Genomic DNA, 54,294 nt, shown 5'->3' with positions numbered 1-54,294 from the left:
CCGCTGACCATGCCGACCCGCTCGCGCATGCCGATCAGGCCGTGGCCGAGGCCGTCCACACCGCCGGTGGCCAGCTGCTCGTCGGTGCTGCCGCGGCCGTCGTCCTCGACCAGGACGGCCAGCTCGCGCTCGCCGAAGTCGACCGCGACCCGGGCGTGCACGTCGGGGCCGCCGTGCTTGCGGACGTTGGTCAGCGCCTCCTGGACGATCCGGTAGACCGTCAGCTCGACGCCGCGCGGCAGCTCGCGCGGATGCCCGGAGGTCGCGTAGTCCACCTGCAGCCCGGCCGTGCGGACCTGCTCCAGCAGCTCGGGCAGCTCCTCGACGCCCGGCTGCGGCACGTACTCCTCGGTGGTGTCGGCGGTGCGCAGCACGCCCAGCAGACGGCGCATCTCGACCAGCGCCTGCCGGCCGGTGGACGCGATGGTGCCGAGCGCCTCCTTCGCCTGCTGCGGCGAGTTGTCCAGCACGTACGCGGCGCCGTCGGCCTGGACGATCATCACCGAGACGTTGTGCGCGACGACGTCGTGCAGCTCGCGGGCGATCCGGGCGCGCTCGGCGGCGACCGCCACCTTGGCCTGGGCGTCCCGCTCGCGCTCCAGCCGGGCGGCGCGGTCCTCCAGCTCGGTCAGGTAGGCGCGGCGCACCCTGGTCAGCCGGCCCCACGCCCAGCACAGGATGAACGGGGTGGTCATCAGCAGTGCGTAGACCGCCGCCTCGCTGAAGGTGTACGGGCGGGTGTGGAAGTCCCCGTTGCCGCTGGGGACGGTCTTCTCCGGGTGGATCCGCCAGAACGCCAGCGGCCCGGCGGCCAGCCCGGCGACCAGCGCCAGCCGGGACGTCCACTTCTGGCCGAAGGCGGCGCCGGTGTAGGCGAAGACCAGGTAGGCGAGGGAGGAGGCGGCCGGGTCGACGTCGGCGGCCACCTGGCCCAGTCCCACCCCGGTGGCGGCGGCCACGGTGACGTCGGGGAAGCGTCGGCGGACGACCATCAGGGCCGGCAGCAGCACCGCGATCAGGATCTGCGCGTCGAAGCGCCAGCCCTCGGGGAAGTTGTCGTTCGGCAGCAGGCCGAGGAACAGCACGATCGCCGCCCATGCGGCGTCGACCACCATGGGGTGACGGCGGAGCCAGGCGTTGAGTCGATGCACAACTCCAGCGTAGGCAGTCACGCGGTGTGCCCAGGTCCGCCGGTAGGGCGATCCGTCCTACTCCGTAGGTCGGAGACGCACCGTACCGGTGGGGAGGGCCCGCCCGGCTCCGGGTAGCGTCGCGCGCTATGACTTGGATGCGGTGGGCGCCCGCCATGGCACAGGCCCTGTACGAGCCGGACGGCGGCTTCTACCGCAGGCCGGAGGGTCCCGCCGGGCACTTCCGCACCTCGGTGCACGCCTCGCGACGGTTCGCCCGTGCGGTGGCCGGACTGCTGCTGGAGGTTGACGCGGCCCTCGGTCGTCCGGAGGAGCTGGCCTTCGTCGACGTCGGGGCCGGGCGCGGGGAGCTGCTCGCCGGGGTACTGGCCGAACTGCCCGCCGGGGTGCTGGCGCGGCTGCGCCCGTACGGCGTGGAGATCGCCGACCGCCCGGCGGGTCTGCCGTCCACAGCCCTGTGGACGGACGAGGTGCCGCGGGGCCTCACCGGGCTGCTGTTCGCCAACGAATGGCTGGACAACGTGCCGCTGGACGCGGGCGAGGTGGACGAGGAGGGGGTGCTGCGCTACCGGGAGGTGGACACCGCGACCGGCGAGGAGCGGCTCGGCGAGCCGGTCTCGGCGGCCGACGCGGCCTGGGCCGGGCGCTGGTGGCCGGCCCGCGAGCCCGGGGACCTGGTCGAGTTCGGCGCTCCCCGGGACGCCGCCTGGGCGCGGGCCGTCGCCGGGCTGGACCGCGGCCTGGCCGTCGCCGTCGACTACGGGCACACCGCCGACCGGCGCCCGCCGTTCGGCACCCTCGCCGGCTTCCGGGGCGGCCGGGAGGTGGCCCCGGTGCCGGACGGCTCCTGCGACGTCACCGCGCACGTCGCCCTCGACTCCGCCGCCGTGCCCGGCCTCCACAGCCTGTGGACAACCCAGCGGGACGCGCTGCGCGCTCTCGGCGTGAGCGGCGCCCGGCCGCCGCTCGCGCTCGCCTCCACCGACCCGGCCGGCTACCTGCGGGCGCTCGGCGGCGCCGGCGAAGGCGCCGAGCTGACCGACCCGGCCGGCCTCGGCGGCTTCGGCTGGCTCGTCCAGGCCGTCCGCACTCCGGTACCGGAAAGCTTGGAATCCATGCCGGGATGGCAGACTCTGACCCCATGAGGGAGACCACGGTCGGCATCGGGGCGGGAGCCGAGAACTTCACCGGCGAGGCGGGCACCACCGACATGGTGCTCAACATCGGCCCGCAGCACCCCGCCACGCACGGCGTGCTGCGGCTGCGGCTGGTGCTCGACGGCGAGCGGATCGTCACCGCCGAGCCGGTGATCGGCTACATGCACCGCGGCGCGGAGAAGCTGTTCGAGGCCCGCGACTACCGGCAGATCATCATGCTGGCCAACCGGCACGACTGGCTCTCCGCCTTCGGCAACGAGCTCGGCGTCGTGCTCGGCGTCGAGCGGATGCTCGGCATGGAGGTCCCCGAGCGGGCGGTGTGGATCCGCACCCTGCTCGCCGAACTCAACCGGGTGCTCAACCACCTGATGTTCCTCGGCTCCTACCCGCTGGAACTCGGCGGCATCACCCCGATCTTCCACGCCTTCACCGGCCGCGAGGACCTCCAGCACGTCCTGGAGGAGGCCTCCGGCGGTCGGATGCACTACATGTTCAACCGGGTCGGCGGCCTCAAGGAGGACCTCCCGGCCGGCTGGCGCGACCGGGTCCGCACCGCCGTCGCCACCGTCCGCTCCCAGCTGCCGGTCTTCGAGGACCTCGTCCTCGGCAACGAGATCTTCCGCGCCCGCACCGCCGGCGTCGGCGTCCTCACCCGGGCGCAGGCCGAGGCGTACGGCGTCAGCGGCCCGATCGCCCGCGCCAGCGGCCTCGACCTCGACCTGCGCCGCGACGAGCCCTACCTCGCGTACGGCTCCGACGAACTGCGGCAGGTGCTCACCGTGGTCACCCGCGAGGAGGGCGACTGCCTGGCCCGCTTCGAGTGCCTGCTGGAGCAGACGCTCAACTCGCTGGACCTCGCGGAGGCCTGCCTCGACAAGCTCGCCACCCTGCCGCCCGGCCCGGTGAACCAGCGGCTGCCCAAGGTGCTCAAGGCCCCCGAGGGCAGCACCTACTCCTGGACCGAGAACCCGCTCGGCATCAACGGCTACTACCTGGTCTCGCGCGGCGACAAGACGCCGTGGCGGCTCAAGCTGCGCTCGGCGTCCTTCAACAACGTCCAGGCGCTGACCGAACTGCTGCCCGGGACGCTGGTCGCGGACATGGTGGCGATCCTCGGGTCGATGTTCTTCGTGGTCGGGGACATCGACAAGTAGCCGACACGGAGCAGCCGGGCCCGGTTCGGGCCCGGCTGCTCCCGGGTCGTGCGTGGGCCGTTGCGGGCCGTTCGTGGGGTCAGGCCTTCTTGGGCCGCTTGACCGGGTCCGCCGGGTGCGGGGCCACCTTGCGGTCGCCCTTGGTGGCGATCCGCTCCGCGCACAGGCCGGCCAGCACGTCGTACGCGGCCTTGCCCATCAGCTCGGTCAGCTCGGGGCGGTAGCTGACGTACACCGGGTCCGGCCCCTGGTGCGCCGCCGGGCTGCCGGTGCACCACCAGTGCAGGTCGTGGCCGCCCGGGCCCCAGCCGCGGCGGTCGTACTCGCCGATCGAGACCTGCAGGTAGCGGGTGTCGTCAGGACGGTCGATCCAGTCGTAGGTGCGGCGGATCGGCAGCTGCCAGCAGACGTCCGGCTTCGTCTCCAGCGGCTCCCGGCCCTCCTTGAGCGCCAGCGCGTGCAGGGCGCAGCCGGCGCCGCCCGCGAAACCGGGGCTGTTCACGAAGATGCAGGCGCCGCCCACCCGGCGGGTCTGGCGGTCGCCGTCCTCGTCGAGCATGGTGACGCCGCCGTCGGAGGTGATCCGGCCCTTGGCGTCGGTGCCGTGCGCGAAGTTCTCCCACAGCTCGGGGGTCAGCCGCGCCGCGTGCCCGAGGACGCGCTTCTCGTCGTCCTCGTCCGAGTAGTGCGCGCCCAGCGTGCAGCAGCCGTCCGACTCGCCGCGGCCCTCGCGGATGCCGTGGCAGCCCTGGCCGAAGACGCACGACCAGCGGGAGGTCAGCCAGGTGAGGTCACAGCGGAACACCTGCTCCTCGTCGTCGGGGTCGGCGAACTCGACCCAGGCCCGCGGGAAGTCGAGCGGGACCTCGTCGCGCGGGATCCCGCCGAGCGGGGCCGCGCCGCGCAGGGTCGGCATCGCCAGGTCGACGGGGGCGGGGGAGGCCTTGGACTTCTTCTTGGACGTTTCTGCTGGTGCCACCCGGCAAGGGTAGAGCCTTCGGGGCGTTGCCGACCGCCCGCGGCCGGGGCGTTCACGGCGATTCGGCCGGGCCGGCCCCGGCGGAGGCGGGCCGGGCGGTCGACGCCTCGCAGCGGGCCCCGGCAGAGGTGGACGGGAGGCCTTCGACGACCCGGAGAGCCGGTGGGCCGTCATCGTCGAGCAGCCGTGGGACGGACCGCGATGAGCCGGGTGCCGCGACCCGTCCGGGTGATGTGGGGTGCGGCGCGGAGGCGGTGGCCGGCCGGGTCGGCGCAGGGTGAGGGGAACCGGGCGGCACTGCCGGGCTGTCAGATCGGTTTGATGACCCCGTACTGACTCGTATGTGATTCCTCCGACACCGGAGCAGGAACCGAAGCAGGAGCTGGAGCACCGAGCCGTGACCGCCTCGCCCCGCGCAGCCCAGACGGCCGTCCTCGCCGCCCTCGCGGTCCTGGCCGCCGGGTGCGCCTCCGCACCCGCGCTGCGGGCCCGGTCGACCGCCGCCCCGCCGCTGTGCGACACCCCGGTGGTGGTGGGCCACCGGGGTGCCCCGCGCAACGCCCCCGAGAACACCATGGCCTCCTTCGAGACCGCTCTCGACCAGGGCGCCGACTGGCTGGAGACCGACGTCCAGACCACCCGGGACGGCGTCCCGGTGCTGATGCACGACCCCACGGTGGACCGCACCACCAACGGCAAGGGCGCCATCGCCGACCTGACCGCCGCCCAGATCGCCGCCCTGCGGGTGACCGTCGGCCCCGGCCCCGCCGAGCCCGTCCCGACCCTGCGGGAACTGCTCGAGCGCCTCTCCGGCAGCAACGCCACCCTGCTGATGGAGATCAAGTGGCAGCGCGCCGAGGACGTCACCCGGATCGCCCGGATCGCCGCCGCCAGCAGCGCCCGGGTCGTCCTCTACTCGTTCTCGGCCGCGCACCTGCGCCAGGCCCACGCCGCCGCGCCCGCGCTGCCGGTCGTGCTGATCCAGGGCTCCGCGATCGCCGAGGACCCGGGCGACCTGCCGCTGCGCGGCATCGCCCTGGACGCGGCGCTGGCCAGCGCCTCCCGGATCGCCGCCGAGCGCCGGGCGGGCCGCGAGGTGTACGTCTGGACGCTCGACGACGAGGAGTCCTGGCAGTTGATGTCCGCCCGGGACGCCGACGGCCTGATCACCGACACCCCCGGCCCGGCCCGCCGCTGGGTGGACGCCAACTGCCGTACCGAGCGCCGGGCCGGTCCGCGCGGCCACTGAGACCGACCGGCACATGGTGGACGGCACGAGCGGCGAAGCGCACGGTACGGGCGGGACCAGCGTGAATACCATCGTGACCGGTCTCGCCCGGGGCCGGATCGCGTAGCGTGGAGAGTTATGCGACTCGGTGTACTCGACGTAGGTTCCAACACGGTCCACTTCCTCGTGGTGGACGCCCATCCGGGTGCCGCCCCGTTGCCCGCGTACTCGCACAAGGCCGAACTGCGCCTGGCCGAGCTGCTGGACGAAGACGGCGCGATAAGCGGGGCCGGCATCGAGCGGCTGGTCGGCCACGTCGCCTCGTCGCTGCGGGTCGCGGAGGACAAGGGCGTCGTCGACATCCTGCCGTTCGCCACCTCCGCCATCCGGGAGGCCGTCAACGGCGAGGAGGTGCTGCGCCGGGTCGCGGCGGAGACCGGGGTGGAACTGCGGGTGCTGTCCGGGCAGGACGAGGCCCGGCTCACCTTCCTGGCCGTCCGCCGCTGGTTCGGCTGGTCCTCCGGCCGACTGCTCAACCTGGACATCGGCGGCGGCTCGCTGGAGATCGCCTGCGGCCTGGACGAGCAGCCCGACGTCGCCTGCTCGCTGCCGCTGGGCGCCGGCCGGCTCACCGCGCGCTGGCTGCCCGGTGACGTCGCCGACCCGGACGAACTGCGCGAGCTGAGACGCCACATCCGCGCCGAGATCGCCACCGTCGTCGGCGAGGTCGCCCGGCTCGGCCCGCCGCAGCACGCGGTCGCCACCTCCAAGACCTTCAAGCAGCTGGCCCGGATGACCGGCGCCTCCCCCGCCGACGCCGGCCCGTACACCGACCGTCGGCTCACCCGCACCGGGCTGTCCGCCTGGCTGCCCCGGCTGTCCTCGATGACCGTCGACGAGCGGGCGCAGATCCCCGGCGTCTCCGAGGGCCGCGCCAAGCAGCTGCTGGCCGGGGCGCTGGTCGCGGACGCCGCGATGGACCTGTTCGGCCTCGACGAGCTGGACGTCTGCCCGTGGGCGCTGCGCGAGGGCATCATCCTGCGCCGCCTGGACGCCATGGACAGCCCCGCCGACCGCCTCCGCCCGGCGCTCACGCCGTAGGGCCGTGGGGTCCGTCCGGGGGCTCCGGCCGGGGTCGCCCGGGATCCGTCCCCGTTCGGGGCGCGGTCCGCTTACGCTGTCTCCCGTGGTGCAACCAGCGGGTGAGGACGGGACGCGGGAGGGCCGCGCTCCCGGGGACGGGCAGCCGCGGCCGGACAGCCCGCGCCGCAAGCTGGGCAAGGCGGTCAAGGGCGCCACCGGGGCGCAGGCCGCCAAGGTCGCCAAGGCGGCCCAGCGCACCGGGCGGAAGGCCACCGCACGGAAGGCCGCCGAGAAGCCGGCCGAACCCGCAGCGAAGCGGCCCGCGCCGACCGACCCCGGCGCCAAGAAGGCCGCGTCCGCCGAGCGCGCACCGGAGAAGCGCGCACCGGAGAAGCCCGCGCCTAAGAAGCCCGCGCCGAAGCCGAAGAGGCCCGGCGCGAAGCGGCCCGGAACACGGAAGGCCGCCGCGACCGCCGCCCCCCGGGAGACCCGGACGGCCCGGGCCGCCGGCGCCGCCAAGGCCGCCGTCCAGTCGGTGCGCTCGGTCAAGGCCGCCCGGCGCGACGCCGCCCGCCCGCCGCTGCTGCGCACCACCGACCGGCTGGTGCTGCCCTCCCACCCGGCCCTGCACATCCCCGACACCAAGGTGGTCCTCTCCACCGCCTCGGTGTACCCGGCGAGCACCGCCGTCGCCTTCGAGCTGGCCGCCAAGCTCGGCTACGACGGGGTCGAGGTGATGGTCTGGAACGACCCGGTCAGCCAGGACGTCGAGGCCCTGCGCCGGCTGTCCGACGCCCACCAGCTGCCGATCCTGGCCGTGCACGCGCCCTGCCTGCTGATCACCCAGCGGGTGTGGACCACCGACCCGTGGACCAAGCTGGTCCGGGCCCGGGCGGCGGCCGAGAAGCTCGGCGCGAGCGCCGTCGTCGTGCACCCGCCGTTCCGCTGGCAGCGCCAGTACGCCCGGGACTTCGTGACGGGCATCAACCGGATGGCGGGCGAGACCGACGTCCGGTTCGCGGTCGAGAACATGTACCCGTGGCGCTACCGCGACCGCGAGGTGCTGGCCTACGCGCCGGGCTGGGACGTCACCGAGGAGGAGTACCGGCACTTCACCATCGACCTCTCGCACGTCGCCACCTCCCGGATCGACGCGTTCGAGATGGTCGAGCGGATGGGTGACCGGCTCGCCCACATCCACCTCGCCGACGGCAGCGGCTCCGGCAAGGACGAGCACCTGATCCCGGGCCGCGGCAAGCAGCCCTGCGCCGAACTGCTGGAGCACCTGGCCCGGACCGGCTTCGACGGCCACGTGGTGCTGGAGGTCAACACCCGCCGCGCCGCGTCCCCCGCCGAACGCGAGGCCGATCTGGCCGAGGCACTGGCCTTCACCCGCTTGCACCTGGCCACCCCCTCGCGCGTACGCTGAGGAGCCGTGCCCGGCTGGGCGCGAACTTCCTTACGGAGGGGGATAGATGACGGACGAGCAGGACTTCCGGAAGATCGCCGAGAGCTTCGGCGGGGTCGCCCCCGAGTACGACCGGGGCCGCCCCGGCTACCCGGACGAGCTGTTCGACGCACTGGAGCGGCTGTCCGGTCGCGGCCTCAAGAACGCCCGGGTGCTGGACGTCGGCGCGGGCACCGGCATCGCCAGCCGGCTGCTGGCCGCGCGCGGCGCCGACGTCGTCGCGGTCGAGCCCAACGCGGGCATGGCCGCCCAGTTCCTGGCCTCCTCGCCGGGCCTGCCGCTGGTCCGGGCCGGCGGCGACGACCTGCCCTTCCACGACGACTCCGCCGACCTGGTCACCTACGCCCAGTCCTTCCACTGGACCCACCCCGAACGGGCCGTTCCCGAGGCGATCCGGGTGCTGCGGCCCGGCGGCGCCCTCGCCACCTGGTGGAACGTGCACGACGAGACCGTGCCCTGGCTCCGGGCCCGGGTCGAGCGGCTGAGCGCCGCGCTGCCCGGCTACCACGGCTACGGCCGGATCTCCGAGTTCATCGGCCACCTCGCCCCGGCCGGACTGACGGTCGAACGCGCGGTGCTGCGCTGGGAGCGGCGGATCACCGTCGAGCACGTGCTCACCGACCTCGTCTCCCGCTCGTTCATGGCCTCCCTCAGCCCCGTGGAGCGCGAGCCGGTGCTGGTCGCCGAGCGGGCGGCGATGACCGCCGAGTTCCCCGACGGCTGGGTGGTCGAGCCCTACATCCTGGAGCTGGCGGTGGGGATCACCCCGGCCTGACCCGATGGCACGGACGGCCCGCGCGCCCGGCCCGCGCCGGACGCGCACCCGCCCGTCCGGCCGGCACCGCCGACGGCCCGCCCGCCTGCCCGCATCGCGGACGGGCCGTCCGCCGCCTGGACGGCGGGCGTAGGCTCGGTAGCCACAGCGGCCCCCGCACCTCCTACCAGCGGGGCGCCGGCGAGAGCCCCGAAGGAGTGGAGCACAGTGCCCGAGCTGAGGTCCCGTACGGTCACCCACGGTCGCAACATGGCAGGCGCCCGGGCGCTTCTCCGGGCCGCCGGCGTAGCCCGCGAGGACTTCGGCAAGCCGATCATCGCGGTCGCCAACTCCTTCACCGAGTTCGTCCCCGGCCACACCCACCTGCAGCCGGTCGGCCGGATCGTCTCCGAGGCGATCAAGCAGGCGGGCGGCATCCCGCGCGAGTTCAACACCATCGCCGTCGACGACGGCATCGCGATGGGCCACGACGGCATGCTCTACTCGCTGCCCTCGCGCGACCTGATCGCCGACTCGGTCGAGTACATGGTCAACGCACACTGCGCCGACGCGCTGATCTGCATCTCCAACTGCGACAAGATCACCCCCGGCATGCTGATGGCCGCGCTGCGCCTGAACATCCCGACCGTCTTCGTCTCCGGCGGGCCGATGGAGGCCGGCAAGGCCACCCTGGTCGACGGCACCGTGCGCAAGCTCGACCTGATCGACGCGATCTCCCAGGCGGCCAACGAGAACGTCTCCGACGAGGACATCGCGATCATCGAGGAGAACGCCTGCCCCACCTGCGGCTCGTGCTCCGGCATGTTCACCGCCAACTCGATGAACTGCCTCACCGAGGCCATCGGCCTCTCGCTGCCCGGCAACGGCTCCGTCCTCGCCACCCACACCGCCCGCCGCGCCCTGTACGAGAGGGCCGGGCAGACCGTCGTGGAGATCGCCGACCGGTACTACGGCCAGGACGACGCCTCGATGCTGCCCCGCGCGATCGCCACCCGCGCGGCCTTCGAGAACGCCATGGCCCTGGACATCGCCATGGGCGGCTCGACCAACACCATCCTGCACCTGCTCGCCGCCGCCCAGGAGGCCGAGCTGGACTTCGACCTGCGGGCCATCGACGCCATCTCCCGCAAGGTGCCCTGCCTGTCCAAGGTCGCGCCCAACGGCTCGTACTACATGGAGGACGTGCACCGGGCCGGCGGCATCCCCGCCATCCTCGGCGAGCTGTACCGCGGCGGGCTGCTCAACGAGGACGTCCACACCGTCCACGCCGACTCGCTCGCCGAGTGGCTCAAGACCTGGGACGTGCGCGGCGGTTCGCCCTCCGCCGAGGCCGTCGAGCTGTGGCACGCCGCCCCCGGCTGCGTCCGCTCCGCCGAGGCCTTCTCCCAGTCCGAGCGCTGGGAGTCGCTGGACACCGACGCCGCCAAGGGCTGCATCCGCAGCGTCGAGCACGCCTACTCGGTCGAGGGCGGCCTCGCCGTCCTGCACGGCAACCTCGCCGAGGACGGCTGCATCGTGAAGACCGCCGGTGTCGACGAGTCGATCTGGACCTTCAGCGGCCCGGCGGTGGTCTGCGAGTCCCAGGAGGACGCCGTCGAGGCGATCCTGGCCAAGCGGATCAAGGAGGGCGACGTCGTCGTCATCCGCTACGAGGGCCCCAAGGGCGGCCCGGGCATGCAGGAGATGCTCTACCCGACCTCCTTCCTCAAGGGCCGCGGCCTCGGCAAGTCCTGCGCCCTGATCACCGACGGCCGCTTCTCCGGCGGCACCTCCGGCCTGTCCATCGGCCACGCCTCCCCGGAGGCCGCCTCCGGCGGCACCATCGCGCTGGTCGAGGACGGCGACACCATCGCCATCGACATCCCCGGCCGGACGATCTCCCTGGAGGTGCCCGCCGAGGTCCTGGCCGAGCGCCGCCGCGCCCTGGAGGCCGGGACCGGCTACCGCCCGAAGAACCGGGACCGCCAGGTCAGCCAGGCCCTGCGCGCCTACGCCGCGATGGCCACCTCCGCCGACAAGGGCGCCGTCCGCGACGTCACCAAGCTCGGCTGAGACCCACCGCGCAACCGCAGGACACCTGCGGCGCACCCGCACCACCGGAGGAGCCGTCCCGCAGGCCGGGACGGCTCCTCCGGCGTACGCGGACGGCTCCTCCGGCGGACCGCGGCCCCGGGTGATAATCGACCTCGTGAGCGAGCAGCCCCCCACCCCCGCAGCCAAGCCCGTCGGCGCCCCCGAGCCCGAGCCGATCCGCTGGTTCGGCACCAGCTGGGTGAACCGGGACAACGGCTACTGGCCGCGCCGCGTCGCCGTGTCGGCCGGCGCCCTGGTCACGGCCGCCGCCGCCGTGTTCGTGCTGCGCCTCGGCGTCGAGGGCGTCGCCCTCTCCGACAACGGCGGTTACCTCAACGCGCTGCTGACCGCCGCCGTCGCGGTCTGCTCGATGATGGCCGTGCGGCGCAGCTGGAAGGTGTTCACCGAGGGCAAGGACCAGCTGACCGGCTGGATGGCCGAGGACCGCTCGCTCGGTGCGGTCTGGATCATCGGCGGGGCCGGCGCCCTGCTCACCTACTTCGTCCGCAGCCTCGTGGAGGCCCCCGGCGAGGCGCTCAAGCGCGCCTCGTACGAGCGGGCCGTCGCCCAGTACGAGAAGCGCCAGGCGGGCCGCAGCGGCCGGCCCGACGCCAAGGCGCCGGGCCGGGGCAAGCGCAAGCACTGACCGGTCAGTAGCGGCTGACCGAGCCGCACTCCCCGCCGCCGGTCGACAGGTCCTTGCGGCGGTCGTACGGATCGGTCGCGGGGCCGGTCGGCCGGGCGCCCGGGGCTCCGGGCAGGTCCGTGGCGAACTGGTCGAACTGCGGGTGGTAGTAGCCGTCGTAGACGCCGCAGGCCGAGTTGGCGGAGTCCGATCCGCCGCCCTCGCCGAACACGAGCCTCTTCGGGTCCACCTGGTAGCGGGCCGGGTCGTAGAAGCGGAAGGTGTCGACCCGGCGCACGATCGTGCGCGTGGTCCAGGTGTCCCCGGCCACGTCGTCCGCCGGCACCAGCAGGCCCACCGGCTTGGCCGTGCCGTCCTGGGGCGCGGCCGGCCTCGTCGGCTGCGGCACGCCCGCCGGCGGGGGCGACGCGGCCCGCTTGGCGGCGTCCGGCCCGGGGCGCAGCGGGTACACGTAGCTGAAGTCGGTGTGCACCAGGACGCCCTTGTCCCCGTCGCCCTCGACGGTGATCCGGCCCTGCACCTTGACCACGTCGCCCACCAGGATCGCCTCGCGCTGGTCGAAGCGGCTGAACCAGCTGGTCGGGTCGTTGTCCTTGGACGGGTTCGTCAGCGCCTTGGTCGCACGGTCCCGCTCCTCCCGGTCCAGCAGCGCCAGGGCGGCGTCCGGCCGGCCGCCCGCCAGCACCTTCGGGTCCAGGTTGGCGGCGACCAGGTAGTTCTTGACCGACTGCAGTTGGGCGGCCACCTGGTCGGTGGAGAAGACGCCGATGGGCCGGGCGTCCGGGAGGATGAGGGCCTCGGTGCCGTTCGGCCAGCCCTCGGCGGGCGAACCGGCCCACGGGTGGTCCACGGTCGGCTGCTGGTCGTCGACCTTGGGCGGCGCGGTGGTCGGCTTGGCCGTCTCGGGCGCGACGGTGGGCACGGGGGTGTGGGCCGCGCTGCCACTGTCGCCGTGGCGGCCGGTGTACCAGCTGCGCAGCCCGTCGATGTTCAGCGCCGCGAGCAGCACCGCGATGCTCAGGGCGACGTACAGCGGCGCGCGCCACTCCGGCCGGCGGCGCGGGCGCGGGTTGCCCCAGGGGTCGACCGGCTGGGCCTTCGGCTTCCGGCCGAACCGGCGCCCGGCCTTCGCCGGGCCGTCGTTGACCGAGCGGCGGCCGCCCGGGTCGACCGGCGGGGTGTGCTTCCACCGGGCGGCCAGCATGCGGGTGCGCCCGGACTGTTCCCGGACGGTCGCGCCCCTGACGAAATCCTCGTCCAGGACGAGGTCGGCGAACGGGTCCTTCCCGCCCGCTTCGGACGGGTCGGACCCGCCCGGCTCACGGCCCTCTGCGGGGCGTGGTTCCGGATCTTCGGCTATCGGCATCGCGCCAGTATGCCGACGGGGTGTGACGATTCGTCGATCGGGGGCACACCTTGTGGTGAACCCGTGCGCAGGGCGCGGTGATCCGTCCTGATCCGTCCTGGTCCGGGCCGGTTCGCCGGGCTGCTCAGCCCTTGTCGCGGGCCTGCTTCACCGACCCCACGACCCCGGCGACGGCCAGCAGGATGCCGGCCGGCAGCAGCGCCAGGAAGAACGCGCCGAACAGGCCCGCGTCCCCGAGCAGCAGCTGCGCCAGCATGTCCAGCACCAGCAGCCCGCCGGCCGCCGGGAGGGCCGACCGCCACGGGTGCTCGTTCGCCCAGCGGCGCAGCCGCCGGTCGGAGGTGTCGCGGCGCAGCTGCCCGCCCACGGTGCCGACCAGGAAGAAGAAGAACAGGGCCCAGCCGGCCGGTCCGGCCAGCATGCTCAGCGACCAGCTCCCGGTGATCGCGTCGATCCCCAGGGCGGTCGCCCCCACCACCGCACCGACCCCCGCGGCCGTCCGCCACGGGCCCACCGTCGCCGAGGCGGCGGCGAGTTGCCGGTTCTCACGTCGGGACATTTCGTCGTGTGCCATGACTCCACGGTGCTCCCGCGCGGCGTCGGAGGCCATAGGGGAGAACCCCGAGATTCTCCCTAGGGACGAGACCGAACGGCCGGACGCGTGGAGGGGGCGCGTGGAGGGGGCGTGCCCGTCGCCCACGGGCTGGACGGTCCCGGCGGGTGCCCCCGCGCGGTGCGAGGATGGCCGCAGTACCGAGGTAAGGAGCGGCCATGGGCGCCAGCGCAGCACACGGACAGAAGATCGCCTTCCTGGGCACCGGCAAGATCGGCGAGGCCCTGCTCTCCGGCCTGCTGCGGGCCGGCAAGGACCCGGCGGACGTCCTGGTGACCGCCCGCCGCCCCGAGCGCGCCGCCGAACTCGCCGCCCGCTACGGCGTGGTGGCCGCCTCCAACGCCGAGGCCGCCAAGCTCGCCGACACCCTGATCCTCGCCGTCAAGCCGCAGGACATGGGCACCCTGCTGGAGGAGCTGGCCCCGCACGTCGGCGCGGACCGGCTGGTGATCTCGGCCGCGGCCGGCATCCCCACCGCCTGGTTCGAGGAGCGGCTGGCGGCCGGCACCCCGGTGGTCCGGGTGATGCCCAACACGCCCGTCCTGGTGGACGAGGGGATGAGCGTCATCTCCGGCGGCTCGCACGCCACCGAGGAGCACCTGGAACGCGCCGAGGAGATCTTCAGCTCGGTCGGCAAGGCGCTGCGGCTGCCCGAGGCCCAGCAGGACGCGGCCACCGCGCTCTCCGGCTCCGGCCCGGCCTACTTCTACTTCCTGGTCGAGGCGATGACCGACGCCGGCATCCTGCTCGGCCTCCCCCGGCAGGTGGCGCACGACCTGATCGTGCAGTCCGCGATCGGCGCCTCGGTGATGCTGCGCGACTCCGGCGAGCACCCGGTGAAGCTGCGCGAGGCCGTCACCTCGCCGGCCGGCACCACCATCGCGGCCATCCGCGAGCTGGAGAACCACGGGGTGCGGGCCGCGCTGCTGGGCGCCCTGGAGGCGGCCCGGGACCGCTCCAGGGAGCTGGCCTCCGGGGGCAGGTAGCCCCCTCGGTAGGCTCGGCGGCATGGCCTACGACCTGGTGATCTTCGACAACGACGGCGTCCTGGTGGACAGCGAGCCGCTCTCCAACCGGGTGCTGGCCGAGTACCTGACCGAACTCGGCTACCCGACCACGATCGAGGACTCCTACCGGGACTTCATGGGCTGCGCCGCCCACCGCATCCACGACGTGATCGCCGAGCGGTACGACGGCGCGACGCTGCCGGAGGGCTTCGACGAGCTGTTCCACGGCCGGGTCTTCGACGCGTTCGGCGCCGAGCTGACGGCTGTCCGGGGCGCGGAGCAGCTGCTGAAGGAACTGCGGCAGCGCTCCGTGCCCACCTGCCTGGCCTCCTCGGCGCACCACGTGTGGATCCGCACCGCGCTCGACGTCACCGGCCTGCGCGGGTACGTCGCCGAGGAGCGGATCTTCAGCGCCCAGGACGTCGGCGTGGGCAAGCCCGCGCCGGACCTCTTCCTGCACGCCGCCCGCACCCTCGGCGTCGACCCGGCCCGCTGCCTGGTCGTCGAGGACAGCCCCAACGGCGTGCTCGCCGCCCGGGCCGCGGGCATGGACGTGTACGGCTACACCGCGCTCACCGACCCGGCGAAGCTGACCGCCGCCGGGGCCACCGGGCTGATAGCCGACCTCGCCGAGGTCTCCGCCCTGCTCTGACCCCGCACCCCGGGGCCGCGGAAAACCCCTGCGCAACCCCTCCCGCAATCGCGGTGCACCGCCTACGCTCTCGCCAACATCGTCGTACCGGCCAGTAGCGAGGTCCGCCATGAGTGCCGCGTCACCCGCGATCCCCCCGCCCGGCCTGCGCGCCGGGCGGGCCGCGCTCGCCGTCAGCTTCCTGCTCCAGGGCACCACCTTCGCGCTGCTGGTCACCTGCATCCCGGAGATCCAGCACCGGTACGGGCTGAGTGACGCGCTGCTGCCGCTGTTCCTGGCCGCGGTGCCGATCCTCGCCGGGGTCGGCTCGATCACCTCCGAGCAACTGGTCAAGCGCACCGGTGCGCGGGCCGTGCTGCGGGTCGTCCAGCCGCTCGTCTGCCTCAGCCTCGCGGGCGTCGGGCTCGGCGACGCGCTCTGGCAACTGGCCCTCGCGCTCGGTGCGTTCGGGCTGCTGGTGGGTGCGTTGGACGCGAGTATGAACATGCTCGGGGTGGGCCTGCAGCACCGCTACGGCCGCTCGATCATGATCGGCTTCCACGCCGCGTTCAGCCTCGGCGGCATCCTCGGCGCGGCCCTCGCCGGCCTCGGCGCGCACTACGACCTCGGCCTGCCGGTGCTGTTCGGCACGGCCGCGGCGGTGATCGCCCCGCTGGCCCTGCTGACCGGGACCCGCTTCGCCGGCCCGGCCGAACTCGGGGACGCCGTCCGGGAGGCCGCCGAGGCCGCTGCCCGGTCCATCCCCTGGCGGCCGCTGCTGCCGCTCTGCCTGGCGATGGCCTTCGCCTACATCGCGGACTCCTCGGTCTCCAACTACAGCGTCAAGTACCTCACCGACGGCCTGGGCAGCCCCGAGGACCTCGCCAAGCTCTCCTACCTCGGCTACATGGTCGCGATGCTGCTCGGCCGCGCCCTGGGCGACCGCGCGGTGCAGCGCTTCGGCGCCGTCCCGGTGGTGCGGGCCGGCGCCGGGCTGGCCGCGCTCGGCTTCGCACTGGCCGCCGCCGCGCCCGCCGCCTGGGCGGGCATCGCCGGGTTCACCGTGCTCGGCTTCGGCATCTGTGCGATCATCCCGCAGGTGTTCGCGGCCGGGGGCCGGCTCTTCCCGGCCGACTCGGACGCCGCCGTGGCCCGGCTCAACCTCTTCAACTACGTGGGCTTCCTGATCGGTTCGCCGCTGGTCGGGGCGATCGCGGACGCGAGCTCCTACCGCTGGGCGCTGCTCGCCCCGATGCTGCTGGTGCTCGCCGTCCTGCCGCTGGCGGACCGCTTCGCCCCGGCGCCCGTGCTCGCGCCCGCCGCCGCGTGACGGTCGCGGGAGCGAGCACGGGACACCGCTCGAACGGGTTCGGAGGTCAGCCGATCACGGTGGCCAGCTCGGGCAGGCCGTTGGCCCACAGCTGGTCCTTGGCGCCGCTCGCCTGGTAGTACTCGTAGTAGACGTACGGCGCCCAGTTCAGGGTGTACGGCCCGGTCCAGGTCGGGGCCGAGGTGATCTGGACGGTGAGCGCGACGGTGCGGGTCTCGCCGGGGGCGATCGGCGCCCGGAAGTGGAAGTTCGCGTTGTTCCCATTGACGGCGCAGTCGGTGGAGTCGCCGGAGCACCCGGTGACCGTGAACGCGCCGGCCTCCTGGTTGGCGGGCCAGATCGGCTGGATGAACTCGTAGGCGAAGTAGATGTCGGTGCTCTCGGTGTTGGTGAGAGACAGCGTCAGGGTCAGCTGATCACCCGGCGCCGCCGTCTTCTTGTCGACGGCGAACGAGGATCCGCTGACCGCGGCGGAGGCCGGCTGGGCGGCAAAGAGCAGGCCAAGTCCCAGTAATGCAGCGAGAATTACACCAAGGCGTTGCACGCTGAATGGCTTCATGGCGGAGAGGATATGAAGGCGTGAAGGTTTTGTCTGTAGGGCCTTCATGGCCGCGGCCCGGCCCGCCCCCGGCGCGCCCTGGTGGAGGCCCGGCGGCCGCCACCCGCTACGGTGGAGGCCATGCCCGAAGCCGAGCGTGACACCCCCTGCGGCCTGCACCTCTTCTGGGACGAGGCCGTCACCGCCTACGACTTCGGCCCCGGCCACCCGATGGACCCGACCCGGCTGGCGCTCACCATGCGCCTGGTCGAGGCCCTCGGGCTGGACGCCGGGCCCGGGGTGACCGTCCGGGCCGCTCCGCCGGCCGGCGAGTCCACCCTGCGGCTGGTGCACACCCGGGAGTACGTCGAGGCGGTCAAGCACGCCGCGGCCCACCCCGACGAGTCGGACCCCCGGCACGGGCTCGGCACCGACGACAACTGGTCCTTCCCCGCCGTCCATTCGGCCTCCGCGCTGATCGCCGGCCAGTCCGTGGCCGCCGCCGAGGCGGTCTGGCGCGGCGAGACCCCGCACGCCGTGAACTTCGCCGGCGGACTGCACCACGCGATGCCCGACAAGGCCTCCGGCTTCTGCGTCTACAACGACCCCGCGCTGGCCGTCGCCCGGCTGCTCGAACTCGGCGCCGAGCGGGTCGCCTACGTCGACGTGGACGTCCACCACGGCGACGGCGTCCAGCAGGCGTTCTGGAACGACCCCCGGGTGCTCACGGTCTCGCTCCACGAGCACCCCGCCACGCTCTTCCCGCAGACCGGCTGGCCCACCGAGACCGGCGGCCCGGACGCCCCCGGCACCGCCGCCAACCTGCCGCTGCCGGCCGGCACCGGCGACGCCGGCTGGCTGCGCGCCTTCCACGCCGTGGTGCCCGAACTGCTCGCCGCCTTCCGCCCGCAGGTCCTGGTCACCCAGCACGGCGCCGACACCCACCTGGAGGACCCGCTCGCCCACCTCGCCGTCACCGTGGACGCCCAGCGGTTGATCGCCGAGGAGCTGCACGACCTCGCCCACCAGCTCACCGGTGGCCGCTGGATCGCCACCGGCGGGGGCGGCTACGCCATCGTGGACGTCGTCCCGCGGGCCTGGACCCACCTGGTCGCCACCGCCGCCGGACGGCCCGTCGACCCGGCCACCGAGACCCCCGAGCCCTGGCGCGCCGAGGTCTACCGCCGCACCCGCCAACCAGCCCCGCTGCGGATGACCGACGGCGCCCGGCCGGTCTGGCGCGACTTCGACGCGGGTTACGATCCGGCCGACCGGCTCGATCAGGCCATCCTCGCCACCCGCCGCGCGGTGTTCCCCCACCTCGGCCTCCTGGCCTGAAACCGGCCCCCCGGACCGGGCGCGGCGGGGCCGTGCGTACGCCGACTCCGGCGATCCGCCGAGTGACTACGTACTGCAACAGTCCTATCTCTCACCGTACGAGGACTGCACCTCCCCTCTTCCCACTGGTACCACCCATAACTACTCTGGGGATACACGTGTGCCGGTGGAGTCACCGGAGGGGAAGCCGGTGCCTTGCACACGGGTAAGGGTCGGGTGATGGTCATGAGTTCCGGCGAGCGCCCCCTGCAGGAAGTCGTCTTCCTGACCGTGGCGGAGGTTGCCTCGGTCATGCGGGTGTCCAAGATGACGGTGTACCGCCTGGTGCACAGCGGAGAGCTGCCGGCCATCCGGGTCGGGCGGTCCTTCCGGGTGCCCCAGCAGGCGGTCCACGAGTACCTCAAGGAGTCCTACGTGCGGCTTGAGAGCGCGTAGCTCCGGGCGGGCAGGGGCGGGGTCCGCACGTGGGTCCCGCCCCTGTTTGCCGCAGATTCTCCGCGAGTTTCCCGGTCACGGGGAGCACGATTACGGCCCAGGCGTCGGTGACGGTAGGCTAGGCCGTCCGTCAGTCGTATGGACTCCGTCTCTCACGGGCGAGAGTCTCAGTGAGCGAGGGTTGTTCCGTGGGCTCTGTCATCAAGAAGCGTCGCAAGCGTATGGCCAAGAAGAAGCACCGCAAGCTTCTGAAGCGGACTCGCGTTCAGCGTCGCAACAAGAAGTAAGCGCCACCGGGCCGCGCTTGGCGCGCCCAGCGCTTCCACCGCCCGTCCAGGCCCTCGCGGCCTGGGCGGGCGGTGTCGTTTCACGGCCCGGTACGGCGGCGCGGTACGGTGCACGCAGGCCGCTCGGGTCAAGGGAATGGGGTGCACACCGTGGGCGTGGTCGTGCTCGTCACCGGCGTGGCACGCCATCTCGGTGCCCGCTTCGCCGCCGAGGTCCGCCGCCGTCCGGGCGTGGACCTGGTGGTCGGCGTGGACGTGCAGCCGCCCCGGCTGCCGGTCGAGGAGCCGGACGGCCCGGCCGCCGAGTACCGCTTCCAGCAGCTCGACCTGCGCCGCCCGGCGGTCTCCCGGGTGATCGCCGAGCACCGGGTCGACACCGTGGTCCACCTCAGCGTCAGCGCCACCGGCCTGGGCTCCACCAACCGCTCCGCGGTCAAGGAGTCCAACGTCATCGGCACCATGCAGTTGCTCGGCGCCTGCCAGAAGGCGCCCGGAGTGCGCCGGCTGGTGGTGAAGTCGACCACCGGCGTCTACGGCTCCGCGCCCCGCGACCCCGCGGTGTTCACCGAACGGATCCAGCCGAAGAACCCGCCCGGCGGCGGCTTCGCCAAGGACGCGGCGGAGGTCGAGGGCTACGTCCGCGGCTTCGCCCGGCGCCGTCCGGACGTCGCGGTGACGGTCCTGCGCTTCGCCAACATCGTCGGCCCGGGCGCGGACACCCCGCTCAGCGAGTACTTCGCGCTGCCCGTGCTGCCGACCGTGCTCGGCTACGACCCGCGGCTGCAGTTCGTGCACGAGGACGACGCCGTCGCCGTGCTCTGCCGGGCCGCCGGCGAGGCCGAGCCGGGCACCGCCAACACCGGGACCTTCAACGTGGCCGGGGAGGGTGTCCTGCTGCTCTCCCAGTGCGCTCGCCGACTCGGCCGTCCCACCCTGCCGCTGCTGCTGCCCGCGGTCAGCTGGATGGCCGGGCTGGCCCGGCAGACCCGGCTGGTGGACGTCTCGCCGGAGCAACTGCGGCTGCTCACCCACGGCCGGGTGGTGGACACCACCCGGCTGCGCGAGATCTTCGGCTACCGTCCGGCGTTCACCACCCCGGAGGCCTTCGCCGACTTCGCCGCCGCGCAGGGGCCCGGCCTGCTGCCACCCGAGCGGTTGGCCGCCGTCACCGACCGGCTGGCCGCCCTGCTCGGCCCGGAGCGGGCCCCGGCCGCCGGCGCCCGCACCGCCCTCACCGACCGCCCCCGCCGACCGAGGAGCTGAACCCGCGATGAGTGCCGCAGCCGAGAACGCGCCGGGCGAGGCCAGGGTCATCCCGATCGAGTCCGCCCCCAGCTGGACCTCGCCCGACCGCCCCGGGCTGGCCGACCGACTCGCCGACGCCGTCGGCGGGGCACTGTCCGGGCAGCTCGGACCGGCGGCCACCCGGGTGTTCGGCAAGGGCTGGGAGGGTCGGGCCGCGGACGGGCTGGCCTTCCTGCGCCGCCGGATCACCGGCGACTACGAGGTGGACGAGTTCGGCTTCGACCGGGAGCTCACCGAGGAGGTGCTGCTCTCGCTGCTGCGCCCGCTGGCCGAGAAGTACTTCCGGATCGAGGTGCGCGGGATCGAGAACATCCCGGCCGAGGGCGGCGCGCTGATCGTCGCCAACCACTCCGGGACGGTCCCGCTGGACGCCCTGATGACCCAGGTCGCGATCCACGACCACCACCCGCACCACCGGCACCTGCGGATGCTCGCCGCCGACCTGGTGTTCGTGCTGCCGGGCGTGAACGAGCTGGCCCGCAAGGCCGGCCACACGCTGGCCTGCAACGAGGACGCCCAGGCGCTGCTGGAGCGCGGTGAGGTGGTCGGCGTCTGGCCGGAGGGCTTCAAGGGGATCGGCAAGCCGTTCGCCGAGCGGTACAAGCTCCAGCGGTTCGGGCGCGGCGGGTTCGTCTCCTCGGCGCTGCGGGCGCGGGTGCCGATCGTGCCGTGCTCGATCGTCGGTGCCGAGGAGACCTACCCGATGATCGGCAACGTGAAGACGCTGGCCCGGCTGCTGGGCCTGCCGTACGTGCCGATCACGCCGACCTTCCCGTGGCTGGGGCCGTTGGGCGTGTTGCCGCTGCCGACCAAGTGGACCATCCAGTTCGGGGAGCCGATCGCCACCGACGGGTACCCGTCGGAGGCGGCGGACGATCCGATGCTGGTCTTCGACCTGGCCGACGAGGTGCGCGAGACGATCCAGCACACGCTCTACAAGCTGCTGATGCAGCGGCGTTCGGTGTTCTTCTAGCGCTCGTCGGACACGCCCTGGCGCTCGTCCGGCGGGAACGGCGAAGGGCCCCGGCGATCGCCGGGGCCCTCGACCTCGTCCGGTCAGCCGCCGAGGATCCGCAGCCCGGGCAGCAGGCCCGGGACCAGCGGGGGCACGTCGACGCCCTGCGGCTGGCCGCCGGGCGGGGCGCTGGGCATGCCGGACGGCGGCTGCGGCGCCGGTTGCTGCGGGGCCGGCTCGGTGCTCGGCGAGGTCTTGGCCCCGGTGAGCCCGCTGGTGAGGTCCCCGACGAGCCCGTTGACGGCGTCCGGGGCGCCGGTGGGCAGGGTGCCGGGCAGACCGCCGCCCTTGGCGCCGGAGCCGTTGGGCGTGCTGGCGCCGGTGCCGGCGGGGGCGCGCTCGGTGCTGCCGGGGCGGTTGCCGCCGTTGCTCGCTCCACTGGCGCCGCCCTGGGCCGGGCCGGCGCCGGGCGCACTGCCGGTGCCGTTCGCCGGGGTGTCGGCGGGGGTGCCGCCGGTGGCCGGGCCGGCCGTGCCGCCGCCCGCCCCGGTGCCGGCCGGGCCACCGCTCTTGGCGGTGGGCTGGGCCAGGCGCAGGGGCGCGACGTCCTCGCTTATGTCGTCGAAGAGCTGGTCGACCAGGTGGGCCTGCTGGGTGAGCTGGACGGGCAGCTGGCCCACCAGTTCGGTCCAGCGACCGTCCTCGTCCTGGGCGAAGCCCGCCAGGGCGCGCATCGGGTCGAGCGAGCCGTTGCTGCGGTAGACCGAGCGGAGCAGCTCGCGGCCCTTGATGGCGTCGGCGTGCATGTCGTCCAGCGCGCGGCGGACCCGTTCGACGGTGCCCTGGCTGAGCGCGGTGGCCGGGCCGGTGTGGCCGACCAGGGTCTTGGCCTCGCCGAGCCGGGTGGCGGCGTTGTCGAGCAGCAGCTCGCCGCGTTCGGAGTCGGAGTCCGCGAGGTCGAGCCGAAGCCCTTCGAGGCCGCGCTTCATGCCGTACAGCGTGTCCCCGGGCAGGGCGTTGGAGCTGGCGGCGGCGGCGCCGGCGAGGCTGCCGACGGCTAGCCCGGCGACCAGTCCGCCGATCGCGAACCGGCGGCTCCAGCGGCCGCGCGGCGCCGTCCGGATCGCGCGGTGCCGGCGTTGGCGGGGCACTGCGGCGCCCGGTCCGCCGGCGAAGGCCTGCTCGAACGCGGCCATCAGTTGGGCGCGTTGGACGGTTCGTACCTCCGGGTCCAGCGCCGGCCCAGGCACCGCACACAGCGCGTCGGTCAGCCCGACCAGTTCTGCCATCGCGACCGAACCGGCGCCGGTGGCAGCGGTGTTGGCCGATTCGGCGTCGTCCTCGCCGCGCTGCGCCGCCTGGTGGACCTCCAGCGCCTCGGCGAAGGCCTTCGCCCGCCGGTGCTCCAGCACGTTTGCCGTCACGGGCCACACCTCCCTTCGTCGTTGTCGACACCCCGGCCTGCCGGACGGTTGCCTCGGCGGGCCAAAGCCACTCCATCGGGTGACAGGTCGCAATTCGGCTTGACCGTACGCCTGGTGGGGACTTGCACGCTGGCCAACGAGTGGCGAGGGCGGTGGGTTACGCGCGGCTGATCATCGGATCGACCGTTCACCCGGACGTGTCGATCGGGCACGGATGGTGACGTCCCGCCGGGACGCCCACCGGCTATGCCACCCCCGGTCACCGTCGCCTCACCGCGCGTCCGGCGGCAGCAGCCGGGCCAGGGTGCGCACGGCGCGGTACTGGAGGGTCTTGATGGCGCCCTCGTTCTTGCCCATGATCCGCGCGGTCTCGGCCACCGAGAGTCCCTGCAGGAAGCGGAGCGTGACGCACTCCTGCTGCTGCGGGTTGAGTCGGCGCACCGCGTCCAGCAGGGCGGCGTTGGAGAGCGACTCCAGCACCGACTCCTCCGGGCTGCGCTCGCACTCGTTGGAGTCGAGCATCTCGCCGGTGGTGACCTCCAGCCGGAAGCGGCTGGACTTGAAGTGGTCGGCGACCAGGTTGCGGGCGATGGTCACCAGCCAGGCGCCGAAGTCCCGGCCCTGCCAGGTGAAGGTGCCGATCCGGCGCAGCGCACGCAGGAACGTCTCGCTGGTGAGGTCCTCGGCGGTGGCCCGGCTGCCGACGCGGTAGTAGATGTAGCGGTAGACGGTGTCCGCGTAGTGGTCGTAGAGCCGGCCGAAGGCCTCGCTCTCGCCGGCCTGGGCCCGTTCGACCAGCTCCATGATCGGGTTGTGCTCGGTCTCGTAGCCGGGGCTCGGCGCGGTCCGGGTCCGGCTGCGGCCGACGCCGGTGGTGCCGGTGCGGCCGCGCGAGCCGGTGCCGGTCGAGCCGGCGGCGGTGGTGCGCAGCGCCAGCCCGGCGCCGTGCGAGTGGCCGAACGGGGCGCCGGCGGGCACGAGTTGGGGCGAGGCGGCGAGCTGGCTGCGGAGCAGGGTGCGCAGCAGGTCCAGGCCGGTGGAGATCTGCCGGTCGGCGACCGGGCGGCCGCGGATGCCGGTGCGGGGGCGCAGGGGCACGGACGACGGGCGGGAGGGTGCAGGCGCGTCGTTCCGGACGGGTGGGTACACGGGACTCCCAGAGGCAGAACTGTGGACGGATCACCTCCGCCTGCGCGGAGAGCACTCCCGCGCCGCCCGTTCGAGCGAGACGCGTGGTGACGTGCATCCAGGAGAGAATAACGCTTTGTGCAATGACAGCTACACCGTGTGGTCGAAGTGGTCGTTTGGGATCCATTCATCGCGCATATTCGTCTGACACTGACCGGACCTGTCATCGTTCATCCGGCCCAACGTGACCGATCAGGTGCTCAGGGTGACCAATTCGGTGGTCTGGCGGGTGGTTTCCCTGACTTGGGGCCCGGCAACCCCTGACTTTCCCGGTCTGGCGAACGATCGGAACCGGTCACTGGCTGACAGGTTCGCTCACTAGGCCGGAAAGCCGTACGGGTAGCGGGAGTTCGCCCGTACGAGGGGGCAGGTCAGAGCCCTGGTTGACGTCCGGTCACCCGCCCGGGGGAGCCGGGGCGACGAGGTGGACCGGGGGCGGCGGGAGCCCGTCAGGCGCAGTGGCGGCGGCGGTTCAGCGCCACCCCGGCGGCGGCCGCACCCGCGAGCACCCCGAGCGCGGCGGCCGCCGGCAGCCCCACCCGGGCCGCCTTCCGCCCGGTCCGGAAGTCCCGGACCCGCCAACCCTGGGCCCGGGCGTGGCGGCGCAGCGCGCCGTCCGGGTTCACCACGTAGGGGTGGCCGACCAGCGAGAGCATCGGGATGTCGTTGGCCGAGTCGCTGTACGCGGCGCAGCGGTCGAGGTCCAGCCGCTCGCGCCGGGCCAGCGCGCGCACCGCGGCCGCCTTGGCCGGGCCGTGCAGCAGCTCGCCGACCAGCCGGCCGGTGTACCGGCCGCCGTCGGCCTCGGCGACGGTGCCGAGCGCGCCGGTCATGCCGAGCCGCCGGGCGATGATCCGGGCCACCTCCAGCGGGGCGGCGGTCACCAGCCAGACCCGCTGGCCGGCGTCCAGGTGCATCTGGACCAGGGCGCGGGTGCCCGGCCAGATCTTGTCGGCGACGACCGGCTCGAAGATCTCCTCGCAGATCGCCTCCAGGTCGGCGGTGGGCTTGCCGGCGACGATGCCGAGGGCGGTGTTCCGGGCGTCCGAGATGTGGTCCGGGTCCTCGGCGCCGTGCAGCCGGAACCAGGCCTGCTGCCAGGCGAACCGGGCGATGTCGCGACGGGTGAGGAAACCGCGCCGGTAGAGGCCGACTCCGAGGTAGAAGATCGCGGCGCCGCGCAGGATGGTGTTGTCGCAGTCGAAGAACGCGGCGGCGCGCGGATCGTCCGGCTCGGGGGTGTGGTTCTCCGCCGGGGCCTTGGGCGCCTTCCCGGCCTTGCCCGCGGCGGGGACGGCGACGCTCTCCCCGGCGGTGCCGTCCAGGGGGCCGTTCGCCGCAGGGGCGGTGTCCGGCGCCGGCTCGGCCCGCAGCGCGGCCTCCGCCGCCTCGGCGGCGGCCTCGCCCGCCAGGGCGCTCCGCCCGGTGGTGGAACGCTTCGCCTGGGTGAGCCTTCGGAGCACGGCCATGCCAACGAGCATAGCCAGCCGGGCGCGGAGCGGCCGTGACGGCGGCGTGCCCGCGCGGTGAACACCGGGCGGCCCCGGGCCCCGGCGGGGTGGGTGCGGGGCGGGCGGACAATGGCCGGGTGAGCCCACTGCTGCGACGTGACAAGAACCCCAGGCCCGCGCCGGCCGACCGCACCGTGACCCTGGTCGGCAAGCCCGGCTGCCACCTGTGCGACGAGGCCCGGGAGGTGATCGTCCGGGTGACGGGCGAGCTGGGCGCGACCTTCGAGGAGAAGGACATCACCCAGGACGAGGAGCTGTACCGGCGCTACTGGGAGCAGATCCCGGTGACCCTGATCGACGGCCGTCAGCACGACTTCTGGCGGGTCGACGAGCGCCGCCTGCGCGCCGCCCTCGGCGGCTGACGGGCCCGCGCGCACCCTCCACCGCCCCCGCCACTCGGCGGGGGCGGTTCGCCGAATCGTTGCCAAAGACACCCCGTTCCGGCTTGAGCCGGGGTCGGTTGGTCGGCTTACGATCGAACGCGTCTGCGCCCGTGGGGGGCTGAGCACACGAGGAGTGCCGCCATGCTTCCCCGCCCGACCCCTGGGACGCCCGAAGCCCCGCACGGCGCCCGGGGCTTCGCCGTGGTGGACGTGGAGGCGACCGGCCGCAGCCCGTGGCGGCACCGGGTGGTCGAGGTCGCGGTGGTGCTGCTGGACGAGCGGCTGCGTCCGGAGGGGGAGTTCGCCACCCTGCTCGACCCGCTGGGCCCGGTCGGCCCGACCCACGTGCACCGGATACGCCAGACGGACGTCGAGGGCGCCCCGCGCTTTCGGGAGATCGCCCCGCGCCTGCTGGAGCTGCTGGCCGGCCGGGTGCTGGTGGGCCACCACGTCAGCTGCGACCACGCCTTCCTGGATCGCGAGTTCGCCCGGATCGGGGTGTCGCTGCCGCCCGTCCCGCTGTTGTGCACGATGCGGCTGGCCCGCGCCCACCTGCCGGAGGCCGGCGGCCACGGCCTGGCGGCCTGCGTGGAGGCGGCGGGTCTGGGCTGGTACCCGGCGCACACCGCGCTGGGCGACGCCCGGGTGACCGCCGAGCTGCTGCGGCACTGCGTCGGCGTCCCGTCCTGCCCGCCGGACGACTGGGCGGGCCCGCTGCGCGAGGCGGCCCGGGTGCCGTGGCCGCGGCTGGGCCGGGCCCGGTCCCGCCCGTCCGGTACGCCGGTTCCGCTGGTGCGCCGGGAGACGTTGTTCGGTCCGTGGCTTCCCGACGCCCCCGCCCCGGAGGTAGTACTGACACAGGCCGGTGCTATGGGTTCGTCGGCGTGATGCGCATCACTGTGCGGGGACAAAACGGACACCATCTTTGTGCACACGTTCACAAACGCATAGCCTGGCTGCCAAAGCCCAGCTTCACCCACAGGAGCACCGTGGCAATCGGCCGATCACCACAGAGCAGTTCGCAGACGCCCGACCAGGGCGCCGCGCGCCGACCCTCGCGTGCCCGGGGCATCCCGGAGGCGACCGTCGCCCGCCTGCCCCTCTACCTGCGCGCGCTCACCGCGCTCTCCGAGCGCTCGGTGCCGACCGTCTCCTCCGAGGAGTTGGCCGCCGCCGCCGGCGTGAACTCGGCCAAGCTGCGCAAGGACTTCTCCTACCTCGGCTCCTACGGCACCCGCGGTGTCGGCTACGACGTCGAGTACCTCGTCTACCAGATCTCCCGCGAGCTGGGCCTGACCCAGGACTGGCCGGTCGTCATCGTCGGCATCGGGAACCTCGGCCACGCCCTCGCCAACTACGGCGGCTTCGCCTCCCGCGGCTTCCGGGTGGCGGCCCTGCTGGACGCCGACCCGAACGTGGTCGGCGGCAGCGCGGCCGGCCTGCCGGTGCGGCACATGGACGAGCTGGAGTCGATCGTCGAGAGCCAGCACGTCTCGATCGGCGTGATCACCACCCCGCCCGGCGCCGCCCAGCAGGTCTGCGACCGGCTGGTGGAGGCCGGTGTCACCAGCATCCTCAACTTCGCCCCGACCGTGCTGACCGTCCCGGACGGCGTGGACGTGCGCAAGGTCGACCTCTCCATCGAGCTGCAGATCCTGGCCTTCCACGAGCAGCGCAAGGCCGGCGAGGAGCCGGACCGCACCGAGTCGGTGCTGGACCGCGCCCCGGGCCCGGTCCGGGCGGCGGCGGCCAAGCTGCGCCGGGCGGCCGGCGGCAACGGCAAGGGCCGCGGCACCGCCGAGACGGCGGCCAAGGACCAGGCCGAGCAGGGCAAGCCCGGCAAGGGCGGGGATGGCGATCTCCCCGCGGTGATGCCCGCATGAGTACGGATAACCGTGGGACCAGGGGGCGGGCGTGAGTCTTCTCGTCGTTGGACTGAGCCATCGAACGGCGCCGGTCGGCGTGCTGGAGCGCGCCGCGCTGACCGGTGAGGTGCCGACCCGGCTGCTGCACGACGCGGCCGCCACCGCGACCGTCGCCGAGGCCGCGCTGCTGAACACCTGCAACCGGATCGAGCTGTACGCGGACGTGGACAAGTTCCACGCCGGTGTCGCCGAGCTGTCCCTGCTGCTCGCCCACCACAGCGGGGTGGACCTGGAGGAGCTGACCTCCCACCTGTACGTCCACTACGAGGACCGCGCCGTCCACCACCTGTTCTCGGTGGCCTGCGGCCTGGACTCGATGGTCGTCGGCGAGGGCCAGATCCTCGGCCAGCTGCGCGACGCGCTGGCCACGGCGCAGGAGGAGCACACCGCCGGGCGCGGCCTGAACGAGCTGTTCCAGCAGGCGCTGCGGGTCGGCAAGCGGGCGCACAGCGAGACCGGCATCGACAGGGCCGGCCAGTCGCTGGTGACCTTCGGCCTGGAGCAGGTCGCGGTGGGCGCGGGCGAGATCGCCGGCAAGCGGGCGCTGGTGGTCGGCGCGGGCTCGATGAGCTCGCTGGCCGCCGCCACCCTGGTCCGCTGCGGCGTCACCGACCTGCTGATCGCCAACCGGACGCCGGCCCGCGCCGAGCGCCTGGTCGAGATCCTCGGCTCCGACGTGGCCCGTACCCTGGACCTGGCCAAGGTGCCGGAGGCGCTGGCCGACGTCGACCTGGTGATCTCCTGCACCGGCGCGGCCGGCGTGGTGATCAAGGCCGAGGACGTGGCCGCCGCGGTCGCCGCCCGCAGCGACGCCCAGCGGCTCCGCCCCGGGGCCGACCAGCCGCTCGCCCTGCTCGACCTGGCCATGCCGCGCGACGTCGACCACGCCGTGCACGAGCTGCCCGGCGCCCTGCTGGTGGATCTGGAGAGCCTCTCCCACGCGCACGCCGCCACCCCCGGCGCCGGCGACGTGGACCAGGTCTCCCGGATCGTCGCCGACGAGGTGACCGCCTTCGGCGCCGCCCAGCGGGCCGCCCGGATCGCGCCGACCGTGGTCGCGCTGCGGGCGATGGCCTCCGACGTGGTCGCCGCCGAACTGGTCCGGCTGGACTCCCGGCTGCCCGACCTGGACGAGCGCTCCCGCGCCGAGATCACCCAGACCGTCCGCCGCGTCGTCGACAAGCTGCTGCACGCCCCGACCGTCCGGGTGAAGCAGCTGGCCGCCGAGCCCGGCGGTGCCTCCTACGCGGACGCCCTGCGCGAGCTGTTCGACCTCGACCCGGCGGCCGTGCACGCCGTGTCGGGCACACCCGTCGGTGGCCCCCAGCCCTCGGGCGGGGGCGCCAGATGAACCGTCAGCCATCCCACGAGTACCACCGGGACGATCACCTCATGAATGGTCAACCGATCACGGAGCAGGCCCCGGCCGCCACCGCGACCCTGCGGCTCGGCACCCGGCGCAGCGCGCTCGCCATGGCCCAGTCGGGCATGGTGGCCCGCGAGGTGACCCGGGTCACCGGGCGCCCCGTCGAGCTGGTCGAGATCACCACCTACGGCGACACCTCCCGGGAGGCGTTGGCGCAGATCGGTGGCACCGGCGTGTTCGTCTCCGCGCTGCGGGACGCACTGCTGGAGGGCCGGATCGACTTCGCCGTGCACTCGCTCAAGGATCTGCCCACCGCCGCGCCGGAGGGTCTGGTGCTGGCCGCCGTCCCCGAGCGCGAGGACGTCCGGGACGCCCTGGTCGCCGCCGAGGGCCTGACCCTGGACGAGCTGGTGGAGAAGCTGGCCGGCACCGGTCGCCCGGCCCGGATCGGCACCGGCTCGCCGCGCCGGATGGCCCAGCTGAACGCCTGGGCCAGGGCCCGCGGCGCCGCGCTGGAGACCGTCGCGATCCGCGGCAACGTGGACACCCGGATCGGCTACGTCACCAACGGCGAGCTGGACGCGGTGGTACTGGCCACGGCCGGTCTCAACCGGCTCGGCCGGTCCGCCGAGATCTCCCAGCACCTCGACCCGGAGCTGATGATCCCGGCCCCCGGCCAGGGCGCGCTCGCGATCGAGTGCACCGCCGCCGACACCGACCTGACCGCCGCGCTCGCCGCCCTGGACCACGCCCCCACGAGGGTCGCCGTGGCCGCGGAGCGCGCCCTGCTGGCCACCCTGGAGGCCGGTTGCTCGGCGCCGGTGGCCGCGCTGGCCACCTGGGTCCGGCCGAACGAACTGCGGCTGGAGGGCGTGGTCGGAGACCCCGACGGCGCCGCCCTGCTGAAGATGTCCGCCAACGGTCCGATCGTCCTCGACGAGACCGCCGAGCAGCACGCGACGGCCCTGGGCCGCACGCTGGCCGCCCGGCTGCTCGACGCGGGCGCGGCCACCCTGATGGGGGAGCGAGCCCGATGAGCCCCACCGCCGCCACCGAAACCCCGTTCCCGGGCGGCCAGTCCGCCACCGGACGGTGCACCTTCCTGGGCGCGGGCCCCGGGGACCCGGGGCTGCTGACCCTGCGGGCGGTCGAGGTGCTGTCCTCGGCCGACGTCCTGGTCGCCGACCCGCTGACCGCGGCGGCCGTGCGCACCCACTGCCCGACCGGCGTGCAGGTGCACACCCCGGCCGCCGAGGGCGCGGACTTCGACCTGGCCAGGCTGGTCGCCGAGGCCGTGCGGGCCGGCAAGCACGTGGTCCGCACCGTCGACGGCGACCCGGGCCTGGACGGCTGCGCCGCCGAGGAGATGCTCCGCTGCGCGGGCGACGGGATCCCCTTCGAGGTGATCCCGGGCGTCGCCCAGTCGGTCGGCGTCCCGGCGTACGCGGGCGTCCCGCTGCGCGGCGCGGCCGGCACCGACGTCCGCTTCGTGGACGGCACCGCGCTACTCGCCGGCAGCCCGGTGGACCTGGGCGCGCCGGAGACCACCCTGGTGGTCCGGACCACCCTGGGCCAGCTGCCGGCCACCGCCAACGCGCTGGTCGCCAACGGCCGCAAGCCGGAGTCGGCGCTGAGCGCGACGCTCTCCGGCACCACCACCCGCCAGCGGACCTTCACCTCCACCCTGTCCGCCATCGCGGCCGACCTGAAGGCCGCCCGGGTGCTGCCCTCGCCGGTCTCCGCCCCGGTGGACCCGGCGACCTCGGTGATAGCCGTGGTGGGCGAGCAGGTCGCCCACCGGTCCTCGCACTCGTGGTTCGAGACCAAGCCGCTGTTCGGCTGGAACGTGCTCGTGCCGCGCACCAAGGAGCAGGCCACCGGCCTGTCCGAGCAGCTGCGCTCGTACGGCGCGGTGCCGCAGGAGGTGCCGACCATCGCGGTCGAGCCGCCGCGCACCCCGCAGCAGATGGAGCGGGCCATCAAGGGCCTGGTCACCGGCCGCTACGAGTGGATCGCCTTCACCTCGGTGAACGCCGTCCGCGCCGTCCGGGAGAAGTTCGAGGAGTACGGCCTGGACGCCCGCGCGTTCGCCGGGATCAAGGTCGCGGCGGTCGGCGAGACCACCGCCCAGGCCCTGGTGGACTTCGGCGTGAAGCCGGACCTGGTGCCCTCCGGGGAGCAGTCCGCGGCCGGGCTGCTGGAAGACTGGCCGCCGTATGACCCGGTCTTCGACCCGATCGACCGGGTGCTGCTGCCGCGCGCCGACATCGCCACCGAGACCCTGGTGGCCGGCCTGGTCGAGCTCGGGTGGGAGGTCGACGACGTGACGGCGTACCGGACGGTGCGCGCCTCGCCGCCGCCGGCCGAGACCCGCGAGGCGATCAAGGGCGGCGGCTTCGACGCGGTGCTGTTCACCTCGTCCTCGACCGTCCGGAACCTGGTCGGCATCGCCGGCAAGCCGCACAACGTCACGGTCATCGCCTGCATCGGCCCGGCCACCGCCAAGACCGCCGAGGAGCACGGCCTGCGGGTCGACGTGATGGCCCCGGCGCCGTCGGCGGCCGCGCTGGCCCAGGCGCTGGCAGACTTCGGAGCCAAGCGCCGCGACACCGCCACGGCCGCCGGCGAGCCGGTCTACCGGCCCAGCGAGCGCCGCCCGGGATCGCGCCGCAAGGCCCGCTGACACCCTCGGGACCGGGGGCGGCGATCCGTCGCCCCCGGCACTGCACAACCGTTCGGAGAGAGAAGCCGTGTCCGCTGAATTCCCGTACGTTCGCCCCCGCCGGCTGCGCCAGAGCCCGGCGATGCGCCGCCTGGTGGCCGAGACCCGGCTGCACCCGGCGGAGCTGATCCTGCCGCTGTTCGTCCGCGAGGGCGTCAGCGAGCCCGTCCCGGTGAGTTCGATGCCGGGCGTGGTCCAGCACACCCGGGACACCCTGCGCAAGGCCGCGGTGGAGGCGGCCGAGGCGGGCCTGGGCGGCCTCATGCTGTTCGGCGTCCCGGAGGTGCAGGACGCGATCGGCAGCGAGGGCACCAACCCGGACGGCATCCTCCAGCAGGCGATCCGGGACGTGGTCTCCGAGGTCGGCGACTCCCTGGTGGTCATGTCGGACCTCTGCCTGGACGAGTACACCGACCACGGCCACTGCGGCGTGCTGGCCGCCGACGGCAGCGTGGACAACGACGCCACCCTGGAGCGCTACGCCGAGATGGCGCGGGTGCAGGCGGACGCCGGCGTCCACCTGGTCGGCCCGTCCGGCATGATGGACGGTCAGGTCGCGGTGGTCCGGCGGGCGTTGGACGAGGCCGGGCATCAGGACACCGGCATCCTCGCCTACACCGCCAAGTACGCCTCGGCGTTCTTCGGCCCGTTCCGCGAGGCCGTCGGCTCCTCGCTCAAGGGCGACCGCAAGAGCTACCAGCAGGACCCGGCGAACGCCCGCGAGGCGCTGCGCGAGCTGGAGCAGGACCTCGCCGAGGGCGCCGACCTGGTGATGGTGAAGCCGGCCATGGCCTACCTGGACATCGTGCGCCAGGTCGCCGACGCCTCGCCGGTGCCGGTCGCGGCGTACCAGGTGTCGGGCGAGTACGCGATGGTCGAGGCGGCCGCGGCGAACGGCTGGATCGACCGGGAGCGGATGATCATGGAGACACTCACCTCGATCCGCCGGGCCGGGGCCGAGCAGATCCTCACCTACTGGGCGGTCGAGGCCGCCGCGATGCTCAAGTAGCGTCCAGCGCACGGCGGAAGGCCGGGCCCCTCCCCCTGGGAGCGGCCCGGCCTTCCGGGTTCTACCGCCAGCCGTTGATGTGCGCGAAGCCCTCGCCGCCACCGATCGCGTCGGTGGAGGTGGCGGCGCCGCCGCCGAAGCCGCCGGCGACGACGTTGCTGGTGTGGCCGACGCCCCAGGCCTCGCCGGCCACGAACGGCTGGTCGGCCGAGGCGACGAACCCGCCGCCGCCCGCGAGACCGACGTGGGCGAACGCCGGGGTGGCGGCACCCGCGAGCGCCAGTGCGGCGGTGGCGGTCAGTGCGGCCTTGGTCAGCTTGCTCTTCATGGAAATGCCCTCTCTTTCGGAGCGCCGCGGGGGCGCTCTGCCTCTGACGCGTGATCACATCCGGTCGTTCGCGCCGGCATCCCGCGTGCCGGTCCTGAACGCCCGGTCACCCGGTCGGTCCGCACCCGTTCGGCGGCCGACCGGACACCTTGCCCGTAGAGCCCGGAGGGCCCGGGGAGGCGTACCTCCCCGGGCCCTCCGTCCGTGCGGTGCCCCTTGATCAGCCGATCAGGTGCGAGACGCCCGCGTCGCCCGAGGACTGGGTGTTCTGGCCGACGTTGCAGATCTGCTTCGGGGTGCTGTTCAGGACCGGCACCTCGACCGGAACCGCGACGCCGGCCACGGCGACGGCGATGTTGTGGACCTCCGGCAGGCAGATGTTCGCGTTGTCCAGGGTGTGGAAGTTCGGGCTGCCGTTGCCGTGGGTGCCGGTCTGGTTGGTGCCGCCGTTGCCCTGGACGGAGGTGGCGGCGCCGTCCGAGTCGACGATGGCGGAGGCCGAGCCGGCGGACATCGCGATGGCGGCGGCGGCCAGGCCGGCGGCGGCGAGGGACTTCTTGATCATTTCCGGTTTTCCTCTCGGGGATGAATCGGGGAGCGATTCGAAGGGTGGTACGGGGGATTTCAGCTGGGGAACGGTCAGCCGACCAGGTGGGACACGCCGGCGTCACCGTGGCTCTGGGTGCCCTGGCCCTGGGTGCAGTACTGCTTGCCACCGCTGTTGGCGATCGGGACCTCGACCGGGACGGCCACGCCGAGCACGCCCACCGCGATGTTGTGGATCTCGGGGAGGCAGACGTTCGCGTTGTCCAGGAAGTGGAAGTTCGGGCTGTTGTTGCCGACGGTGCCGGTGAAGTTGGTGCCGCCGTTGCCCTCGATGGAGGCGGCGGCGCCGTCCGCGTCACCGATGGCCGAGGCGGGCGCGGCGGCGGCGGCCAGCGCGGCGACGGCCAGGCCGGCGGCGGCGAAGGACTTCTGGATCATGGGGAGATCCCTCTCTGAAATGCTCTTGGTTTCCGTGCGTACAACGCGTAGAACGCTCAGACCCGGTCTGCAGTCACTGACGTCCAGATCAAAGAATGACGGCACGGAAGGTTACGGGGATTCTTGAAAAGAGTCCGGGAGGCGCGTCGTCGGATGGTTTACGGTCGGATTATTAGGCCGAACCGGTTAACCGTCGCAATCCGCACTCGCGGTCACTCGTTGAGGCAGATTGCTTTCCGGCTGCGCCCCGCAGCCCCTCCTTTCAGAGATCTCCAGTACGGACAGGCAGAACGGTGAAAAGCATGAAGTTCTCCAAGCGGGCCGGCGCGATGCTGTTGGCGGTCGGTGCGGGCATGCTCGCGTCCCAGGGAGCGGCCTCCGCCGCCCCGATCAGCCCCGACCGGGTCGGTGCCCTGGAGGACAAGCTGGCCACCCAGCAGGTCCCGGCGGACGTGCCGCTCACCCCGCTCGGCAGCCACCTCACGGCCGGCATCCCGACCTCGCTGGTCATGCCGCCGGCGCCCGGTCGCACCACCAGCACCGAGCTGATCCCGGACCGGCTGGTCCCCGAGCTGCACACCGGCAAGGTCGGCCCGAGCGCCAAGGCCCAGCTGCCGCTCCCGCTGGTCGACCAGGGCGCCGACCTCGGCCAGGTGCTGCTGGAGGCCCCGGCCGCGCCGCTGCACGTGGACACCCCCGGCCTGGCCCTCGGCAAGCCGCTCGCCCTCGTCCAGGACGGCACCGGCCAGCTGGCCGACGGCCGGCTCAAGGTGGACGAGGTGGACCCCCGGCTGGTCACCGGCACCGTGCAGGCCGTCCCCGGGGCCGCCGCCAGCCTGGGCGACGACGACCACCGGATCTCGGTCACCGACAAGGTCGGCGACCTGGCCGCGACGACCACCGCGACCACCACCGGCGTGGTGCAGCAGACCAGCCTGACCGACCTGACCCGGCTCTGAGCCCAGCGGCTCCGGGCGTGGCGGAGCCCGGCACCCCGGGGACGACCGGGGTGCCGGGCTTTCGTCCGTGCCGGCGGCTCAGCCCGGCAGGACGCCGGTCAGCCCGCCGACCAGCGGGAGGTCCCGGACGCCGCCGCCCGCGCTCAGCGGGCCGGTCAGCGCACTGGTGCCGACCGGGGCCAGGCCCTGGTCCGGCTGGACGGTCGCGCCGTTGTTGAGCACGTCGGCCGAGGAGTTCGCCCACGGGTCCAGGCGCAGGTCCTTGACCGGCGCGAGCCCGTAGCCGAGCCCGGAGGTCGTCCCGTTCAGCGCCTGGCCGACGTCCGTCTTCGCCAGCTTGGCCGGGCCCGGCTCAGGGGCCGGACCGGTCGCGGGGGCGGCCTGCGCGGAGCCTGCGCCGAACAGCATCGCGGCGCCGACGGCGGCGACCAGACCGGCCCCGCTCTTCTTCGAAACCATGCGGAATCACCCTTCGGTGGATCGGGGTCCAGGACGGCCGCCGGCCGCCCGGGGATGCCGAACTGCCCCCCGGCCGGTTGGTCGGGGGGCAGTTCGGCCGGAACGCGTGCCGATCGGGGATCAGCAGTCGTCCGCGGGCTTCGGGTGCGCCTCCACGTTGGCGCAGCTGTTGCCGAAGGCCGGGTTCAGCAGGCCGACGGCGTCGATGGAGTTGCCGCACAGGTTGACCGGGACGTGCACCGGGATCTGGATCTGGTTGCCGGAGACGACACCGGGGGAGCCGGCGGCCACGCCCTCCGCGCCCGAGCTGGCGGCGGCGGAACCCGCCGCGCCCAGCACCAGGCCGGCGGCGGCGGCGGACAGGACGGCGGCCTTCTTCACGTTCTGCATGGGGGTTGATCTCCTCGATCACACGGGTGGAGCGTTCCGCACCCCGGGGCTGCGGGGCACGGCGCGGGCTCGGTGAATCAGCGGTCGCCGGTCGGCGACCACCGGTTCAGCCGGCGTTGAGGCACTTGTTGCCGAAAGTCGGGTTCAGGATGCTGACGATGCCGATGGAGTTGCCGCACACGTTGAGCGGGATGTGCACGGGGATCTGGATCTGGTTGCCGGAGAGCACGCCCGGGGAGCCGGCGGCCACGCCCTCGGCGCCGGAGCTGGCGAACGCGCCGCCGGCGGCACCGAGGACCAGACCGGTGGCGGCCAGCGACAGGACGGCCGCCTTCTTGAAGTTGCGCATGTCTTTCCTTCGATTTCTGCCCGACGGATGGGAAATGTCGGGGCCGAGCGAGCACGAATGCTCGCCCGATGGTTTCTGGGATTGCCGTGGTTGTCACTCCGGCGGCTTACACCGGCGTGTTTCGCCCATGGCTCGGGCGTCGACGCAGCCGCCGCGTTTCTCCAGCGCCCCGCCGGCCTTTCCCGCACGGCCGGGAACGGTTCGGGCTAAGGCGCGACCGGGGGAATTCCCGGTCAGGCGCTGAGGCAGTTGTTGCCGAACGCCGGGTTCAGGAGGCCCGCCACGTCGACCGAGTTGCCGCACACGTTCAGCGGGATGTGCAGGGGCACCTCCACCGAGTTGCCCGAGACCGCCCCGGCCGAGCCGGCCGCGACACCCTCGGCGGACGCGCCGTGCAGGTGGTGGGCGGACGCGACGCCGGCACCGGCGGCCAGCAGAGCGGCGCCGGCCGCGGTGCCGACGACGCCGTGGGCGAGCTTGCGCATGAGTGGTACTCGATTCGTGTTGTAGGGGGCCGGATGGTGTTCCGCCAGAGAGAACGAGGCGCCGCGCGAGGGGAAACGGTCCGGCCCGCTGATCACCCGAATGCCGGTCGCCGCCGCCGTTGGGCCAGACGGATGACAGTGTGCGTACCGTCGCAACCGGTCCGGGTGGGTCTCGTTCTAGATGTCGCACTCCCCGTGCATCTCTGTTGAACAGTCAGGAGGCTCGTATGAGCATCAAGAAGACCGCCGCCGTCGGCGCGGCCGTGGTGGGCATCGTGGCCGCCGGCGCCGGCACCGCGATGGCCAGCTCCGGCGCCGAGGGCGTCGCCGCGGGTTCCCCCGGTGTCATCTCGGGCAACCAGGTTCAGGTTCCGGTTCACGTTCCGGTCAACCTGTGCGGCAACACCATCGACATCGTCGGTCTGCTGAACCCGGCGTTCGGTAACCACTGCGCCAACCTGGGCTGAACCAGCTCCCGGTTCGGCCGGTGAGAGCCGCCGCTCCGCGCTTCCCTCCTGGGGCGCGGGGCGGCGGCTCTCAGCATGTCCGGAGGTGTGCCGTGACGTCAGCTTCCGTCGTTGCCACAAGCCTTGTTGCATTACTTGTCAGTATCTAGGATGTGAGACCTGCTCACCTTTCTTGCTCCGCGCCGCTCGGCGCCCCCGGCCGGGCGGCTCCCACCACCCCCGCAAGGAGTCGCGTGTGATCAGGTCCCGAATACCAGCGGCCCGGCGCCCCCGGACGGTGGCGCGCCGCTCCCCGTACGCCGCGCTGCTCGCCACCGGCGTCCTCGTCGCCACCCTCGGCCTGGCCGGCGCCCCCGCCGCGCTGGCCGACCCCGCCCCGACGGCCGGCGCCACCCGCCCGGCCGCGATCGTCGCCCTCGGCGACAGCGCCATCTCCGGGGAGGGGGCCGGCACCGACACCGGTGACGGCTACTTCCCGGAGACCGACAGCCCCACCAACTACTGCCACCGGCACCCGAAGTCGGAGATCTTCGTCACCGACATCCCCGCGGTCACCCCGATCGACCTCGCCTGTTCCGGCGCCCAGACCGGCGACCTGGTCAGCGACCCGGAGCTCGCCAAGATCACCGGCTCCGGCAGCGGCGACTTCGGCGAGCCCAAGCAGGACGTCAAACTCGCCGACACGGCGGGCAAGTACGACGTGAAGATGGTCGTCGTCACGATCGGCGCCAACGACGACTTCGACTTCAGCGGGATCATGATGAACTGCCTCGCGCAGTACTTCCCGATCCCCAAGAGCCAGGGCTGCCGCGACACCATCGGCAGCGACGAGATCGTCCAGCGCGCCAAGCGGGTCCAGCCCAAGGTGGTCGCGGCGCTCCAGAACATCCGGCAGACCATGCGGAAGGCGGGCTACGCCGACTCCTCGTACCAGCTGGTCTACCAGTCGTACTTCAATCCGATCACCCCGGACATCCGGCGCAACGACTACCTCGGCAAGATCACCGACGGCTGTCCGGCCTTCCCCGAGGATCTCGCCTGGGGCCACAACTGGGTGGTGCCGACGTTCAGTGACGCGCTGCGCGGGGCCGCCGAGCAGGTGCCCGGCGTGCGCTACCTCGACCAGCGGCGGGTCGCCTTCGGGCACGAGGTCTGTGCGGAGTGGACCAGCTCCCCGTACGAGTACGCCAACGGGGACGTCATCAACCTCTCCGAGTGGGCGCGCAACGGCTGCGACTCGCAGATCGGCATCCCCGGCCTGTGCATGAACATGGTCCGCCAGTCGTACCACCTGCGGGTGGCCGGCTACCGCGGTGAGGGCGTCTGCCTCGGCCAGTTCTTCGCCAAGCCCGAACTGGCGCAGGCCTACTGCACGCTCAACCAGCAGAACACCACCTCCATCCAGCCCCTCACTCCCGGGCAACCGTTCGGGGACGTCCCCGAGGACGGCTCCTGGTACCAGCTCACCAACGCGGCGTCCGGCACCGTGCTCGACCTCACCGGCGGCGGCACCTACGGCGACTCCACCAACGGCCGGGCCGCCATCACCTATCCGGCCACCGGCGGGCTCAACCAGTCCTTCGTCCTGGAGGCCAAGGACGGCGGCAGCTACGAGCTCGACTTCAGCGGAAACCGGGACATGTGCCTGGACGCCAACGCCGCCTCCACCGCCACCGGCACCCGGATCCAGCAGTGGCGCTGCAACGGCGGCGGCAACCAGCACTGGGTCCTCAAGCCGGCCGGCGGCGGCCGCTACAAGATCGCCGACTCCCAGGACCCGACCAAGGTGATCGCCCCCGGCACCACCCTCGACGCCAAGGGCAACCCCTACGCCGAACTCGCCACCGACACCGGCGCCCCCGCCCAGCTCTGGCAGCTCACCAAACTCGGCATCGTCCACCTCCACAGCTGACCCGCCCCACCCCGTCGCCGCCCCCACCCGGGCGGCGACACCCCCACCCACCGGGTACGGCGGCGCCACGGGGTTTCGGGGGTGGGCGGCCGTTCGTGGGGCCGGTGGGGGTGTGCCGTAGGCTCACCTGAAAAATCGCTGCGCCGTAGCCGCGCGGACCACCAGCGGGGCGGGGAGTACCCAGAGCAGATGAGCACGGCATCGAGCACCGAGTCGTCCAGCACCGATCCCGGTCTGCCCGCCGCGCCGGAGGCGGAGCGGCCCGAGCAGGCGGAGGGCCGGGTGCCCGGGCGGTTCGGCGCCCTGGTGGACCGCTTCGCGCCCGCGCTCGGCGCGTACGCGGTGGTCAAGGCCACCGGCCTGACGGTCTTCATGATGCTGCTGTCGCACACCGGCGACTACCTGAAGAAGCAGCCGGGCCGCGGCGGCGGCGCCCAGCCGTGGGACGTCCTGGGCACCTGGGACGGCGTCTGGTACCAGCGGATCGCCGAGAACGGGTACGACCCGCAGCTGATCCCGCTGCACGGCTGGCCGCTGGCCACCTACTACGAGAACTCGGCCGCCTTCTTCCCGCTCTACCCGTGGCTGATGCGGCTGGTCGGCGCGGTCACCGGGCTCGGCCCGTACGGCTCCGGGATCGTGGTCTCGGTGGTCGCCTCGCTCGTCGCGGCGGCGGGGATCTTCGCGGTCGCCGAGCGGCTCGGCGGCTTCCGGGCGGGCGTGATCGCCGCGGTGATCTGGGGCCTGTTCCCGGGGTCGGGCGTGGAGTGGGCGGTCTACTCGGACTCGCTGTTCGTCGCGCTGTCCGCCTGGGCCTGCTACTGCGTGATGACCCGCCGCTGGCTGGCGGCCGGCCTGCTGGCGCTGGTGGCCGGCCTCAACCGGCCGACCGCCGCCGCGCTGATCGCCGCCGTCTCGATCGCCGCGCTGGTGGCGCTGATCCGGCGCACCGACGGGGTGGCCAGGCCGCTGACCGCGATGCTGATCACCCCGTGGGGCCTGATCGGGTACGTCGCCTGGGTCGGCTACCGGATGGGCGACTGGGGCGGTTACTTCAAGCTGCAGCGGGGCGCCTGGAACCGCTACTTCGACGGTGGCGCCTCCACGGTCCGGACGGTCATGGACGTGATCACCGGGCACTGGGACTTCTGGCAGTCCAACCCCGTCCCGGACCTGATCGCGATCGCCCTGCTGATCGCCCTGCCCGGCCTGCTGGTGCTGCTGTGGCGCGTCCGGCCGCCGCTGGTGCTGGTGGTCTACACGGCGCTCACCATCGCCACCGCGCTGAGCAGCAACCAGATCTTCGGCAACATCTCGCGCTACCTGCTGCCGGCCTTCCCCCTGTTCATCGGCCTGGCGGTGGCGCTGCGCCGGGTGCGGACGTCCTCGCTGGTCGGGTTGTTCGCAATGCCGGTGCTGGCGGCGGGCTGGTACGCCGGGTATGCGCTGTTCGAGTTGGGCATCCCGTAGACCCGGCGTTGGTTGGCAACGGGATCATCCGGCAGTGGACGGCCGTTGCTAATCTCGGACGTATGACGACGACCCCGCCCCTGCGCCAGATCAGCGACATCTCGGGCCTGCTGGACCACGCGAGCCACGTCCTGGCGACCCGGATGGCGGCCGCCTTCACCGAGCTCGGGATCACCCCCCGCGCGTACTGCGTGCTGTTCCACGCGCAGGAGGCCGAGCGCACCCAGATCCAGCTGGCCGAGCTGTCGGACCTGGACAAGACCACCATGGTGGTCACCGTGGACGAGCTGGAGAAGGCGGGCCTGGCCGAGCGCCGCCCGTCCGCGACCGACCGCCGGGCCCGGATCATCTCCGTCACCGAGGCCGGTGTGCGCGCCGTCGAGCGGGGCACCGCGATCGCCGACCGGGTGCACCGGGAGGTGCTGGAGTCGCTGCCGGGGTCGGAGCGGGAGGCGTTCGTGTCGGCGCTGACGCGCCTGGTGGACGGGCATCTGGCGGAGCCGGTGGAGAGTGAACGGACGGTGCGGCGGGCGCGTCGCGCCCGGGGCTGAGCCGCGCCCGGCAGTTGCTCCTGAGATAGATAGTCCCGAACAAAACAATCTGATAGCTTCTCACCCGGTACTCGACGAACCGGGAGACCCGCCATGACCACGCACGCCCCGACCGCGCCCGCTCCGGCGCCCTCGGCCCCCGCCCGCTCCCGCGCGCTCGCCCTGGTGGTGCTCTGCGCGGGAATGCTGATGATCGTCCTGGACGGCTCGATCGTCACCGTGGCCCTGCCGGCCATCCAGCAGGACCTCGGCTTCTCGCCCGCCGGCCTGACCTGGACCGTCAACGCCTACCTGATCGCCTTCGGCGGCCTGCTCCTGCTCGCCGGACGGCTCGGCGACCTGATCGGCCGCAAGCGGGTCCTCGTCACCGGCCTCACCGTCTTCACCGCCGCCTCGCTGCTGTGCGCGGTCGCCCCCGGCCCCGGCCCGCTCATCGCCGCCCGCTTCCTCCAGGGCGTCGGCGGCGCGCTGGCCTCCTCGGTCAGCCTCGGCATGATCGTCACGCTCTTCCCGGAACCGCGCGAACGCGGCCGCGCGATCGGCGCGTTCAGCTTCGTCGGCGCGGCCGGCGCCTCGATCGGCCAGGTGCTCGGTGGCGTGCTCACCGAGGCCCTCGACTGGCACTGGATCTTCCTGATCAACCTGCCGCTCGGCCTCGTCGCCACCCTGCTCGCCGTCCGGGTGCTGGACGCCGAACGCGGCCCCGGCCTGCGGGCCGGCGCCGACGCGGCCGGCGCCGCGCTGATCACCGCCGCCCTGATGCTCGGCGTCTACACCATCGTCGGCACCGGCGAGTACGGCTGGGCCTCCGCCCGCACGCTCGGCCGCGGCGTGCTCGCCCTCGGCCTGCTGGCCGCGTTCCTGCTCCACGAGTCGCGGGCCGCGCACCCGCTGCTGCCGCTGCGGATGTTCCGCTCCCGCAACGTCTCCGGCGCCAACCTGGTCCAGATCCTGACCATCTCCGGGATGTTCGCGTTCCAGATCCTGGTCGCCCTGTACGCGCAGAACGTGCTCGGCTACGGCGCCGCCGCCACCGGCCTCGCGATGCTGCCGGCCGCGGTCGCCGTCGGCGCGGTGTCGCTGCTGCTCTCCGCCCGGCTGAGCGCCCGCTTCGGCGAGCGCGCCGTGCTGCTCGCCGGCCTCGCCCTGCTGGTCGCGGCACTCGGCCTGCTGGTCCGGCTGCCGACCGACGCCGACTACGCCGTCCACCTGCTGCCCACCATGCTGCTCATCGGGGGCGGCGGGCTGGTGCTGTCCACGCTCGCGGTGCTGGGCATGTCGGGCGCCGGACCGGCGGACGCGGGCACCGCCTCGGGGCTGTTCAACACCAGCCAGCAGATCGGCGGCGCACTCGGCGTCGCCGTCCTCACCACCCTCGCCGACGGCCGCACCGCCGCCCTGGCCGCCGCCGGACACTCCACCGCGGACGCCCTGACCGGCGGCTTCCGGCTCGCCTTCGCGACCGCCGCCGGCCTGCTCACCGCGGCGCTGCTGCTGGCGGCGGTGGTCCTGCGGCCGGCCGCCCGGCGCGGGTGACGCCTCGTCAAGTCCACTCGCCCCGGCCCGCGTTCAGCGGTCGGGGTGAAGGGCGTGCGGCTCGGGGCTCAAGGCCCGGAACTCAGGGCCAGACCAGGCAGTACAGCTGGTGCCCGGCGTCGTGCAGCCGGTTGGCGAAGTCCTGCCACTCGTGCAGCATGCTGTAGATCACGAAGGCGTCGCGCGGTCCGCGCCGGTCGGGGACGGTGGACCAGATGAAGGCCGCGGCGCCGAGCTCGGTCTCGTCGGCCTTGCGGAGCGGCTCGACGACGTTCTGCGGGAGCTGGACGACGGCGTAGTCGGGGTGCAGCACGACGAGCTCCAGCGGCGGCACCTGGTGCAGCGGGACGCCCTGGATGCCGGTGAGGACCATGGCGCTCATGGTCTCCGGCTTGATCTTGGTGGAGAGGTGGCCGTTGGGGGAGCCGCTGGTCTCCATCAGGTCGCCCAGCCGCCCGAGCGAGCCGAGTTCGCCGGCGTCCAGGCCGAGCCCGCCGGGGCCGAGGGCGGTGGGGACTCTGGCGGCGGTGGCGCGGTCGGGTGCGCCGAAGTACTTGTACGTCACCCCCACGCGTCCCTCACCCCGCCTCTCGCCGCCGCGGCGGCCACGACCCGTACCCGCTCCCGTACCCCCGCGTCCGGCTTCGGTGGGCCTGCGGGAGCCCCCCGCGGCCTCGTCGTAGCCGTCCTGCGCCTCGGACACTCGGACCATCCTCACCGGAATTCGCCGGAATCGACAGACCCCCGCACGTCCGGCATCCCGCCGGACGTGCTCCTTACCCGTCATGCGCCGCCGTACCCACCCGCGGTACGCGGCAGTCCTCTCCACACCCCTGCACACAACCGGAGCACCTGCGCACTCTGAGTACACAGTCTGACTGGTCCGTGCTCCGGAGCGGTCAGCGGCCCCTTCCCTATGGACAACCGTACAGACAACGGTGCCCGGATCATCGTTCCAGATGATCGGGTCCGACATGCAGAGCCCAAGGACACGATTTGAGACCATGTCTCCCGTGAGCTACCCCTACGAAGCCCCCCAGTCCCAGTCGCTGTTCGACCGCGCCTCCGTCGTGACGCCCGGCGGCGTCAACTCCCCGGTGCGCGCCTTCCGCGCGGTCGGCGGCACGCCGCGCTTCATGGTGTCCGGCACCGGCCCCTACCTCACCGACGCCGACGGCCGCGAGTACGTCGACCTGGTGTGCTCGTGGGGTCCGATGATCCTCGGCCACGCGCACCCCGCGGTGATCGACGCCGTCCAGCAGGCGGTCACCCGCGGCACCTCCTTCGGCACGCCCGGCCAGGGCGAGGTCGAGCTGGCCGAGGAGATCGTCGGCCGGGTCGCCCCGGTCGAGCAGGTCCGCCTGGTCTCCTCCGGCACCGAGGCCACCATGTCCGCGATCCGGCTGGCCCGCGGCTTCACCGGCCGGGCGAAGGTGGTGAAGTTCGCCGGCTGCTACCACGGTCACGTGGACGCCCTGCTGGCCGCCGCCGGTTCCGGCGTGGCCACCTTCGGCCTGCCGGACACCCCGGGCGTCACCGGCGCCCAGGCCGGCGACACCATCGTGCTGCCGTACAACGACCTGGCCGCCGTCGAGCGGGCCTTCGCCGCCCACCCGGGCGAGATCGCGTGCGTGATCACCGAGGCCTCGCCCGGCAACATGGGCGTCGTCCCGCCGCTGCCCGGTTTCAACGCGGGCCTGGCCCGGCTCTGCCAGGCGAACGGCGCGCTGTTCATCTCGGACGAGGTGATGACCGGGTTCCGCGTCTCCAAGGCCGGCTGGTACGGCCTGGAGGCGGCGAACGAGGGCTGGGCGCCGGACCTGCTGACCTTCGGCAAGGTCATGGGCGGCGGCTTCCCGGCCGCGGCCTTCGGCGGGCGCGCCGACGTGATGGCCCACCTGGCCCCGGCCGGCCCGGTCTACCAGGCGGGCACCCTGTCCGGGAACCCGATCGCCACCGCGGCCGGCCTGGCCCAGCTGCGCGGCTGCACCGACGAGGTGTACGCGACCGTCGACAAGGTCGCCGCCGAGGTCTCCGGCCTGGTGTCGCAGGCGCTCACCAAGGAGGGCGTGACGCACCGGCTGCAGACCGCCGGGAACATGTTCTCGGTGTTCTTCACCGAGGCCGCCGTCACCAACTACGACGAGGCCAAGACCCAGGAGGCGTACCGTTTCACCGCCTTCTTCCACGCGATGCTCGCCGAGGGCGTCTACCTGCCGCCGTCCGCCTACGAGTCCTGGTTCGTCTCGGCGAGCCACGACGAGCGGGCGATCGAGCGGATCGCCGCCGCCCTGCCGGCCGCCGCCCGCGCGGCCGCCGCGGCCACGGCCTAGTCCATCCCTGAGAGCCCCAGGAGTACTGAGAAGTGAGCGCCAAAGAGATCACCGTCGTCCATCTGATGCGGCACGGGGAGGTGCACAACCCGGAGGGCGTCCTGTACGGGCGCCTGCCGGGCTACCGGCTGTCCGAGCTGGGCCGGGAGATGGCCGAGCGGGTCGCCGAGGACCTGGCCGGCCGGGACATCACCCACGTGGTGGCGTCCCCGCTGGAGCGGGCCCAGGAGACCGCCGCGCCGATCGCCAAGGCGCACGGCCTGGACGTCGCGGCGGACGAGCGGCTGATCGAGGCGGACAACATCTTCCAGGGCAAGACCTTCGGCGTCGGCGACGGCTCGCTGAAGAACCCGGGCTACTGGAAGTACCTCACCAACCCGTTCAAGCCCTCCTGGGGCGAGCCGTACCTCGACCAGGTGGTGCGGATGATGGGCGCGCTCGGCGCCGCCCGGGACGCCGCGCGCGGGCACGAGGCGGTCTGCGTCAGCCACCAGCTGCCGATCTGGGTCGTCCGCTCCTTCGTCGAGCGTCGCCGGCTCTGGCACGACCCGCGCCGCCGGCAGTGCTCGCTGGCCTCGCTGACCAGTTTCACCTTCGAGGGCGACAAGATCGTCTCGGTCGGCTACCGCGAACCGGCCCGCGACCTGCTGCCCGCGCACCTGATCGGCAAGGGCGGCAAGGACAAGCCGGTGGGCAAGAGTTTCGGCGCCTGAGGCAGGCTCGCACGCCCGCGCGCACATAGCGTAAGCGGTGCGTAAGTATGGGGTCAGGCCGCCCGGCGCACGCCGGGTGGCCTGGTCCAGCCGCAGGTCAGGGGCGGTGCGACGCGCTAGAGCGGACCCCCCCGAACCTGCCCGGACCTCCATGCGAAACTTTTCACATGTCTGCCATGACGCGCCCCCGTCCCCGTGTCGCCGCAGCCGCCGCCGCCACCGCCGCTGCCGCTGCGCTCGCCCTCACCGGCTGCTCCTCCTCGGGCTCGTCGAGCAGCGGTGAGAGCCAGGTCGGCTTCGTCACCGTCAAGGGGACCAACCTGTCGAAGGCGGACGCCGGCAAGCGCGGGAACGCGCCGGACATCTCGGGGGAGACCCTGGACGGCGGCCAGGCCAAGCTCTCGGACTACCGCGGCAAGGTCGTGGTGCTGAACGTCTGGGGCTCCTGGTGCGGGCCGTGCCGGGCCGAGGCGAAGAGCCTCCAGGCCGTCTCGGAGAAGTACCAGGACCAGGGCGTCCAGTTCCTCGGCATCAACACCCGGGACGCCGACAAGACCAACGCCGTCCGCTTCGAGCAGGAGCAGGGCGTCACCTTCCCGAGCGTCTTCGACCCGGCCGGCACCCAGCTGCTCAAGTTCCCCAAGGGCAGCCTCAACCCGCAGTCCATCCCGACCACCCTGATCGTCGACCGCGACGGCAAGCTGGCCGCCCGCGCCGTCGGCGGCACGACCGAGGACGCGCTGGAGTCGATCCTCCAGCCGGTGGTCGCGGAGCAGAAGCAGTGAGTGCCGCACTCCAACTCGCCGACACCACCTCGACCATGCAGAGCGGGGCCCTGCTGGTCGCGGCCCCGGTCGCGCTGGCGGCCGGGCTGGTGTCGTTCTTCTCGCCGTGCGTGCTGCCGCTGGTGCCCGGCTACCTGTCGTACGTGACCGGCTTCTCCGCCGCCGACCTCGCGGACGCCCGCGGTTCGAAGCGCGGCCGGATGCTGCTCGGGGTGGTGCTGTTCATCCTCGGCTTCACCGCGGTCTTCGTCTCCACCGGCGCCCTGTTCGGCTACTTCGGCCAGGAGCTGCAGGACTACAAGCGGACCATCAGCATCGTGCTGGGCTCGCTCACCATCGTGATGGGCCTGGCCTTCATGGGCCTGGTGCCCGGGCTGAGCATGCGCGAGGTCCGCTCGCACCGCCGCCCGGCGGTGGGCCTGCTGGGCGCGCCGGTGCTCGGCGTCGTCTTCGGCGTCGGCTGGACCCCCTGCATGGGCCCGACCCTGACCGCCGTGCAGAACCTGGCGCTCAACCAGGCCGACGCCCAGCGCGGCGCGCTGTTGACGACCTTCTACTGCCTCGGCCTGGGCGTACCGTTCATCCTGGCTGCGGTCGCCTTCCGCCGGGCGCTGGGTGCCTTCGGGTGGGTCAAGCGGCACTACCCGCTCGTCATGCGGATCGGCGGCGGCATGCTCGTCGTGGTCGGTCTGCTGCTCGTCACCGGGGCCTGGGACTCGATGATGAGCGAACTGCAGTCCTGGACCACCGACTTCCGGATCGGAATCTGACCGTGAGCAACACCACGACCGAGGCCGAGCTGCCCCCGGCGCCGGACGACGCGGCCGCCGAGCGGCTCAGCACCGCACCGGTCGAGTCCGAGGGCCCGACCGGCATAGGGATGTTCGGCTGGGCGCGCTGGATGTGGCGCCAGCTGACCTCGATGCGGGTCGCGCTGATCCTGCTCTTCCTGCTGTCGCTGGCCGCCATCCCGGGCTCGCTGATCCCGCAGTACCAGAACGGCCAGGGCCAGCTCAAGGTCGAGGCCTGGAAGGCGCAGCACACCACGGTCGCGCCGATCTACGAGAAGCTCCAGCTGTTCGACGTCTACAGCTCGGTCTGGTTCTCCGCGATCTACATCCTGCTGTTCGTCTCGCTGGCCGGCTGCATCGTCCCGCGCACCTGGCAGTTCGTCGGCGTGCTACGGGCCCAGCCGCCGGCCGCGCCGCGCAACCTGACCCGGATGCCGGTCTACGCGGCCTGGCGCACCGAGGCGGACGCCGACGCGGTGAACGCCGCCGCCCACCGGCTGCTGCGCAAGCGCCGGTTCCGCGCCAACCTGGCCGGCGGCGCGGTGGCCGCCGAGAAGGGCTACCTGCGCGAGGTCGGCAACCTGCTCTTCCACATGTCGCTGTTCGCGCTGCTCGGCGGCTTCGCCTGGGCCAGCCTGGCGTCCGGCACCGGCGGCAAGCTGATGGTCGAGGGCGAGGGCTACTCCAACACCATCACCCAGCTCGACGACTTCAACGGCACGCGCTTCTACGGCAGCGACGACCTCGACCCCTTCTTCCTGAAGCTGGACGGCTTCACCGCCAAGTTCCAGGACAAGGGCGACCAGATCGGCGCCGCCCGGCAGTTCACCGCGAACGTCGAGTACGCGAAGGGCGAGGACACGTCGCGGCTGGAGAAGGGCACGATCGAGGTCAACCACCCGCTGGAGATCGGCGGCAGCAAGGTCTTCCTGATCGGCCACGGCTACGCCCCGGTCATCACCGTCACCAACGCCAAGGGCGAGGTCGTCTACCACGGCGCCACGCCGTTCCTGCCGCAGGACGGCAACCTGACCTCCACCGGCGTGGTCAAGGTCTCCGACTACGGCGACAAGGACGGCGCGAAGACCCAGATGGGCTTCTCCGGCTTCTTCCTGCCGACCGCGCCGCTGAGCTTCGAGGGCACCGGCCCGGTCTCGCTCTTCCCCGGCGACGCCGCCCCCGAGCTGGTGCTGAACGCCTTCGCGGGCGACCTGGGCACCGACTCCGGCCTGCCGCAGAACATCTACCAGCTCAACACCCGCAAGCTGACCCAGCTGACCCAGGACGGCCAGCCCGCCAAGGCCCGGCTCAAGCCCGGCCAGGCCTGGGCGCTGCCGGACGGCTACGGCTCCGTCACCTTCGACGGCTACAAGCAGTGGGCCAGCTTCAACGTCTCGCACCGCCCGGGCAACTCGATCGCCCTGACCGGTGCGGTGCTGGCGATCCTCGGCCTGATCGGCTCGCTGTTCGTCCAGCGCCGCCGGATCTGGGTGCGCGCCGTGGCCCTGCCGGGCGGCGGCACCCAGGTGGAGCTGGCCGGACTGGCCCGCAGCGAGTCGGCGAAGATCGCCGAGGAGCTGGCCGAACTCGCGGTGGACCTCCAGGACGACGCCCCGGCGTCGGAGGACGAGGAAGACACCGCGGACCCCGCAGCCGACGACCCCGCACCCGAGGCCGCTGCGGCTTCGGACGCCCCCGCAGAACCCGCAGTCCCTGCCGACCAGAACTCCAAGGAGTAGACGGTGCATCTCGCCTCGGGGGTCGACCCACAGCTGGCCGACCTCTCCAACAAGCTGATCTATTCGGCGATGGTGGTCTATACGATCGCCATGTTCGCCCACATGTTCGAGTGGACCTTCGGTAGCAAGGGCGCCGTCGCCGTCCGCTCCACGGAGCAGTCGGGCAGCCTGGCCGAGACCGTCGCCGCGGCGGAGACCAAGGGCGCGAAGAAGGTCACCGTCACCGTGGCGGGGGCGGGCGGCGGCACCACCACGCTCACCCGCACCGCCCTGGCGGGCGAGGGCGCGACGGTGGTCACCAGCGGCCGCGGCGCGGACGAGGTGGACGGTCCGGGCGCGGCCGGCAACAGCCAGCGGGCCGACCTGGCCGGCCGGATCGCGGTCTCGCTCACCGTGCTGGGGGCGCTGCTGCACGCCGGCGGCATCGTCACCCGCGGCCTCTCGGTCTCCCGCTGGCCGTGGGGCAACATGTACGAGTTCTCCTGCGCCTTCGCCTTCGCCATGACGGCGGCGTACCTGGTGCTGCTGGCCTCGAAGAAGAACGTCCGCTGGCTCGGGCTGCCGGTCGTGCTCGCGGGCCTGCTGACCCTCGGCATCGCCACCACGGTGCTGTACACCGACTCCGAGCAGCTCGTCCCGGCGCTGCACTCGCCGTGGCTGGCGATCCACGTCTCCACCGCGATCTTCTGCGGCGGCGCCTTCTACGCGGCGTTCATCGCCACGCTGCTGTACCTCGGCAAGGACGCCTTCGACAAGCGCATCGCGGCTGGCCTGACCACCGGCCCGCTGGGCACCCCGGCGTCGATCTGGCGCCGCCTGCCCGCCGCGTCGACCTTCGACAAGCTGTCCTACCGGATCAACGCGCTGGTCTTCCCGCTCTGGACCTTCACCATCATCGCGGGCGCGATCTGGGCCGAGGCGGCCTGGGGCAAGTACTGGGAGTGGGACCCGAAGGAGACCTGGTCCTTCATCACCTGGGTCGCCTACGCCTGCTACCTGCACGCCCGTGCGACGGCCGGCTGGAAGGGCCGCAAGGCCGCGTACCTGGCGCTGGCGGCGTTCGCCTGCTGGCTCTTCAACTACTACGGCGTGAACATCTTCGTCACCGGCAAGCACTCCTACGCGGGGATCTGACCGGGGCGCACAGTCACCCACCGGCCCGGCTCTCCGCAGAAGGTAGCCGGGCCGAGGTGCGACAGGGGTAGTTCGTGCCGGCCGTCGGCCGGCACGGGGAGGAACGAGGAGGAAATCGCGCAATGGAGTGCGACGAGGTCATGCTGACCGTCCGAATCACCGCCGCCGAGCGCATGCTGCTCCGCCGGCTCGCCCAGGGGCACCGCAGCGACGTGTCCGAGGTGGTGGCCGACGGCCTGCTGGACATCATCCCCACGCTCAGCTCGCCGGGGGACGCCTACCGCCTGATCGGCGCCCTGGCCACGCCGGCGCCGTGCGCGCTGACGGTCTGGCTGCCGACCCCGCTGGCCGACCTGCTGGTGCCCGGCGCGGCGCGGATCGCGCAGGTCACCGAGGTCCGGATCGAGTCGGCCAGCGCGATGCTGGGCGCGGCGCTGCGGCTCTGGCTGACCCAGGACCCGGTCCGGCTGGCCAGCAACCTCAGCGTGATGCACGCCGGGCGGCCGTCGGCGCTGGTCGCCGCGTAGAGCCGGGCGCCGCGTAGCGGGGGGCGTCAGCTGGCCAGCGGCAGGCGGGGGCTGCCGAGGCCCGGGCCGGCGGGGCGGCCGTCGAAGGGCTCCCGCCGGGCGGGCACCGTCGCCCCCTCGGCCGGGCGGTCGGCCGATCCGTCGGCGGGCCCTTCGAGCGGCTCGGTGAGCAGCCGGCAGTCGGCCGCCGTCCGCCCGTCCTGGACCAGCAGCACCCGGACGGGCAGCCGGCGGCCGTCCGGTGCCTGCTCGCGGACCGCCTGGACCAGGCAGGGCCGGTCCAGCTCGATGTAGCGGTCGAAGGAGGTCACCAGCTCGACCGGCACCACCGGTTCGGGGTGGCGCAGCCGCTGGGCGGCCTGCCGGGCGGCCTCCAGCACCAGCATCCCGGGCACGTGGTCCAGCTCGTGGTCGAACAGCACCGGGTGCCCGGCGTCGGTGCGCAGCAGCCAGGTGTCGGGCCGCAGGGTCGGGCTGAGCACGACGTCCGCCGGCTGCGCACGGCCGACGAGTTCCGGCGCGGTGGGTGCCGGCGGCCGGGGCGGGGTGGTGGCCTGCCGCGCGGGGCCGCGCAGCCGGGCGTAGGAGGAGGGGGCGATCACCCGCAGCTGGCCGGAGCCGTGGCCGACCGGGCGGCCGTCCCGGGATATCTCGATGTGCACCCGCAGCGAGACCAGCCGGCCGTCCCGCATCCGGACGTCCTGGCAGCCGACCGCGAGCATCAGCGAGGCCGGTTCGGAGGTGATGGCGAGGCCGCGCAGCCCGTCCGGGCCGAGGGCGTAGGAGAGGTCCTCCATGACGAAGTGGTGGCCGCGCGGCACCCCGAAGCCGGCGTGGCCGATCAGCAGCCCGGCCTGCCGGATGGTCTCGGCCATCAGCACCGGGTCGTGGTAGCGGTCCCCGGGCAGGCGGTAGAAGCCGTGCAGCCGGGGCCACTGGGCGCCGAGCAGGAAGTCGTACGGGCCGGTGGCCTGCCAGCCGGTGAGGAACACCTCGGACACCGAGGCGCGGTGCACCAGGTGGCGGGAGACGGTCCGCTCGTGGAAGTCATAGCCGGGACCGGGGTGGGCGTACGGACCGTGGGCGTCCGGCTCTACGATCAATGGCATGACGGGCCCTACTCCAGGGTGGCGGTCGAGCGGCCGGTACGGACGCCCCTGACACAAAACATACAGACCACCCGGTTTCTCTTCTGCGCTAGGGGTGGCCTCTGCCGCGCAGCCCGGCGCGACCACGCTACCCGGCTCCTGGACTGGGGTAATGGCCGCCCGGGGGGCGGCAGGACCGGGGTGGGGGTGCTCCCCACTGGACGGCCGGGTCGGCCGAGGGGCTAGATTAGATACCAACCATGCGGTTTCGGTCGGCACCGTCCGCATGCGAGGCGCTGCCCCCGACCAGTGGCGCGCTGACAGCAGCCGGGTGGGCGGGGAGCGCGCCCGGCCGAGTCCGGAGGGGCCCAGTGGTCAAGCAGGAACGCGCGGGGCGGACCAGGCGGGCCGTGCTGCTCGCCGCGGCGGACACCTTCGCCGGCGTGGGCTTCGAAGCCGCCAGCCTGGTCGACATCAGCCGCCGGGCCGGGGTGAGCAAGGGGGCGCTCTACTTCCACTTCGTGTCCAAGCAGGCCCTCGCCGACGGCGTGCGCGCCGCCGCCGGGCGCGCGGTCGGCTCGGCCGCGCTGCGCGCCCTGCGCACCGGCGGACCGCCCCTCCAGGGCCTGATCGACTTCTCGCACGAACTCGCCCGGCTGCTGCGGGAGGACGTGGTGGTCCGGGCCGGCGTCCGGATCGGCCGCCAGGCACCGCCCCGGGCCGGCACCCCGGACGGCCTGCCCGGCACCGACTCCACCTGGCGCAGCCTCACCGCCGTCGTCCACCGCCTGCTGGAGCGCGCCGCCGAGGCCGGCGAGCTGCGCCCGGGGCTGGACCGGCGGGCCGCCGCCGAACTGCTCACCGCGGTGGCCGCCGGCCAGGTGCTGCTCGCCGCCGAGGAGGCCGACCGGCCCCGGCCGGAGGCCGTCGGCCGGCTCTGGGCGGCCGCGCTGCCGGCCCTGGTGGCGGCGGAGCACTGCGCCGGTTACCGGCTCTGAGCGACCCCGGGGATCAGGAGGGCGCGCGCTCGGCGACGCTCAGCCGGGCGAGCGCGTGCGGCTGGACCAGGCCGGGCAGTACCAGCGTCCACAGGTCGGACATCCGCTGGATCAGGTCCCGCCGGTCGGTCAGCACCTGGGAGCTCAGCTGGATCCCGGTGACGGCCCCGGTGATCACCCCGGCCGCCGCCGCCAGGTCGATCCCCGGGTGGAGGTCCCCGGCGTCCCGGGCGCGTTCCAGCAGTCCGCGGGCGACGTCCGACCAGCCCTGGTAGGCGGCGATCTGCGGCTGGGTGAAGCTGCCGTGCTCGATCGTCAGCCGGATGCTGCCGCGCACCAGCGGGTCGTCCTGGAGGGCGTGGGCGAAGGCGTAGCCGAGGTCGATCAGGGTCTGCACCGGGCTGTCCGAGGACGGCTGCCAGGTGGACAGCCAGGCGCCCTGTCCCTCGATGACGGCGAGCGCCAGCTCCTCCTTGGAGCGGAAGTGGAAGTAGAGAGCGCCCTTGGTGACACCGGCCCGGTCCAGGATCTCGGACATCGTGGCGGCGGCGTAGCCCCGCTCGTCGAACACCTCGGCCGCCGCGAGGAGTACCGCCTGGCGGGTCGCCAGCGCGCGGGCCTGCCTGGCCATCGCAGCCTCCCTGGATAGTTCTGGTCCATCGGCAGCGGCCGATCCTATGGGGGCCGACGGGGCGGCGGGCCGCATACCGTCCAGTAGGTATTCTACCGAGCCGTTTCGGGGCGCAACGGACCCCCGGTGTCCGGGGCGGCGGTAGCGGTGCGTCCCGACCGCCGGGAAGGCCGGACGGCCGGTCACCCGGGTGGGGTGACCGGCCGTCGCGGGGGGTTCCGGGCCGTCAGGCGGCCTGCTGCCAGCTGACCGGCGAGTAGTAGGCCGGACGGCGCTCCAGGCGTTGCCAGTTGGCGATCGGCTCGACCTGCGCGGTCGCGGCGTTCTGCTGCGCGACGGCCGCCCGGGCCATCAGCACGGCGGTGAGGGCGGCCAGCTCCTCGTCGGAGAGGGAGCCGCGGACGATACGGACGAGAGGTTCGGCGGAAGTGGTCATTGTCTGGTTTCTCCCCCGGTGTCTGTGGTGTGTGGTGTCGCTCTGAACTGCGTGCTGCGGGCCGCGCGTGGGCGCGGGCCGTTACATCGGCGGGTTGCCGTGCTTGCGGCTGGGCAGGTCGGCGTGCTTGGTGCGGAGCATGGCCAGGGCGGAGGCGATCACCTGGCGGGTTTCGGCGGGGT

At 73.3% G+C, this 54,294-nt stretch carries 56 protein-coding genes (1 of these 56 only partly in view); 37 read left to right on the top strand and 19 right to left on the bottom strand.

From position 1 onward, the window contains the following. A protein-coding gene (locus ACIO5E_RS18770; RefSeq protein ID WP_400669571.1) for a sensor histidine kinase crosses the window boundary here: on the bottom strand, positions 1 to 1,115 show its 5' portion. It extends 76 nt beyond the left edge of the window; only the first 1,115 of its 1,191 coding nucleotides appear in the window; its start codon is at positions 1,113 to 1,115; the stop codon falls past the left edge of the window. 191 nt (positions 1,116 to 1,306) lie between these two features. Here ACIO5E_RS18770 and ACIO5E_RS18765 point away from each other — a divergent pair, with 191 nt between their 5' ends. Together ACIO5E_RS18765 and ACIO5E_RS18760 are read left to right on the top strand one after the other, a co-directional pair. Continuing rightward, a complete protein-coding gene (locus ACIO5E_RS18765) occupies positions 1,307 to 2,296 on the top strand; it encodes an SAM-dependent methyltransferase (protein WP_400668889.1) in 990 nt (329 codons plus the stop codon). After that, entirely contained in the window at positions 2,293 to 3,462 is a 1,170-nt protein-coding gene (locus tag ACIO5E_RS18760; protein ID WP_400668886.1) for an NADH-quinone oxidoreductase subunit D, read from the top strand. The genes ACIO5E_RS18765 and ACIO5E_RS18760 overlap by 4 nt, the downstream gene beginning before the upstream one ends. A gap of 79 nt (positions 3,463 to 3,541) precedes the next feature. Here the strand turns inward: ACIO5E_RS18760 and ACIO5E_RS18755 are convergent, their stop codons facing one another. Further along, positions 3,542 to 4,378 carry a hypothetical protein gene (locus ACIO5E_RS18755; protein WP_400669568.1) on the bottom strand — a complete coding sequence of 279 codons (837 nt, stop codon included), beginning with the start codon at positions 4,376 to 4,378 and terminating at the stop codon, positions 3,542 to 3,544. A 460-nt stretch (positions 4,379 to 4,838) separates the two neighbouring features. Between ACIO5E_RS18755 and ACIO5E_RS18750 the strand changes: the two genes are divergently transcribed. From ACIO5E_RS18750 to ACIO5E_RS18725, 6 genes are all read left to right on the top strand, one after another. Further along, positions 4,839 to 5,690, top strand: a complete 852-nt coding sequence (locus ACIO5E_RS18750) for a glycerophosphodiester phosphodiesterase (RefSeq protein ID WP_400668883.1) — start codon at positions 4,839 to 4,841, stop codon at positions 5,688 to 5,690. 117 nt (positions 5,691 to 5,807) lie between these two features. Further along, a complete protein-coding gene (locus ACIO5E_RS18745) occupies positions 5,808 to 6,770 on the top strand; it encodes a Ppx/GppA family phosphatase (protein ID WP_400668880.1) in 963 nt (320 codons plus the stop codon). 607 nt (positions 6,771 to 7,377) lie between these two features. Continuing rightward, complete coding sequence (locus ACIO5E_RS18740; RefSeq protein ID WP_280675795.1) at positions 7,378 to 8,181, top strand: sugar phosphate isomerase/epimerase; 804 nt, start codon at positions 7,378 to 7,380, stop codon at positions 8,179 to 8,181. Positions 8,182 to 8,227: 46 nt separating this feature from the next. Then, complete coding sequence (locus tag ACIO5E_RS18735) at positions 8,228 to 8,995, top strand: class I SAM-dependent methyltransferase (RefSeq protein ID WP_400668878.1); 768 nt, start codon at positions 8,228 to 8,230, stop codon at positions 8,993 to 8,995. 207 nt (positions 8,996 to 9,202) lie between these two features. Further along, positions 9,203 to 11,047 carry a dihydroxy-acid dehydratase gene (gene ilvD / locus ACIO5E_RS18730; RefSeq protein WP_400668875.1) on the top strand — a complete coding sequence of 615 codons (1,845 nt, stop codon included), beginning with the start codon at positions 9,203 to 9,205 and terminating at the stop codon, positions 11,045 to 11,047. A gap of 136 nt (positions 11,048 to 11,183) precedes the next feature. Continuing rightward, complete coding sequence (locus ACIO5E_RS18725) at positions 11,184 to 11,714, top strand: hypothetical protein (protein WP_400668872.1); 531 nt, start codon at positions 11,184 to 11,186, stop codon at positions 11,712 to 11,714. Positions 11,715 to 11,718: 4 nt separating this feature from the next. On the opposite strand, the gene ACIO5E_RS18720 is transcribed toward ACIO5E_RS18725, so the two are convergent. Both ACIO5E_RS18720 and ACIO5E_RS18715 read right to left on the bottom strand, forming a co-directional pair. Then, entirely contained in the window at positions 11,719 to 13,080 is a 1,362-nt protein-coding gene (locus ACIO5E_RS18720; protein ID WP_400668870.1) for a hypothetical protein, read from the bottom strand. A 124-nt stretch (positions 13,081 to 13,204) separates the two neighbouring features. After that, positions 13,205 to 13,654, bottom strand: coding sequence for a hypothetical protein (locus tag ACIO5E_RS18715; RefSeq protein WP_400668867.1), 450 nt, complete (start codon positions 13,652 to 13,654; stop codon positions 13,205 to 13,207). A gap of 197 nt (positions 13,655 to 13,851) precedes the next feature. Here ACIO5E_RS18715 and proC point away from each other — a divergent pair, with 197 nt between their 5' ends. The 3 genes from proC (at position 13,852) to ACIO5E_RS18700 (ending at position 16,661) form a co-directional block, all read left to right on the top strand. Then, positions 13,852 to 14,679 (top strand): pyrroline-5-carboxylate reductase, encoded by an 828-nt coding sequence (gene proC, locus ACIO5E_RS18710; RefSeq protein WP_280675469.1) that lies wholly within the window; start codon positions 13,852 to 13,854, stop codon positions 14,677 to 14,679. Between the two features lie 22 nt (positions 14,680 to 14,701). Continuing rightward, on the top strand, positions 14,702 to 15,352 hold the full coding sequence (locus ACIO5E_RS18705; protein WP_400668864.1) for an HAD family hydrolase: 651 nt from the start codon (positions 14,702 to 14,704) through the stop codon (positions 15,350 to 15,352). A gap of 109 nt (positions 15,353 to 15,461) precedes the next feature. Continuing rightward, on the top strand, positions 15,462 to 16,661 hold the full coding sequence (locus tag ACIO5E_RS18700) for an MFS transporter (protein ID WP_400668861.1): 1,200 nt from the start codon (positions 15,462 to 15,464) through the stop codon (positions 16,659 to 16,661). Positions 16,662 to 16,707: 46 nt separating this feature from the next. Here the strand turns inward: ACIO5E_RS18700 and ACIO5E_RS18695 are convergent, their stop codons facing one another. Next, positions 16,708 to 17,220, bottom strand: coding sequence for a hypothetical protein (locus ACIO5E_RS18695; protein ID WP_400668859.1), 513 nt, complete (start codon positions 17,218 to 17,220; stop codon positions 16,708 to 16,710). Positions 17,221 to 17,340: 120 nt separating this feature from the next. Here ACIO5E_RS18695 and ACIO5E_RS18690 point away from each other — a divergent pair, with 120 nt between their 5' ends. From ACIO5E_RS18690 to ACIO5E_RS18670, 5 genes are all read left to right on the top strand, one after another. Beyond that, positions 17,341 to 18,537 (top strand): acetoin utilization protein AcuC, encoded by a 1,197-nt coding sequence (locus ACIO5E_RS18690; RefSeq protein ID WP_400668856.1) that lies wholly within the window; start codon positions 17,341 to 17,343, stop codon positions 18,535 to 18,537. Positions 18,538 to 18,762: 225 nt separating this feature from the next. Further along, positions 18,763 to 18,972 carry a helix-turn-helix domain-containing protein gene (locus ACIO5E_RS18685; RefSeq protein WP_063351305.1) on the top strand — a complete coding sequence of 70 codons (210 nt, stop codon included), beginning with the start codon at positions 18,763 to 18,765 and terminating at the stop codon, positions 18,970 to 18,972. Between the two features lie 188 nt (positions 18,973 to 19,160). Further along, entirely contained in the window at positions 19,161 to 19,259 is a 99-nt protein-coding gene (locus ACIO5E_RS18680) for a 30S ribosomal protein bS22 (RefSeq protein ID WP_003948845.1), read from the top strand. A 150-nt stretch (positions 19,260 to 19,409) separates the two neighbouring features. After that, positions 19,410 to 20,522, top strand: a complete 1,113-nt coding sequence (locus tag ACIO5E_RS18675) for an NAD-dependent epimerase/dehydratase family protein (RefSeq protein WP_400669565.1) — start codon at positions 19,410 to 19,412, stop codon at positions 20,520 to 20,522. Positions 20,523 to 20,529: 7 nt separating this feature from the next. Next, positions 20,530 to 21,537: a lysophospholipid acyltransferase family protein gene (locus tag ACIO5E_RS18670; protein WP_400668852.1), complete on the top strand. Its 1,008-nt coding sequence runs from the start codon at positions 20,530 to 20,532 to the stop codon at positions 21,535 to 21,537. Between the two features lie 83 nt (positions 21,538 to 21,620). Here ACIO5E_RS18670 and ACIO5E_RS18665 read toward each other — a convergent pair whose 3' ends face one another. From ACIO5E_RS18665 to ACIO5E_RS18655, 3 genes are all read right to left on the bottom strand, one after another. Then, positions 21,621 to 22,943, bottom strand: coding sequence for a DUF5667 domain-containing protein (locus ACIO5E_RS18665; protein ID WP_400668849.1), 1,323 nt, complete (start codon positions 22,941 to 22,943; stop codon positions 21,621 to 21,623). 270 nt (positions 22,944 to 23,213) lie between these two features. Continuing rightward, entirely contained in the window at positions 23,214 to 24,035 is an 822-nt protein-coding gene (locus ACIO5E_RS18660) for an ECF subfamily RNA polymerase sigma factor, BldN family (RefSeq protein ID WP_400669564.1), read from the bottom strand. A 545-nt stretch (positions 24,036 to 24,580) separates the two neighbouring features. Continuing rightward, complete coding sequence (locus tag ACIO5E_RS18655; protein ID WP_400668846.1) at positions 24,581 to 25,600, bottom strand: HAD family hydrolase; 1,020 nt, start codon at positions 25,598 to 25,600, stop codon at positions 24,581 to 24,583. A 119-nt stretch (positions 25,601 to 25,719) separates the two neighbouring features. On the opposite strand from ACIO5E_RS18655, the gene ACIO5E_RS18650 reads away from it, so the two are divergent. From ACIO5E_RS18650 to hemB, 7 genes are all read left to right on the top strand, one after another. Continuing rightward, positions 25,720 to 26,004: a glutaredoxin family protein gene (locus tag ACIO5E_RS18650; protein WP_400668843.1), complete on the top strand. Its 285-nt coding sequence runs from the start codon at positions 25,720 to 25,722 to the stop codon at positions 26,002 to 26,004. Between the two features lie 162 nt (positions 26,005 to 26,166). Further along, entirely contained in the window at positions 26,167 to 26,913 is a 747-nt protein-coding gene (locus ACIO5E_RS18645; RefSeq protein WP_400668840.1) for an exonuclease domain-containing protein, read from the top strand. A gap of 101 nt (positions 26,914 to 27,014) precedes the next feature. Then, the gene (locus tag ACIO5E_RS18640; protein ID WP_400668838.1) at positions 27,015 to 27,908 is read left to right on the top strand and encodes a redox-sensing transcriptional repressor Rex; all 894 of its coding nucleotides are present in this window, start codon (positions 27,015 to 27,017) and stop codon (positions 27,906 to 27,908) included. 31 nt (positions 27,909 to 27,939) lie between these two features. After that, on the top strand, positions 27,940 to 29,301 hold the full coding sequence (locus ACIO5E_RS18635; protein ID WP_400668835.1) for a glutamyl-tRNA reductase: 1,362 nt from the start codon (positions 27,940 to 27,942) through the stop codon (positions 29,299 to 29,301). A 41-nt stretch (positions 29,302 to 29,342) separates the two neighbouring features. After that, the gene (gene hemC / locus ACIO5E_RS18630; protein WP_400668832.1) at positions 29,343 to 30,353 is read left to right on the top strand and encodes a hydroxymethylbilane synthase; all 1,011 of its coding nucleotides are present in this window, start codon (positions 29,343 to 29,345) and stop codon (positions 30,351 to 30,353) included. Beyond that, positions 30,350 to 31,999, top strand: a complete 1,650-nt coding sequence (locus tag ACIO5E_RS18625; RefSeq protein WP_280675443.1) for a bifunctional uroporphyrinogen-III C-methyltransferase/uroporphyrinogen-III synthase — start codon at positions 30,350 to 30,352, stop codon at positions 31,997 to 31,999. Before hemC ends, ACIO5E_RS18625 begins: the two co-directional genes overlap by 4 nt. Positions 32,000 to 32,066: 67 nt before the next feature. Continuing rightward, positions 32,067 to 33,047: a porphobilinogen synthase gene (gene hemB / locus ACIO5E_RS18620; protein WP_400668829.1), complete on the top strand. Its 981-nt coding sequence runs from the start codon at positions 32,067 to 32,069 to the stop codon at positions 33,045 to 33,047. Positions 33,048 to 33,108: 61 nt separating this feature from the next. On the opposite strand, the gene ACIO5E_RS18615 is transcribed toward hemB, so the two are convergent. From ACIO5E_RS18615 to ACIO5E_RS18605, 3 genes are all read right to left on the bottom strand, one after another. Beyond that, the gene (locus ACIO5E_RS18615; protein WP_400668826.1) at positions 33,109 to 33,375 is read right to left on the bottom strand and encodes a hypothetical protein; all 267 of its coding nucleotides are present in this window, start codon (positions 33,373 to 33,375) and stop codon (positions 33,109 to 33,111) included. Between the two features lie 220 nt (positions 33,376 to 33,595). After that, positions 33,596 to 33,940, bottom strand: coding sequence for a rodlet layer protein (locus tag ACIO5E_RS18610; protein ID WP_400668824.1), 345 nt, complete (start codon positions 33,938 to 33,940; stop codon positions 33,596 to 33,598). 74 nt (positions 33,941 to 34,014) lie between these two features. Next, positions 34,015 to 34,359, bottom strand: a complete 345-nt coding sequence (locus ACIO5E_RS18605; protein ID WP_031063477.1) for a hypothetical protein — start codon at positions 34,357 to 34,359, stop codon at positions 34,015 to 34,017. A gap of 302 nt (positions 34,360 to 34,661) precedes the next feature. On the opposite strand from ACIO5E_RS18605, the gene ACIO5E_RS18600 reads away from it, so the two are divergent. Next, a complete protein-coding gene (locus ACIO5E_RS18600; protein WP_400668822.1) occupies positions 34,662 to 35,318 on the top strand; it encodes a hypothetical protein in 657 nt (218 codons plus the stop codon). A 78-nt stretch (positions 35,319 to 35,396) separates the two neighbouring features. Here ACIO5E_RS18600 and ACIO5E_RS18595 read toward each other — a convergent pair whose 3' ends face one another. The 4 genes from ACIO5E_RS18595 to ACIO5E_RS18580 all read right to left on the bottom strand — a co-directional run bounded on the left by ACIO5E_RS18595 (position 35,397) and on the right by ACIO5E_RS18580 (position 37,001). Next, entirely contained in the window at positions 35,397 to 35,777 is a 381-nt protein-coding gene (locus ACIO5E_RS18595) for a hypothetical protein (protein ID WP_400668820.1), read from the bottom strand. Between the two features lie 120 nt (positions 35,778 to 35,897). After that, a complete protein-coding gene (locus ACIO5E_RS18590; RefSeq protein ID WP_400668817.1) occupies positions 35,898 to 36,167 on the bottom strand; it encodes a chaplin in 270 nt (89 codons plus the stop codon). Between the two features lie 106 nt (positions 36,168 to 36,273). Beyond that, entirely contained in the window at positions 36,274 to 36,516 is a 243-nt protein-coding gene (locus ACIO5E_RS18585; RefSeq protein ID WP_400668814.1) for a chaplin, read from the bottom strand. Positions 36,517 to 36,749: 233 nt separating this feature from the next. Then, the gene (locus tag ACIO5E_RS18580; RefSeq protein WP_400668812.1) at positions 36,750 to 37,001 is read right to left on the bottom strand and encodes a chaplin; all 252 of its coding nucleotides are present in this window, start codon (positions 36,999 to 37,001) and stop codon (positions 36,750 to 36,752) included. A gap of 227 nt (positions 37,002 to 37,228) precedes the next feature. Here ACIO5E_RS18580 and ACIO5E_RS18575 point away from each other — a divergent pair, with 227 nt between their 5' ends. From ACIO5E_RS18575 to ACIO5E_RS18555, 5 genes are all read left to right on the top strand, one after another. Further along, on the top strand, positions 37,229 to 37,468 hold the full coding sequence (locus ACIO5E_RS18575; protein ID WP_400668810.1) for a chaplin: 240 nt from the start codon (positions 37,229 to 37,231) through the stop codon (positions 37,466 to 37,468). A gap of 235 nt (positions 37,469 to 37,703) precedes the next feature. Next, positions 37,704 to 39,380, top strand: coding sequence for an RICIN domain-containing protein (locus tag ACIO5E_RS18570; protein WP_400668808.1), 1,677 nt, complete (start codon positions 37,704 to 37,706; stop codon positions 39,378 to 39,380). A gap of 189 nt (positions 39,381 to 39,569) precedes the next feature. Further along, complete coding sequence (locus ACIO5E_RS18565; RefSeq protein ID WP_400668806.1) at positions 39,570 to 40,850, top strand: hypothetical protein; 1,281 nt, start codon at positions 39,570 to 39,572, stop codon at positions 40,848 to 40,850. A gap of 62 nt (positions 40,851 to 40,912) precedes the next feature. Further along, the gene (locus ACIO5E_RS18560) at positions 40,913 to 41,401 is read left to right on the top strand and encodes a MarR family winged helix-turn-helix transcriptional regulator (protein WP_400668805.1); all 489 of its coding nucleotides are present in this window, start codon (positions 40,913 to 40,915) and stop codon (positions 41,399 to 41,401) included. A gap of 93 nt (positions 41,402 to 41,494) precedes the next feature. Beyond that, the gene (locus ACIO5E_RS18555) at positions 41,495 to 42,937 is read left to right on the top strand and encodes an MFS transporter (RefSeq protein WP_400668803.1); all 1,443 of its coding nucleotides are present in this window, start codon (positions 41,495 to 41,497) and stop codon (positions 42,935 to 42,937) included. A gap of 82 nt (positions 42,938 to 43,019) precedes the next feature. Here ACIO5E_RS18555 and ACIO5E_RS18550 read toward each other — a convergent pair whose 3' ends face one another. Beyond that, the gene (locus tag ACIO5E_RS18550; protein ID WP_400668801.1) at positions 43,020 to 43,649 is read right to left on the bottom strand and encodes a hypothetical protein; all 630 of its coding nucleotides are present in this window, start codon (positions 43,647 to 43,649) and stop codon (positions 43,020 to 43,022) included. 292 nt (positions 43,650 to 43,941) lie between these two features. On the opposite strand from ACIO5E_RS18550, the gene hemL reads away from it, so the two are divergent. The 7 genes from hemL (at position 43,942) to ACIO5E_RS18515 (ending at position 50,959) form a co-directional block, all read left to right on the top strand. Next, a complete protein-coding gene (gene hemL, locus ACIO5E_RS18545) occupies positions 43,942 to 45,270 on the top strand; it encodes a glutamate-1-semialdehyde 2,1-aminomutase (RefSeq protein ID WP_400668800.1) in 1,329 nt (442 codons plus the stop codon). Positions 45,271 to 45,335: 65 nt separating this feature from the next. After that, the gene (locus tag ACIO5E_RS18540; RefSeq protein ID WP_400669561.1) at positions 45,336 to 45,983 is read left to right on the top strand and encodes a histidine phosphatase family protein; all 648 of its coding nucleotides are present in this window, start codon (positions 45,336 to 45,338) and stop codon (positions 45,981 to 45,983) included. 176 nt (positions 45,984 to 46,159) lie between these two features. Further along, on the top strand, positions 46,160 to 46,768 hold the full coding sequence (locus ACIO5E_RS18535) for a TlpA family protein disulfide reductase (protein ID WP_400668797.1): 609 nt from the start codon (positions 46,160 to 46,162) through the stop codon (positions 46,766 to 46,768). Positions 46,769 to 46,803: 35 nt separating this feature from the next. Beyond that, complete coding sequence (locus ACIO5E_RS18530) at positions 46,804 to 47,538, top strand: cytochrome c biogenesis CcdA family protein (RefSeq protein ID WP_280675787.1); 735 nt, start codon at positions 46,804 to 46,806, stop codon at positions 47,536 to 47,538. A gap of 2 nt (positions 47,539 to 47,540) precedes the next feature. After that, entirely contained in the window at positions 47,541 to 49,298 is a 1,758-nt protein-coding gene (locus ACIO5E_RS18525; protein ID WP_400668794.1) for a cytochrome c biogenesis protein ResB, read from the top strand. 3 nt (positions 49,299 to 49,301) lie between these two features. Next, a complete protein-coding gene (gene ccsB / locus ACIO5E_RS18520; RefSeq protein ID WP_400668791.1) occupies positions 49,302 to 50,432 on the top strand; it encodes a c-type cytochrome biogenesis protein CcsB in 1,131 nt (376 codons plus the stop codon). Between the two features lie 122 nt (positions 50,433 to 50,554). Continuing rightward, on the top strand, positions 50,555 to 50,959 hold the full coding sequence (locus tag ACIO5E_RS18515) for a hypothetical protein (RefSeq protein ID WP_400668789.1): 405 nt from the start codon (positions 50,555 to 50,557) through the stop codon (positions 50,957 to 50,959). A gap of 26 nt (positions 50,960 to 50,985) precedes the next feature. Here ACIO5E_RS18515 and ACIO5E_RS18510 read toward each other — a convergent pair whose 3' ends face one another. Beyond that, positions 50,986 to 52,068, bottom strand: coding sequence for a ScbA/BarX family gamma-butyrolactone biosynthesis protein (locus ACIO5E_RS18510; RefSeq protein WP_400668787.1), 1,083 nt, complete (start codon positions 52,066 to 52,068; stop codon positions 50,986 to 50,988). Between the two features lie 350 nt (positions 52,069 to 52,418). On the opposite strand from ACIO5E_RS18510, the gene ACIO5E_RS18505 reads away from it, so the two are divergent. Beyond that, on the top strand, positions 52,419 to 53,045 hold the full coding sequence (locus ACIO5E_RS18505) for a ScbR family autoregulator-binding transcription factor (RefSeq protein ID WP_400668784.1): 627 nt from the start codon (positions 52,419 to 52,421) through the stop codon (positions 53,043 to 53,045). Between the two features lie 13 nt (positions 53,046 to 53,058). Here the strand turns inward: ACIO5E_RS18505 and ACIO5E_RS18500 are convergent, their stop codons facing one another. Continuing rightward, positions 53,059 to 53,676: a ScbR family autoregulator-binding transcription factor gene (locus ACIO5E_RS18500; protein WP_400668782.1), complete on the bottom strand. Its 618-nt coding sequence runs from the start codon at positions 53,674 to 53,676 to the stop codon at positions 53,059 to 53,061. Between the two features lie 226 nt (positions 53,677 to 53,902). Continuing rightward, on the bottom strand, positions 53,903 to 54,112 hold the full coding sequence (locus ACIO5E_RS18495; protein ID WP_280675395.1) for an acyl-CoA carboxylase subunit epsilon: 210 nt from the start codon (positions 54,110 to 54,112) through the stop codon (positions 53,903 to 53,905). Positions 54,113 to 54,294: the final 182 nt, after the last annotated feature.

It is taken from the genome of Kitasatospora sp. NPDC087314 (genome assembly GCF_044744365.1).
Classification (GTDB): Bacteria; Actinomycetota; Actinomycetes; order Streptomycetales; family Streptomycetaceae; genus Kitasatospora.
This window is presented reverse-complemented; position numbering and strand designations above follow the sequence as displayed.

What these genes read in the sequence shown, in the direction of transcription:
- ACIO5E_RS18495 (WP_280675395.1), bottom strand. Translation starts at nt 54,112, where the DNA reads ATGACCACTTCCGCCGAACCTCTCGTCCGTATCGTCCGCGGCTCCCTC.
- ACIO5E_RS18530 (WP_280675787.1), top strand. Translation starts at nt 46,804, where the DNA reads ATGCAGAGCGGGGCCCTGCTGGTCGCGGCCCCGGTCGCGCTGGCGGCC.
- ACIO5E_RS18735 (WP_400668878.1), top strand. Translation starts at nt 8,228, where the DNA reads ATGACGGACGAGCAGGACTTCCGGAAGATCGCCGAGAGCTTCGGCGGG.
- ACIO5E_RS18500 (WP_400668782.1), bottom strand. Translation starts at nt 53,676, where the DNA reads ATGGCCAGGCAGGCCCGCGCGCTGGCGACCCGCCAGGCGGTACTCCTC.
- ACIO5E_RS18605 (WP_031063477.1), bottom strand. Translation starts at nt 34,359, where the DNA reads ATGATCCAGAAGTCCTTCGCCGCCGCCGGCCTGGCCGTCGCCGCGCTG.
- ACIO5E_RS18655 (WP_400668846.1), bottom strand. Translation starts at nt 25,600, where the DNA reads ATGGCCGTGCTCCGAAGGCTCACCCAGGCGAAGCGTTCCACCACCGGG.
- ACIO5E_RS18540 (WP_400669561.1), top strand. Translation starts at nt 45,336, where the DNA reads ATGCGGCACGGGGAGGTGCACAACCCGGAGGGCGTCCTGTACGGGCGC.
- proC (WP_280675469.1), top strand. Translation starts at nt 13,852, where the DNA reads ATGGGCGCCAGCGCAGCACACGGACAGAAGATCGCCTTCCTGGGCACC.
- hemC (WP_400668832.1), top strand. Translation starts at nt 29,343, where the DNA reads ATGAATGGTCAACCGATCACGGAGCAGGCCCCGGCCGCCACCGCGACC.
- ACIO5E_RS18745 (WP_400668880.1), top strand. Translation starts at nt 5,808, where the DNA reads ATGCGACTCGGTGTACTCGACGTAGGTTCCAACACGGTCCACTTCCTC.
- ACIO5E_RS18550 (WP_400668801.1), bottom strand. Translation starts at nt 43,649, where the DNA reads ATGGTCCGAGTGTCCGAGGCGCAGGACGGCTACGACGAGGCCGCGGGG.
- ACIO5E_RS18715 (WP_400668867.1), bottom strand. Translation starts at nt 13,654, where the DNA reads ATGGCACACGACGAAATGTCCCGACGTGAGAACCGGCAACTCGCCGCC.
- ACIO5E_RS18590 (WP_400668817.1), bottom strand. Translation starts at nt 36,167, where the DNA reads ATGCAGAACGTGAAGAAGGCCGCCGTCCTGTCCGCCGCCGCCGCCGGC.
- ACIO5E_RS18695 (WP_400668859.1), bottom strand. Translation starts at nt 17,220, where the DNA reads ATGAAGCCATTCAGCGTGCAACGCCTTGGTGTAATTCTCGCTGCATTA.
- ACIO5E_RS18515 (WP_400668789.1), top strand. Translation starts at nt 50,555, where the DNA reads ATGGAGTGCGACGAGGTCATGCTGACCGTCCGAATCACCGCCGCCGAG.
- ACIO5E_RS18580 (WP_400668812.1), bottom strand. Translation starts at nt 37,001, where the DNA reads ATGCGCAAGCTCGCCCACGGCGTCGTCGGCACCGCGGCCGGCGCCGCT.
- ACIO5E_RS18645 (WP_400668840.1), top strand. Translation starts at nt 26,167, where the DNA reads ATGCTTCCCCGCCCGACCCCTGGGACGCCCGAAGCCCCGCACGGCGCC.
- ACIO5E_RS18670 (WP_400668852.1), top strand. Translation starts at nt 20,530, where the DNA reads ATGAGTGCCGCAGCCGAGAACGCGCCGGGCGAGGCCAGGGTCATCCCG.
- ACIO5E_RS18760 (WP_400668886.1), top strand. Translation starts at nt 2,293, where the DNA reads ATGAGGGAGACCACGGTCGGCATCGGGGCGGGAGCCGAGAACTTCACC.
- ACIO5E_RS18615 (WP_400668826.1), bottom strand. Translation starts at nt 33,375, where the DNA reads ATGAAGAGCAAGCTGACCAAGGCCGCACTGACCGCCACCGCCGCACTG.
- ACIO5E_RS18565 (WP_400668806.1), top strand. Translation starts at nt 39,570, where the DNA reads ATGAGCACGGCATCGAGCACCGAGTCGTCCAGCACCGATCCCGGTCTG.
- ACIO5E_RS18685 (WP_063351305.1), top strand. Translation starts at nt 18,763, where the DNA reads ATGAGTTCCGGCGAGCGCCCCCTGCAGGAAGTCGTCTTCCTGACCGTG.
- ACIO5E_RS18535 (WP_400668797.1), top strand. Translation starts at nt 46,160, where the DNA reads ATGACGCGCCCCCGTCCCCGTGTCGCCGCAGCCGCCGCCGCCACCGCC.
- ACIO5E_RS18595 (WP_400668820.1), bottom strand. Translation starts at nt 35,777, where the DNA reads ATGGTTTCGAAGAAGAGCGGGGCCGGTCTGGTCGCCGCCGTCGGCGCC.
- ACIO5E_RS18720 (WP_400668870.1), bottom strand. Translation starts at nt 13,080, where the DNA reads ATGCCGATAGCCGAAGATCCGGAACCACGCCCCGCAGAGGGCCGTGAG.
- ACIO5E_RS18555 (WP_400668803.1), top strand. Translation starts at nt 41,495, where the DNA reads ATGACCACGCACGCCCCGACCGCGCCCGCTCCGGCGCCCTCGGCCCCC.
- hemL (WP_400668800.1), top strand. Translation starts at nt 43,942, where the DNA reads ATGTCTCCCGTGAGCTACCCCTACGAAGCCCCCCAGTCCCAGTCGCTG.
- ACIO5E_RS18700 (WP_400668861.1), top strand. Translation starts at nt 15,462, where the DNA reads ATGAGTGCCGCGTCACCCGCGATCCCCCCGCCCGGCCTGCGCGCCGGG.
- ACIO5E_RS18575 (WP_400668810.1), top strand. Translation starts at nt 37,229, where the DNA reads ATGAGCATCAAGAAGACCGCCGCCGTCGGCGCGGCCGTGGTGGGCATC.
- ACIO5E_RS18600 (WP_400668822.1), top strand. Translation starts at nt 34,662, where the DNA reads ATGAAGTTCTCCAAGCGGGCCGGCGCGATGCTGTTGGCGGTCGGTGCG.
- ACIO5E_RS18560 (WP_400668805.1), top strand. Translation starts at nt 40,913, where the DNA reads ATGACGACGACCCCGCCCCTGCGCCAGATCAGCGACATCTCGGGCCTG.
- ACIO5E_RS18610 (WP_400668824.1), bottom strand. Translation starts at nt 33,940, where the DNA reads ATGATCAAGAAGTCCCTCGCCGCCGCCGGCCTGGCCGCCGCCGCCATC.
- ACIO5E_RS18510 (WP_400668787.1), bottom strand. Translation starts at nt 52,068, where the DNA reads ATGCCATTGATCGTAGAGCCGGACGCCCACGGTCCGTACGCCCACCCC.
- ACIO5E_RS18755 (WP_400669568.1), bottom strand. Translation starts at nt 4,378, where the DNA reads ATGCCGACCCTGCGCGGCGCGGCCCCGCTCGGCGGGATCCCGCGCGAC.
- ACIO5E_RS18585 (WP_400668814.1), bottom strand. Translation starts at nt 36,516, where the DNA reads ATGCGCAACTTCAAGAAGGCGGCCGTCCTGTCGCTGGCCGCCACCGGT.
- ACIO5E_RS18705 (WP_400668864.1), top strand. Translation starts at nt 14,702, where the DNA reads ATGGCCTACGACCTGGTGATCTTCGACAACGACGGCGTCCTGGTGGAC.
- ACIO5E_RS18690 (WP_400668856.1), top strand. Translation starts at nt 17,341, where the DNA reads ATGCCCGAAGCCGAGCGTGACACCCCCTGCGGCCTGCACCTCTTCTGG.
- ACIO5E_RS18765 (WP_400668889.1), top strand. Translation starts at nt 1,307, where the DNA reads ATGGCACAGGCCCTGTACGAGCCGGACGGCGGCTTCTACCGCAGGCCG.
- ACIO5E_RS18625 (WP_280675443.1), top strand. Translation starts at nt 30,350, where the DNA reads ATGAGCCCCACCGCCGCCACCGAAACCCCGTTCCCGGGCGGCCAGTCC.